This is a genomic window from Streptomyces sp. A0592 (genome assembly GCF_004795115.1).
Taxonomy (GTDB): Bacteria; Actinomycetota; Actinomycetes; order Streptomycetales; family Streptomycetaceae; genus Streptomyces; species Streptomyces erythrochromogenes.
In genome coordinates this window covers 1-56,918 of sequence record NZ_SSBM01000035.1, presented here as the reverse complement: position 1 = coordinate 56,918, position 56,918 = coordinate 1, and the positions used below count along the sequence as shown (strand labels likewise).

At 74.3% G+C, this 56,918-nt stretch carries 44 protein-coding genes and 3 pseudogenes (1 of these 47 running past the window's edge); 19 read left to right on the top strand and 28 right to left on the bottom strand.

All coding sequences use genetic code 11. From position 1 onward, the window contains the following. Nucleotides 1-615, top strand: the 3' portion of a protein-coding gene (locus tag E6U81_RS32420) for an SDR family NAD(P)-dependent oxidoreductase (RefSeq protein WP_136233592.1). 270 nt of this gene lie to the left of the window's left edge; only the last 615 of its 885 coding nucleotides appear in the window; the start codon falls outside the window, past its left edge; its stop codon occupies nt 613-615. Between the two features lie 566 nt (nt 616-1,181). Further along, complete coding sequence (locus E6U81_RS32415; RefSeq protein WP_136233610.1) at nt 1,182-1,949, top strand: NPP1 family protein; 768 nt, start codon at nt 1,182-1,184, stop codon at nt 1,947-1,949. A 46-nt stretch (nt 1,950-1,995) separates the two neighbouring features. Here the strand turns inward: E6U81_RS32415 and E6U81_RS32410 are convergent, their stop codons facing one another. Both E6U81_RS32410 and E6U81_RS32405 read right to left on the bottom strand, forming a co-directional pair. After that, entirely contained in the window at nt 1,996-4,062 is a 2,067-nt protein-coding gene (locus E6U81_RS32410) for a SpoIIE family protein phosphatase (protein WP_136233609.1), read from the bottom strand. Between the two features lie 143 nt (nt 4,063-4,205). Beyond that, nucleotides 4,206-4,754, bottom strand: a complete 549-nt coding sequence (locus E6U81_RS32405) for a type 1 glutamine amidotransferase domain-containing protein (RefSeq protein WP_136233608.1) — start codon at nt 4,752-4,754, stop codon at nt 4,206-4,208. A gap of 156 nt (nt 4,755-4,910) precedes the next feature. On the opposite strand from E6U81_RS32405, the gene galT reads away from it, so the two are divergent. Genes galT through E6U81_RS32390 form a run of 3 tightly spaced genes read left to right on the top strand, consistent with a single transcriptional unit; the run spans nt 4,911 to nt 7,909 of the window. Further along, nucleotides 4,911-5,939 (top strand): galactose-1-phosphate uridylyltransferase, encoded by a 1,029-nt coding sequence (galT, locus tag E6U81_RS32400; protein WP_136233591.1) that lies wholly within the window; start codon nt 4,911-4,913, stop codon nt 5,937-5,939. Nucleotides 5,940-5,983: 44 nt separating this feature from the next. Then, nucleotides 5,984-7,117, top strand: coding sequence for a galactokinase (gene galK, locus E6U81_RS32395; RefSeq protein WP_240804143.1), 1,134 nt, complete (start codon nt 5,984-5,986; stop codon nt 7,115-7,117). A 54-nt stretch (nt 7,118-7,171) separates the two neighbouring features. Beyond that, entirely contained in the window at nt 7,172-7,909 is a 738-nt protein-coding gene (locus E6U81_RS32390; RefSeq protein ID WP_136233589.1) for a VOC family protein, read from the top strand. On the opposite strand, the gene E6U81_RS32385 is transcribed toward E6U81_RS32390, so the two are convergent. From E6U81_RS32385 to E6U81_RS32375, 3 genes and pseudogenes are all read right to left on the bottom strand, one after another. Next, nucleotides 7,896-9,131, bottom strand: coding sequence for a molybdopterin molybdotransferase MoeA (locus tag E6U81_RS32385; RefSeq protein WP_136233588.1), 1,236 nt, complete (start codon nt 9,129-9,131; stop codon nt 7,896-7,898). The genes E6U81_RS32390 and E6U81_RS32385 overlap by 14 nt on opposite strands. Before the next feature lie 136 nt (nt 9,132-9,267). Beyond that, a pseudogene (locus tag E6U81_RS41355) lies at nt 9,268-9,504 on the bottom strand (MBL fold metallo-hydrolase); the annotation flags it as partial. Nucleotides 9,505-9,510: 6 nt separating this feature from the next. Further along, the gene (locus E6U81_RS32375; protein WP_136233587.1) at nt 9,511-10,728 is read right to left on the bottom strand and encodes an MFS transporter; all 1,218 of its coding nucleotides are present in this window, start codon (nt 10,726-10,728) and stop codon (nt 9,511-9,513) included. A gap of 99 nt (nt 10,729-10,827) precedes the next feature. On the opposite strand from E6U81_RS32375, the gene E6U81_RS32370 reads away from it, so the two are divergent. The 4 genes from E6U81_RS32370 to E6U81_RS40620 all read left to right on the top strand — a co-directional run bounded on the left by E6U81_RS32370 (nt 10,828) and on the right by E6U81_RS40620 (nt 14,091). Beyond that, nucleotides 10,828-11,913, top strand: coding sequence for a helix-turn-helix domain-containing protein (locus E6U81_RS32370; protein ID WP_136233586.1), 1,086 nt, complete (start codon nt 10,828-10,830; stop codon nt 11,911-11,913). A gap of 143 nt (nt 11,914-12,056) precedes the next feature. Beyond that, nucleotides 12,057-13,274, top strand: a complete 1,218-nt coding sequence (locus tag E6U81_RS32365; protein ID WP_136233585.1) for an FAD-dependent oxidoreductase — start codon at nt 12,057-12,059, stop codon at nt 13,272-13,274. Continuing rightward, nucleotides 13,271-13,882: a hypothetical protein gene (locus E6U81_RS32360; RefSeq protein ID WP_206310073.1), complete on the top strand. Its 612-nt coding sequence runs from the start codon at nt 13,271-13,273 to the stop codon at nt 13,880-13,882. The genes E6U81_RS32365 and E6U81_RS32360 overlap by 4 nt, the downstream gene beginning before the upstream one ends. Next, entirely contained in the window at nt 13,873-14,091 is a 219-nt protein-coding gene (locus tag E6U81_RS40620) for a hypothetical protein (RefSeq protein WP_206310072.1), read from the top strand. The genes E6U81_RS32360 and E6U81_RS40620 overlap by 10 nt, the downstream gene beginning before the upstream one ends. An 11-nt stretch (nt 14,092-14,102) precedes the next feature. On the opposite strand, the gene E6U81_RS32355 is transcribed toward E6U81_RS40620, so the two are convergent. Further along, the gene (locus E6U81_RS32355) at nt 14,103-14,348 is read right to left on the bottom strand and encodes a hypothetical protein (RefSeq protein WP_136233584.1); all 246 of its coding nucleotides are present in this window, start codon (nt 14,346-14,348) and stop codon (nt 14,103-14,105) included. Between the two features lie 374 nt (nt 14,349-14,722). Between E6U81_RS32355 and E6U81_RS32350 the strand changes: the two genes are divergently transcribed. Continuing rightward, a complete protein-coding gene (locus E6U81_RS32350) occupies nt 14,723-17,164 on the top strand; it encodes a SpoIIE family protein phosphatase (RefSeq protein ID WP_136233583.1) in 2,442 nt (813 codons plus the stop codon). Nucleotides 17,165-17,221: 57 nt separating this feature from the next. Here E6U81_RS32350 and E6U81_RS32345 read toward each other — a convergent pair whose 3' ends face one another. Continuing rightward, nucleotides 17,222-18,214, bottom strand: a complete 993-nt coding sequence (locus E6U81_RS32345; RefSeq protein WP_136233582.1) for a serine/threonine-protein kinase — start codon at nt 18,212-18,214, stop codon at nt 17,222-17,224. Nucleotides 18,215-18,692: 478 nt separating this feature from the next. Here E6U81_RS32345 and E6U81_RS32340 point away from each other — a divergent pair, with 478 nt between their 5' ends. Beyond that, complete coding sequence (locus E6U81_RS32340) at nt 18,693-21,221, top strand: protein kinase/lanthionine synthetase C family protein (protein WP_136233581.1); 2,529 nt, start codon at nt 18,693-18,695, stop codon at nt 21,219-21,221. Here the strand turns inward: E6U81_RS32340 and E6U81_RS32335 are convergent. The 3 genes from E6U81_RS32335 to E6U81_RS32325 all read right to left on the bottom strand — a co-directional run bounded on the left by E6U81_RS32335 (nt 21,125) and on the right by E6U81_RS32325 (nt 26,093). Beyond that, entirely contained in the window at nt 21,125-24,196 is a 3,072-nt protein-coding gene (locus E6U81_RS32335; protein WP_136233580.1) for an AAA family ATPase, read from the bottom strand. The two genes, E6U81_RS32340 and E6U81_RS32335, sit on opposite strands and share 97 nt — an antisense overlap. 104 nt (nt 24,197-24,300) lie before the next feature. Then, on the bottom strand, nt 24,301-24,978 hold the full coding sequence (locus tag E6U81_RS32330) for a response regulator transcription factor (protein ID WP_136233579.1): 678 nt from the start codon (nt 24,976-24,978) through the stop codon (nt 24,301-24,303). Further along, nucleotides 24,966-26,093, bottom strand: a complete 1,128-nt coding sequence (locus E6U81_RS32325; RefSeq protein ID WP_136233578.1) for an ATP-binding protein — start codon at nt 26,091-26,093, stop codon at nt 24,966-24,968. Before E6U81_RS32325 ends, E6U81_RS32330 begins: the two co-directional genes overlap by 13 nt. A gap of 502 nt (nt 26,094-26,595) precedes the next feature. On the opposite strand from E6U81_RS32325, the gene E6U81_RS32320 reads away from it, so the two are divergent. The 3 genes from E6U81_RS32320 (at nt 26,596) to E6U81_RS32310 (ending at nt 31,223) form a co-directional block, all read left to right on the top strand. Then, nucleotides 26,596-28,143 (top strand): alpha/beta hydrolase, encoded by a 1,548-nt coding sequence (locus E6U81_RS32320; protein ID WP_240804142.1) that lies wholly within the window; start codon nt 26,596-26,598, stop codon nt 28,141-28,143. 75 nt (nt 28,144-28,218) lie between these two features. Next, nucleotides 28,219-30,468, top strand: a complete 2,250-nt coding sequence (locus E6U81_RS32315; RefSeq protein ID WP_136233577.1) for an MMPL family transporter — start codon at nt 28,219-28,221, stop codon at nt 30,466-30,468. Nucleotides 30,469-30,476: 8 nt separating this feature from the next. Then, nucleotides 30,477-31,223 (top strand): DUF2993 domain-containing protein, encoded by a 747-nt coding sequence (locus E6U81_RS32310; RefSeq protein WP_136233576.1) that lies wholly within the window; start codon nt 30,477-30,479, stop codon nt 31,221-31,223. A 23-nt stretch (nt 31,224-31,246) separates the two neighbouring features. On the opposite strand, the gene E6U81_RS32305 is transcribed toward E6U81_RS32310, so the two are convergent. Further along, nucleotides 31,247-31,882, bottom strand: coding sequence for a TetR/AcrR family transcriptional regulator (locus E6U81_RS32305; protein ID WP_240804140.1), 636 nt, complete (start codon nt 31,880-31,882; stop codon nt 31,247-31,249). Nucleotides 31,883-31,935: 53 nt separating this feature from the next. After that, on the bottom strand, nt 31,936-32,556 hold the full coding sequence (locus tag E6U81_RS32300; protein ID WP_136233574.1) for a sigma-70 family RNA polymerase sigma factor: 621 nt from the start codon (nt 32,554-32,556) through the stop codon (nt 31,936-31,938). Nucleotides 32,557-32,705: 149 nt separating this feature from the next. Here E6U81_RS32300 and E6U81_RS32295 point away from each other — a divergent pair, with 149 nt between their 5' ends. Next, nucleotides 32,706-33,770, top strand: a complete 1,065-nt coding sequence (locus E6U81_RS32295) for a MerR family transcriptional regulator (RefSeq protein ID WP_136233573.1) — start codon at nt 32,706-32,708, stop codon at nt 33,768-33,770. Here the strand turns inward: E6U81_RS32295 and E6U81_RS32290 are convergent. The 3 genes from E6U81_RS32290 to E6U81_RS32280 form a co-directional block, all read right to left on the bottom strand. Beyond that, a complete protein-coding gene (locus E6U81_RS32290; RefSeq protein WP_136233572.1) occupies nt 33,761-35,137 on the bottom strand; it encodes a deoxyribodipyrimidine photo-lyase in 1,377 nt (458 codons plus the stop codon). The two genes, E6U81_RS32295 and E6U81_RS32290, sit on opposite strands and share 10 nt — an antisense overlap. Further along, the gene (locus E6U81_RS32285) at nt 35,134-36,717 is read right to left on the bottom strand and encodes an SDR family oxidoreductase (RefSeq protein ID WP_136233571.1); all 1,584 of its coding nucleotides are present in this window, start codon (nt 36,715-36,717) and stop codon (nt 35,134-35,136) included. Before E6U81_RS32285 ends, E6U81_RS32290 begins: the two co-directional genes overlap by 4 nt. 131 nt (nt 36,718-36,848) lie before the next feature. Next, nucleotides 36,849-37,838, bottom strand: coding sequence for a DJ-1/PfpI family protein (locus tag E6U81_RS32280; RefSeq protein ID WP_136233570.1), 990 nt, complete (start codon nt 37,836-37,838; stop codon nt 36,849-36,851). 171 nt (nt 37,839-38,009) lie between these two features. On the opposite strand from E6U81_RS32280, the gene E6U81_RS32275 reads away from it, so the two are divergent. Next, nucleotides 38,010-38,603: an isochorismatase family protein gene (locus E6U81_RS32275; protein WP_136233569.1), complete on the top strand. Its 594-nt coding sequence runs from the start codon at nt 38,010-38,012 to the stop codon at nt 38,601-38,603. Nucleotides 38,604-38,652: 49 nt separating this feature from the next. Here the strand turns inward: E6U81_RS32275 and E6U81_RS32270 are convergent, their stop codons facing one another. Continuing rightward, on the bottom strand, nt 38,653-44,529 hold the full coding sequence (locus E6U81_RS32270; protein WP_136233568.1) for a TIR domain-containing protein: 5,877 nt from the start codon (nt 44,527-44,529) through the stop codon (nt 38,653-38,655). A gap of 158 nt (nt 44,530-44,687) precedes the next feature. Here E6U81_RS32270 and E6U81_RS32265 point away from each other — a divergent pair, with 158 nt between their 5' ends. Then, nucleotides 44,688-45,878, top strand: coding sequence for an SLC13 family permease (locus tag E6U81_RS32265; RefSeq protein WP_240804139.1), 1,191 nt, complete (start codon nt 44,688-44,690; stop codon nt 45,876-45,878). 15 nt (nt 45,879-45,893) lie between these two features. Here the strand turns inward: E6U81_RS32265 and E6U81_RS32260 are convergent, their stop codons facing one another. From E6U81_RS32260 to E6U81_RS32240, 5 genes are all read right to left on the bottom strand, one after another. Beyond that, entirely contained in the window at nt 45,894-46,715 is an 822-nt protein-coding gene (locus E6U81_RS32260; protein WP_136233567.1) for an inositol monophosphatase family protein, read from the bottom strand. After that, a complete protein-coding gene (locus E6U81_RS32255) occupies nt 46,696-47,319 on the bottom strand; it encodes a hypothetical protein (protein WP_136233566.1) in 624 nt (207 codons plus the stop codon). The genes E6U81_RS32260 and E6U81_RS32255 overlap by 20 nt, the downstream gene beginning before the upstream one ends. 18 nt (nt 47,320-47,337) lie before the next feature. Beyond that, complete coding sequence (locus tag E6U81_RS32250; RefSeq protein ID WP_136233565.1) at nt 47,338-48,282, bottom strand: hypothetical protein; 945 nt, start codon at nt 48,280-48,282, stop codon at nt 47,338-47,340. A gap of 144 nt (nt 48,283-48,426) precedes the next feature. Then, on the bottom strand, nt 48,427-49,164 hold the full coding sequence (locus E6U81_RS32245) for a tyrosine-protein phosphatase (RefSeq protein ID WP_136233564.1): 738 nt from the start codon (nt 49,162-49,164) through the stop codon (nt 48,427-48,429). A 133-nt stretch (nt 49,165-49,297) separates the two neighbouring features. Beyond that, nucleotides 49,298-50,263: an MsnO8 family LLM class oxidoreductase gene (locus tag E6U81_RS32240; protein WP_136233563.1), complete on the bottom strand. Its 966-nt coding sequence runs from the start codon at nt 50,261-50,263 to the stop codon at nt 49,298-49,300. Nucleotides 50,264-50,554: 291 nt separating this feature from the next. Between E6U81_RS32240 and E6U81_RS40615 the strand changes: the two genes are divergently transcribed. Continuing rightward, entirely contained in the window at nt 50,555-50,761 is a 207-nt protein-coding gene (locus E6U81_RS40615; protein ID WP_136233562.1) for a hypothetical protein, read from the top strand. 79 nt (nt 50,762-50,840) lie between these two features. On the opposite strand, the gene E6U81_RS41795 is transcribed toward E6U81_RS40615, so the two are convergent. The 5 genes and pseudogenes from E6U81_RS41795 to E6U81_RS32215 all read right to left on the bottom strand — a co-directional run. Continuing rightward, on the bottom strand, nt 50,841-51,083 hold the full coding sequence (locus tag E6U81_RS41795) for an alpha/beta hydrolase fold domain-containing protein (protein WP_206310071.1): 243 nt from the start codon (nt 51,081-51,083) through the stop codon (nt 50,841-50,843). Then, nucleotides 51,065-51,733 carry an alpha/beta hydrolase gene (locus E6U81_RS32230; protein WP_206310070.1) on the bottom strand — a complete coding sequence of 223 codons (669 nt, stop codon included), beginning with the start codon at nt 51,731-51,733 and terminating at the stop codon, nt 51,065-51,067. Before E6U81_RS32230 ends, E6U81_RS41795 begins: the two co-directional genes overlap by 19 nt. A 72-nt stretch (nt 51,734-51,805) precedes the next feature. After that, nucleotides 51,806-53,226: pseudogene (locus tag E6U81_RS32225) on the bottom strand (MFS transporter). A gap of 16 nt (nt 53,227-53,242) precedes the next feature. Beyond that, entirely contained in the window at nt 53,243-53,470 is a 228-nt protein-coding gene (locus E6U81_RS40605; RefSeq protein WP_206310069.1) for a hypothetical protein, read from the bottom strand. An 871-nt stretch (nt 53,471-54,341) separates the two neighbouring features. Continuing rightward, nucleotides 54,342-54,518, bottom strand: a pseudogene (locus E6U81_RS32215) (UTP--glucose-1-phosphate uridylyltransferase); the annotation flags it as partial. A 434-nt stretch (nt 54,519-54,952) separates the two neighbouring features. Here E6U81_RS32215 and E6U81_RS32205 point away from each other — a divergent pair. Then, a complete protein-coding gene (locus E6U81_RS32205; protein WP_240804138.1) occupies nt 54,953-56,143 on the top strand; it encodes a transposase in 1,191 nt (396 codons plus the stop codon). 8 nt (nt 56,144-56,151) lie between these two features. Here E6U81_RS32205 and E6U81_RS32200 read toward each other — a convergent pair whose 3' ends face one another. Together E6U81_RS32200 and E6U81_RS32195 are read right to left on the bottom strand one after the other, a co-directional pair. Then, nucleotides 56,152-56,583, bottom strand: a complete 432-nt coding sequence (locus E6U81_RS32200) for a hypothetical protein (RefSeq protein ID WP_136233560.1) — start codon at nt 56,581-56,583, stop codon at nt 56,152-56,154. Nucleotides 56,584-56,800: 217 nt separating this feature from the next. Beyond that, nucleotides 56,801-56,918, bottom strand: a 118-nt coding sequence (locus E6U81_RS32195) for a hypothetical protein (protein ID WP_136233559.1), incomplete at its 5' end; no start/stop codon positions are given.

Genomic DNA, 56,918 nt, shown 5'->3' with positions numbered 1-56,918 from the left:
GACTACGGCCGACTGGACGCCGTCGTCAACAACGCCGGCGCCGGACACCTCGGCACCCTGGAGCTGGAATCCGTGGCCGACGTCCGCGAGGTCATGGAGGTCAACTTCTTCGGCGTACTCAACGTCTCCAAGGCGGCACTCCCCCACCTCCGGGCCACCGGCGGCCGCCTGATCACCGTCACCAGCGTCGGCGGCGTCATCGGCCAGCCCTTCAACGAGGCCTACTGCGCCGCGAAGTTCGCGGTGGAGGGGTACATGGAGAGCCTGGCGCCCGTCGCGAGCACCCTGGGCGTGAGCGTGTCCGTCATCGAGCCGGGCGCGGTGGCGACCGAGTTCGTCAACAACATCGGACTGGACCTCGGCGCCCGGATCGCCGCCGCCGGACCGTACGCCGACGCGCTGCGCACCTACATCGACCGCACGGTCAGCCAGTTCACCGAGGATGCAGCCCAGACCCCGGCCGGGGCGGCCGAGGCCGTCATGGAGGCGCTGACCGCCGACCGTCCCGCCTTCCGCATCCAGACCTCGCAGTGGGCCCGCGACTTCACCGCGACCAAGCTGACGGACCAGGACGGCTCGGCCGTGCTCGGCATGACGGGCACCTGGGTGGGCTGACCGCACCCTGCCGGGCCCGCCAGGACCGGGGCGGGGCCAGGCGCGGGGGCGGCCGACCTGCGCTCCGCGCGCGGCGGGGTCAGCATGGGAGGAGGCCGGCCGGGCGCCGCCCGGCCGCCGGACCGCCTGACCGCCGCGCCGCGGCGCGTCCCCGCAGGGAGGTGACCCGCGCCCATGGACGAATCACGCAAGGCCTGGATCGCGATCGGCATCGTCGTCACCGTCATCCTCCTGAACCTCGCGGCCATCATCCTCATGAACACGGTCGGCCTGTGACCGTCTGACGGCACCCGGCTGAGGCTCCGGTCCGCCCCCGGCTCCCGGGGGCGGACCTTTCGTGCGTACGGGAGCCGCTCGCCGGCGCCCGCGCCGCCATTTCTGACATTTCCCCAACTCTCCTGACCTGACGGGCAGTTCGAGCTCTCCGCGAATGAAGCAGAGGCTGCGCGCACCCTTGCCGCGACAACCCGGTTCGCGAATGATGCTCCCGGCGTGTCGGTCGGCGGTGGCCGTCATCGGCCCGCCACCCTCGAACCCGTCCGGCCAGGAGGCCAGTTGTGCCAGTTGTGCGGTCCAACCGTCACATCCGCAGATCCCTCGTCGTCCTCGGCGCCGCCCTCGCGCTCGTCGTAGGCGTCCCCCAGGTGGCCTTCGCGGCTCCGCCCCCGGCGCTGCCCGGCCAGGCCGAGGCGATCGAGCTGACCTTCCAGCCCGCCTACGACTACGACACCGACGGCTGCTACCCGACACCCGCCATAGGACCGACCGGGGTCCTGAACGGCGGGCTCAAGCCCACCGGCGCCCTCGACGGCAACTGCCGGGATGCCTCGGACCTCGCCAACACCAACGGGTACTCGCGCTGGAAGTGCAACAACGGCTGGTGCGCCGTGGTCTACGCGCTCTACTTCGAGAAGGACCAGGCCATCCCCGGCATCAGCCTCGGCGGCCACCGCCACGACTGGGAACACGTGGTGGTGTGGATCCAGAACAACGAGGCGAAGTACGTCGCCACCTCCGCGCACGGCGACTTCGTGGTCCACGCGCGCGACCGGATCCGCTGGGACGGCACCCATCCCAAGGTCGTCTACCACAAGGACGGAATCGGCACCCACTGCTTCCGTGCGGCGAACACCAACGACGAGCCGCCGGAGAACCACCGCGGCACCTGGCAGTACCCCACGCTCGTCGGCTGGTCGGGATACCCGGCGACGCTGCGGGACAAGCTCAGCCAGGCCGACTTCGGCAGCGCGCACTTCGGCCTGAAGGACGGCTCCTTCACGTCCCACCTGGCGGAGGCCAAGCCGGCGGGCATCCCCTTCGACCCGTACCTGTAGCCGCCCGCCACCGGGGCGCCGGGCACCCCGCGCTGCTCCTCCCCCGTCACAGGCGCAGGAGGAGCAGCGCGATGTCGTCCGTGTGGTGCGAGGCCGCACCGGTACCGCGCAGCAGGGCCTCGATGAGGTCGTCCAGGTCCGCCCCGTCGTGGTCGGCGAGGACCGCGGCGAGGTCGTCGGTGCCGCGCTCAGCGTCGATGCCGGCCGCGGTGGGCTTCTCCACCAGCCCGTCGGTGTAGAGGGTCAGGAGGGTCCCCGGCTCCAGCTCCAGGCGGGTCACGGGGCACGGGGTGTCGAGGCCGACCCCGAGGAGCGGCCAGGGGTCGAGCTCTACGCGGTGGGGCGGGGAGCCGGGGGCGTGCACCAGCGGTGGCGGATGCCCGGCGCTGGCCAGCGTCGCGCACCGGCTCGTCAGGTCGATGTGGACGTAGAGGCAGGACACGAGCAGATCGGTGTCCAGGCCAGCCAGGAGGCGGCCGGTGCGGGCGAGGACCGCACCCGGCGGGGCGCCCGCGGCGGCGCGGATGGCAGTACGGACCTGGCCCATGAGGGCGGCCGCGGCGACGTTGTGCCCCTGGACGTCGCCGATGACGGCCGCGACGGTGGTGTCGTCCAGCACGATGACGTCGTAGAAGTCCCCGCCGATGTCCATGCCGTGGCCCGCGGGCAGATAGCGGGCGGCGGCGGCCAGGCCCGGCACCGTGGGCAGGGTGTGCGGGAGGAGTGCCTGCTGGAGTCCGTGGGCGAGGTCGTGCGCCGCGTCGTGCAGGCGGGCCCGGTCGAGGGCCTGGGCGACGAGACCGGCCAGGGAGGTGAGGACGGCGCGCTCGTCGGCGGTGAAGGCGTGCGGCCGCTCGTAGGAGAGGATGCAGCAGCCCACCGGCCGGCCGGAGACGGTCAAGGGGAGGAACGCCCAGGCGCGTTTGCCGCTGATCTGCGGTGCGCCGGGATGCAGGCGGGCCATCGCCGCGGCGTCGTCGAAGAAGGCGGGAAGGCCGGTGGCCATGACCTGTCCCGCCGGAGTCAGCCCGGTGTCCAGGGGCAGTCCGTCGAGCCGCTCGATGACCGCCGGGTCGTACCCGTGGTGGCCGGTGATCTTCAGGCGGCCCGCGTCGGCGGCGGACAGGACGAGGGCGTCGGCCCCGAAGGCGGGCAGGACCTGGTGGGCGACCAGTTCCACGACGTCGCGGACGGTGACGGTCTCCGTCATGGCGGCCGCGAGGTGCAGGAGCTGGTGGACCCGGCCGGTCTGCGGTCCGGCGGTCCCTGCGGACAGGCCGGACCGGACCTCCTCGGTGTGCCGGGCGGGGCGGGTGATGCGGACGCTGATGCCGCTGGAGTCCGGATAGAGCTGGAAGCCCAGCGGGACGTCCGGCGGGCGCAGGGCGGTGAACCCCACCGGCTCGCGGCTGAGGACGGCCGCGCGGTACCGGTCCTCGACCAGCGGTGCGTCCAGCCAGGGCAGGGACTGCCAGGGCCAGGTGCCCAGCAACTGGCCGGACGCGCGGCCCAGCAGGGCCTCGGCGGTGCCGTCCACGAACGTGATCCGGCCCTCCAGGTCCAGGGCCAGGGCTCCCTCGGGCAGGCGTTCCGCCCAGTCGGCAGCGGCCTGCGGGGGCCGGCCGCCGAACCTACGGGGCGGTGTGGCCGGGATGACGCGGGGCAGGTCGGGCAGCGCCGGTACCCCGTCGGCCTGGTCCAGCATCCGCGCGACGCGGCGGGCGGCCGAGGTGATGTGGTGCTGTTCACGCAGGCTCGGCGTACGGGCGTGGCCGGCGGGCCACAGCAGGAACAGGGCACCGTGGGAGCCCCGGCGGCCCGTCAGCGGGGCCGATGCCAGGCAGAACTCATAAGGCAGGCTCACGGCGGCCTGCGGGTAGTCGTGGGCGAGCTCCTCCTGCGAGCCGATCCAGACCAGCCGTTCCTCGCGTACGGCGTCGCTCACGGGGGTGGAAGCGGCCGGGGAGATCCGGTACCACGGCCTCGCCACCTCGGCCGGGACGCCGCACAGCACGACGAGTCCCAGCAGGCCGTGCGCCGGCCCGTCCCAGAGGTGGAACCCGCCGGCGGACGCCCCCGTCCGCCGGATCGTCTCGGTCAGCGCCTCGTCCAGCAGCCAGGATCCGGCCCGGCCCGCAGCCGTAGACGCATCCGCAGCATCCGTATGCGCAAGGTCCTCACCGCCGCCGCTCACAACCCACCTCCCGTCACAGCCCGTACGCCGGCCGCCGTCCCGTTCCGCGCGCCGGCCGTCCGTCAGCGTCCGGCCGAGGCGGCGCCGAACTCGTCGACCAGGGCGGTGCAGAAGGCGTCGAGGTCGTCGGGCCTGCGGCTGGTGATGAGCGTGCCGGGCGCCGCGCGGCAGACCCGTACGTCCTCGTCGACCCAGGTGGCGCCGGCGTTGCGCAGGTCGGTCGCGAGGCTGGGCCAGGACGTCACGGTCCTGCCCCCGACCGTGCCGGCCTCGACGAGCGTCCAGGGCGCGTGGCAGATCGCCGCCACCGGCCGCCCGGCGCGGAAGAAGCCCTGGACGAAGGCGACCGCGCGCGCGTCCATGCGCAGGGCGTCGGGGTTGGCGACGCCGCCCGGCAGCACCAGGGCGTCGTAGGCGTCCGGTCCGGCGGTACCGACCACGTCGTCGACGGGGAAGGTGTCCGCCTTGTCGAGGTGGTGGAACGCCTGGACCCGGCCGTCCTCGGTCGACACGAGGCGCGGCTGCCAGCCCTGGTCCTGCACGGCGTGCCACGGCTTCTCCAGCTCGACCTGCTCGACGCCTTCCGGCGCCACGAGAAACGCCACCCTCATCGTCGTCACGTCCCTTCCGCGGGGGTGACGCCCGTCAGACGCCCGCTCCGCCCGCGTACGGCGCCTGCCCCTTCGGGAGCAGGGCAAACAGCCGTATGATCGAGGACGCGTCGGCCCCGGCCGTCACCCCCTGACGAGACAGGCGAGGACGTGCACGTGCACAGGACCGTCACCGAACTCGCGGACGGCCGCGAGCTCATCTACTACGACAGCGAGCCCGGCCGGGACCGCGGGGCCGAGGACCGGCGCCCGCTGGACCGGGTCGAGAGCACCCCGGAGCTCCGCCGGGACCCGGCCACCGGCGACTGGGTCACCATCGCCGCCCACCGGCAGTCCCGCACCTACCACCCGCCGGCGGACGCCTGCCCCCTGTGCCCCTCCCGGGACGGCCGGCAGAGCGAGATCCCGGCCGCCGACTACGAGGTGGCCGTCTTCGAGAACCGCTTCCCGTCCCTCTCCGGCGAGGCGGGCCGCTGCGAGGTGGTCTGCTTCACGCCCGAGCACGACGCCGGCTTCGCCGATCTCACGCCCGAGCGGGTCGGCCTGGTCCTGGACGCCTGGACCGACCGCACCGCCGAGCTGTCCGCCCGCCCCGGCGTGCGGCAGGTGTACTGCTTCGAGAACCGCGGCGCGGAGATCGGCGTGACGCTGGCCCACCCGCACGGCCAGATCTACGCCTTCTCCACCACCACCCCGCGGACCGCCAAGCACCTCGCCGCCGCGTCCGCGCACCGCGCCCGCACCGGGCGCAACCTCTTCGAGGACATCCTCGCGGAGGCCCGCGCGGCCACCGAACGCGTGGTCCTCGCCGGGGAGCACTGGACTGCCTTCGTCCCGTACGCCGCGCGCTGGCCGTACGAGGTCCACCTCCACCCGCACCGCAGGGTCCCCGATCTGACCCGGCTCGGCGAGGCGGAGCGCGCCGAGTTCCCCGGCCTGTACCTGGACCTGCTGCGCCGCTTCGACCGGCTCTTCGGGCTGGCCGCGCCCACCCCCTACATCGCGGCCTGGCACCAGGCACCGCTCGCCGGGGGCGAGGAACTCGCCCTGCACCTAGAGCTGTTCACCGTCCGGCGGACCGCGGACAAGCTCAAGTACACGGCGGGGACCGAAGCCGGCATGGACGCCTTCATGAACGACGTGACGCCCGAGGCGGCGGCTCGGCGGCTGCGGGAGGTCCTGTGACCGGGAGCGGGACCGAAGCGGCGGCCGCGGCACAAGCAGCCTCCGTGCGCCGGGAGTTCGAGCGGATCCACGGCCGCGCCCCCGACGGGGTGTGGGCCGCCCCGGGCCGGGTCAACCTCATCGGCGAGCACACCGACTACAACGACGGCTTCGCGCTCCCGATGGCGCTGCCGCAGACCACCGTCCTGGCGGCCCGCCGCCGCGGGGACGGGCTGCTGCGGCTGCACAGCGCCCAGGGCGACGGCCGGATCACCGAGCTCGCGGTGGCGGACCTCGTCCCCGGCGCGGTCGGCGGCTGGGCCCGCTACCCCGCCGGGGTGGTCTGGGCGCTGCGCGAGAGGGGCCTGCCCGTGGGCGGCGCCGACGTGCACCTGGACAGCACCGTGCCCACGGGCGCCGGCCTGTCGTCCTCCGCGGCCCTCGAGTGCGCGGTGGCCGTGGCCTACGACGAGCTGTACGCGCTGCGGCTCTCGCGGCCCGAGCTGGCGCGCCTGGCCCAGTACGCCGAGAACGCCTTCGCCGGCGTGCCGTGCGGAGTCATGGACCAGATGGCCTCGGTCTGCTGCGCGGAGGGCGGCGCCCTGCACCTCGACAGCCGCAGCCTGGAGGTCCGGCAGGTCCCGTTCGACCTCACCGGGCACGGACTGCGCCTGCTGGTGCTCGACACCCGGGTCGCGCACGACCTCGCCGACGGGGCGTACGCGGCGCGGCGCGCGGGGTGCGAGAGGGCGGCGGGCCTGCTGGGCCTGCCCGCCCTGCGGGACCTCTCCGAGTCGGAGCTGCCGGGCGCCCTGGCGGGGCTGCCCGACGCGCTCGCGCCGCTGGTCCGGCACGTGGTCACCGAGAACGCCCGGGTCGGGCGGGCCGTCGCACGGCTGGCGGCGGGCGAACCGGAGGCTCTGGGGCCGCTGCTGACGGCCGGGCACGCCTCCCTGCGGGACGACTACCGGGTCTCCTGCCCGGAGACCGACCTCGCGGTGGAGGCCGCCGTCGGGGCGGGGGCCCTGGGCGCCCGGATGACCGGCGGCGGCTTCGGCGGCTCCGTGATCGCGCTGGTCACGGCCGCGGACGCCGAGACCGTGGCCGCGGCCGTGACGGCCGCCTTCGCCGCGGCGGGTTTCGGGGCCCCGGCCGTACTGGAGGCCGTGCCGTCGGCGGGGGCCCGCCGCATCGGCTGACCGGCGCGCCCGGCGCCGGGAAGGGCCCGGGGGCGCTCTTCTAGGATCTGCACCATGGCGACACGACTTGTGCAGATCAACATGAAGGCCCTGGACGACTCCGCGCTCGGGCGGTTCTGGGCGGAGGCACTCGGGTGGGGTGTCGACAGCGAGGGACCCGGCGTGACGAACCTCGAGCCGGTCGGCTTCTCCTACCCCGATCCCTCGGCCGTCTGCATCGACCTCATCGCCCGCCCGGAGCCCAAGACGGCGAAGAACCGGGTACACCTCGACCTGGCCACCACCTCGGCCGCCCATCAGGCGCAACTGGTCTCGCGTCTGCGGGACTTGGGCGCGACGCTCGCCGACATCGGTCAGGGCGACGTCCCCTGGACGGTCATGGCCGATCCGGAGGGCAACGAGTTCTGCGTCCTGGAGCCCCGTCCGCTCTACCGGGACACCGGGCCGATCGCCGCGGTGGTGGTGGACTGCGCCGACCCCCGGGCGATGGCCCGGTTCTGGGACGAGGCGATGGACTGGAAGCTCCACGAGGTCGGCGACGACCAGGCGAGCCTGCGATCCGCCCAGGGGGTGGGCCCCTACCTGGAGTTCGTCCGCACGCCCGACACCAAGACGGTGTGGAACCGCGTCCACCTCGACATCAGCCCCTACCGCGGTGACGACCCGGCGGCGGAGGGGGCGCGACTGCGCGCCCTGGGCGCCACCGATCCCGGCATCGACCAGTCCGGGATCTCCTGGACGATCCTGGCCGACCCGGAGGGCAACGAGTTCTGCCTCCTCAGCCCGCGCTGAGCAGGGGGGCCGGGCCGCCCTCCGTCCAGTCCGGGGGGAGGGCGGCGAGGGCGTCGCCGACGGCGGCGCCCCGCAGGAAGGCGGAGCCGTGGCCCGCGGTGATGCGGACGCCGGCGCCGTCCCAGGTGACGGGTACCAGCCGGGTCAGTCCGGGGGCGGGCCGCACGGAACCCGTCACGGGTACGCGCGGCAGCGGGTCGAGGTCCCGGCCGCAGAGGCCCGCGACGAGCGGGCCGAGGAGCGTGTGGGCGGCGACCAGGGCCGCGTACGGATTCCCGGGCAGTCCCACCACCCAGCGGCCGGAGGGGAGTTCGGCGAGCAGCATCGGGTGGCCGGGGCGGCAGGCGACCGTGTCGACGACCATCCGGGCCCCGGCCTCGGCGAGCAGCCGGCGCAGCTGGTCGGTGGCGCCGGCGGAGGTGGAGCCGGTGACCGCCACGACCTCGGTGTCCCGTGTGCCGTGCACGGCCGCGGCCAGTGACCCCGCCGGCCGGTCGCGGACGTGCCGTACCCCGCGGCACTCGCCGCCCAGTACGGCGACCAGGGCGGGCAGGGCCGGTCCGAGGGCGTCACGCACCCGTCCCGGACCGGGCGGGCCCGCGTGGTCCAGTTCGTCGCCGGTGACCAGGACCCGGATCCGGGGCGCGGGCCGTACCGGCAGGGTGTCGTGGCCGCACGACGCGGCGAGCCCGAGCAGGGCCGGGCCGATCCGGGTGCCCGCCGGGACGAGAGTGCTGCCGGCCGGGGCGTCCTCGCCCGCCCGCCGGATGTGTCGGCCCGGCGGCATCACGGGTCCGGCGACCAGGCCGTCGGCGCCGGACAGGGCCGCTTCCACCGGGAGTACGGCGTGCGTTCCCGCCGGAACCTGCGCTCCGGTGGAGATCTCCGCGCACTCCCCCGCGCCGAGCGCACCCTCCCACACCGATCCCGCCCGGACGGCTCCGCGGATCCGCCAGGGGCCGGTACCCGCCACCGCGTAGCCGTCCATGGCGGCCGTGTCGAAGGCCGGCAGCGGCCGCGGGGTGCGCAGGGCCTCGGCCAGCGTGAGCCCGGCGGCGTCCGCGAGCGGCACCGTACGGGCTGCCGACGGCCGCGGCGCCCCGTGGGCGAGCGTCCGGGCCCGCTCCCAGGGCAGTTCCCGGTGCCGCGGTGGCGCGGCCGGTACGGGCACGGGCACGGGCAGGGTGGGCGTGGCGGCGGCGGTCGCGGTCGCGGGAGGCATGGGACGACTGTCGTCGCCCGGCGTTTCGGGGCGCCGCCGGGAGGGTTGCCGCGGCGCACCGAACCCCTCACGGCACAGGTGGCGACCGTGTGAGTCACCCGCCCGACCGCCCGCCTCGTCAGGGCTCCGGGCCGGGTCAGGCGTCGAGGGGCTGCCAGGCAGGACCGCGTCCGTCCCTGCGGACGCGTCCGAACACCACGTCCGCGACGTGGACGCCGAAGCCGATCGTCCCGGGCTCGGCCAGCTCGGCGACGAGGCGACGGCGGTGCTCGGCGGTCCGGGCGGGGTCATGGTCGAAACCCGAGGACCACTCGGGGTGGTCGACTGGGATCGGCGAGTGCAGGGCGTCGCCGAAGGCGATCAGCCGCCGCCCGGGCCGTCACCTCCGGCTGAGGTGTTCGGTGCGGTCCTTCTCGGTGGCGACGGCGGAGGCGGAGACGAGGGTCGCACCGGCGAGGCTGCCCCAGAGAGCCGCCGGGCCGTGGGGTGCGAGAGCGGTGATGACCGCCGGGGAGACGGCGAGGCCGAAGCCGGTGGAGAGCTCGAAGCGGGCGAGGACCCGGCCGAGGGCGTGGGCCGGGGCGAGGGCGGTGACCAGCGCCGTGGCACTGCCGGCATAGACGATCTCGCCAAGGGTGCAGACCACGGACACCGCAGCGACGGCCGGGGCGCCCCAGCCGGCCCCCAGCGAGGTGGCCGCGAGGAACCCGAGGTAGGACACGGCGAGTACCACGCCGCCGAGGGCCAGTACGGTCCGCCGGGGGAAGCGGGACATCCACACGGTGACCGGTACCTGAAGGGTGACCACGAGCACCGTGTTGGCCACGAAGACGGCCGCCGACCACACCGGGGAGGCGTGCAGTTGCGTCACCAGCACCAGGGGGAGCGCGATCTCGGGGACGTTGAGACAGAAGACGTAGACCACGTTGGCGGCCAGCAGCGCGCGCATACGGGGCGCGGGCCCCTCGGCAGCGCCCTCGGCCGGGGCGGCGGCGGGACGCGCGTGCAGGTGGACCGACCATGCCAGGGCCGCCGCGGCGAGGTAGGCGATCCCGGTGGCGGCCGCCATCGCCTGGAGGGCCGTGGCGCCGCCGGCCAGGCAGGCGGTGGCGAGGAGCCCGCCCGCGCCCAGGCCCGCGTTGCGCAGGGCGCGGCCCGCCGCGAGGGCGGTGTCGCGTTCGCGGCCGTGGGCGACCGTGGCGACCAGCGCCGCGTGGGCTGCCGGCCAGGCCTGGTTGCCGATGCCGAGGAACAGCGCCGCCCCCGCGAACGGCCAGACGTGCCCGGCCGGGGTGGCCAGCAGCAGCGCCACTCCCAGGGCCCGCACCAGCATCGACGCCGCCACGACCGTGCTGCGTGCGCCCCGGTCGAGCCACCGGCCCACCGAGGGCATGCACACCAGGCCGACGACGATGCCGGCCGTCATGGCGATGCCGGTCGCCGGAGCCGAAAGCCGCAGCACCATCACCCCGTAGAGGAGCAGGAAGGGCCGCAGCAGGCCGGTGCCGAGCGCGTCCACGACAAGGGCGACGGCATAGCGGGGGCCTCCGGAGGCCCGGACCAGGGCGCGGGGCCGGATCCTGGTGGTGGTTTCCATGGCGTCACCCTGCGGTCGGCCGCCGGGCCGGGCACGCGGGTTGACGGACATCGTCAACCCGCTGACGAGAAGGGCCGTCCCGTCGGAGATCCTGGGCGGGTGACGTTGAGGATCGACATCGGCGGCCTGCCGGCCGGACGGCTGCGGTTCGCCGCTTCCCCGCTGGCCGAACTGACCGCGATGCTGCACGTGCTGGCCGAGCCGGAGCACCATCCGCAGCTCGCGGACTGGGCCGGTGAGGTGTGGGCCGGGATACCACCGGAGCTGGCCGAGCGCCTGCGGGAGGCGGACTTCCTCTGGCGTTCCTCACAGGCCGACTTCCTGCTCCCCGCCCGGCCCCGGCCGACCCTCGCCGAGGAGTTGGACGATGTGGACCGGATCGACGACGAGAGGTACGTGACGGCGGCGCTCGTCACCACCTGCGGCAGCAACCGGGTCCGGTTCGGGGCGCCTTCGCCGCTGACCGACCGGGCCGCGCGGGAGCGCGCCCTGGATCTGGCCCAGGCCCGCGGGGTACGGCAGGAGGCCTTCGCGGCACGGCTGCTCGCGGATCCGTCCGCCGTACGGGCCCGCGTGCGCGACACCCTCGAACAGTGCGCCGAGGCCTTCTTCGACGCCGCCTGGGCGGATGTCGCCGTACGGCTCGCCACCGACCTGCGCGTGAAGAACGACCTGCTCAGGCGGCACGGGACGGGTGCGGCTCTCGACGCGGTCTCCGGCGCGGTCTCCTTGGCACCGGACGGCGAGCACATCGTCGTGGACAAGCTCCCGGACAAGGCGACCACCGCCCACGGCACCGGAGTCACCTTCATCCCCAGCGCCTTCGGCGGCCCGCACCTGGCAGTGGTGCACGCCCCCGGCTGGCAGCCGGTGGTGCAGTACCCGGTCGCGGAGCCGGACCCGTCGGAGCCGGTGTCGCTGGAGACGGTCACGCTCCGGCTGGAGGCCCTCGCACATCCGGTACGGCTGCGGCTGCTGCGCACCCTGGCCCGCGGCCCGCACACCACCCGGGAACTGGCCCACGCCTGGGAGCTCTCCCCGCCGGAGGTGTCCCGTCACCTCGCCGTACTGCGCCGCGCCGGCCTGCTCACGGCCCGGCGGCGCGGCCGCTACGTCCGCTACACCCTCAACCTTCCCGACCTGACGGCGCTGGGCGCCGACCTGCTGGCGGCCGTACTGCGCTGAGCGGCCGCGGGCGGGGCCGCCGACGGGGCGCAGGCACGGACCTGGACAGTGTGGCGCAGGTCACGCCACCCTCCCTGTCACACCGGCGGTGGCACCGGTGTCTTGTGCCCGGAAGCCGACAACGAGAGAACGGGGAACCCACCATGACCGAGAACACCGAAGTCATCGTGATCGGCGGCGGATACGCCGGCGTCATGGCCGCCAACCGCCTGACGCAGCGCGCCGACGTGACCGTGACGCTGGTCAACCCGCGCCCGTCCTTCGTCGAGCGGATCCGGCTGCACCAGCTGGTAGGCGGATCCAGCGAGGCGGTCATCGACTACGCGGACGTCCTGGGCCGGGGCGTCCGCCTGCTGGTCGACTCCGTGACGGGGATCGACGCGGCCGCGCGCCGCGTGACGCTGGCGTCGGGCGGCACGGCTGCCTACGACTACCTGGTCTACGCCGTGGGCAGCGGCAGCGCCGACCCGGGTGTGCCGGGGGCCGCGGAGTTCTCCTACCCGATCAACAGCCTGGAGGAGGCGCAGCGGCTGCGGCCGGTGCTCGTGGCCGCGCCCGCGACGGCGGCGGTGACGGTGGTCGGGGCGGGTCCGACCGGTATCGAGACCGCCGCCGAACTGGCGGAGCAGGGCCGGGCGGTGACCCTGGTCTGCGGCGGGGTGCTCGGCCCGTACCTGCACGCCCGGGGCCGGCGCTCGGTCGCCCGGCGGCTGGCCGCGCTCGATGTGACCGTGGTGGAAGGGCCGGGCGCGAAGGTCACGGCCGTGACCCGTGACGCCGTGCGTCTGAGTGACGGCCGCGAACTGCCCAGCGACGTGACCGTCTGGACGGCCGGCTTCGGCGTGCCGGACCTGGCCGCACGCAGCGGGCTGAGCACCGACGCCGTGGGGCGCCTGCTCACCGACGAGACGCTGACCAGCGTGGACGACGACCGCATCATCGCGGCCGGCGACTCGGCGGCCCCCTCGGACCTGCCACTGCGGATGAGCTGCCAGGCGGCGATCCCGCTGGGCGCGCGGGCCGCCGACACGGTGCTCAGCCGGATCGCGGGCGAGCGGCCCGCCCCCCTCAACGCGGTGTTCGCGGGCCAGTGCATCAGCCTCGGCCGCCGCGCGGGCATCTTCCAGTTCGCCCGCCGCCACGACGTCGCGGTCCGCTTCCACATCGCCGGCCGCCCCGGTGCGAAGCTCAAGGAGTTCATCTGCCAGGGCATCGCCAAGCACCTGGCCGGCGAGGCCCGGGAGCCCGGCTCGTACGGTCTCCACCGCGTCTCGGGCGGCAGCAAGCGGCGTGAACTCCTCGCTGCGGCCCCGGAAACCACTGGCACGGACGGCCTGCGGACGGCAAAACTGCTCCGGTGAACAGCATGCCCCCGGCGCCCGGCCCGCTCCCCCTGCCCGCACCGGACCTGCAGGTGCCGGACCTGCCGACACCGGACCCCCGTAGCTGGGGCACCGCTCCGGACTTCGCGGCGATGCGGGCGCTAACCGCCGGGCTGGTCGTTCCGGGCAACGCGTCGATGTACGTGATGAGCGCGCTGGAGACCTCCCGCGAGCTCATCCGGTACTCGTACTACCGGTACGAGTTCGCCACCGTCGCCGTCGCACAGTCCCTGTTCGCCCTGGAGCACGTGCTCGCCGAGCGGCTTGGGTCGGACGGGCCCCTGGGGGAGTTGATCGGGCGGGCCGCCGAGGACGGGCTCTTCTCGGCCGGACTCGCCGCGGACCTCGACGACTGCCGCCTGCTGCGCGACGGGCTCACGCGGGGTGCGAGGTCGAGCGCCGCCGTGACCCCGATCAGGGCCGTCGCCCGGTGCGCGCCGTCTTCGACGCCGTCTCCCTGCTCCTCGGCCCGCCCGTCCCCGAGGAAGCGGAGCGCGGAGACCGGCTGGCCCGGCTGTACGAAGAACACAGGCGCGCTCTGTTCCCCGACGGCTTCCGCGGGGTGTCCGTCGCGGGAGTGGAGCTGATCCTCCTGGACGCCGACGTCGCCGGCCTCCTGCACACGGAGCTGACGAAAGGACTCGACGGCCACCGCACAGCCGTGCTCTGGGCGTGCATCGCCGCCCTCGACAAGGCCGTGCCCCTGATCGACGAGGAGTACTGCGCCGCGTATTTCGCGCGGCTTCGGACGCTGGCCGGACTCGCGGCGGCCCGCCACATCCCCGCGGCGATCTGAATGCCGCCTCCTCATTTTCCGGGCTTCGCCTCAGGGCTCCCCTTCAGCCGCTCGTCGAAATCCGGCTTCTGCACCGTCACGGTGGAATAGCCCGTGTGAAGGGCGCCCGCGCCTTCCTGGGGAAGGATCAGAACGGCCGGCCGCGGGGCGGTGGTGGGGGCAGCCATCGAGGTCGCCAGCAGGCCGATACCGCTGCCCACCAGCACCACGGAGGCGCCGGCCAGAGCGACACCGGCGATCCAGGAATGCTCGAACACGACGATTCTCCGATTCTCCGTCCGACAGGGCAGCCTCCCGGATTTTCCCGGGGAAGGCGTACGTCAAATACACCCCGCTCGCGCGCGGGCGTCACGCCGCGTGAAGGCGTGACTTGACGCCCTTGACCGGTCTTGTTACATGCTCCCGCGCCGGACACGAGCCCTCCTTTCCGTCTTCTGTCAAGTGACGAATGGCCGGGACTACGGCCCCTCCCCCGCCCCGACAGGGCCCTCGTCCTGGCGCACCCGGCCCTGCTGGCAGCACTGCGTTGGTGCTCCTTGCCCCGCCGGACGATGCTTGTCAGTGGGGCCCCTGGCCGTGCAGGTCCCGTGGGACAGCAGCGACGGATCTAGCGAGGGCGAGATGAGCGGCGATGGAGCAACTTCCCACCTCTCCCGGTGAGTGGCCGGAGCAGACCGATGCCGGCCAGGAGCCCGCGTACACGGCGACGGCCGCCGTCGACGAGCAGGGCGTCGTCATCGAGTGGGGTGAAGGTGCCGCCCGGCTGCTCGGCTACGCGTCCACCGAGGTGGTGGGGCGGTCCGCCGAGTTCCTGCTGGCCGATGCGGTCGGCGACGCTGCGCGCCGGATCCCGCCCGAGCAGGAGCGGTGGAGCGGGACCGTGGCGCTGCGGCACCGGGACGGCAGCCGTCTCGAGCAGGGGCTGCTCGCGCACCGCCGGACCTCCACCGGCGGCGCCACCAAGTGGTACGTGGTGTCCGCGGTGGCGGCCGGGCGGGGCGGTGACGGCTCCTCGTGGGGTGATCCGCTGCACGAGTGGTCGTTCTCCCAGTCCCCCTGCTTTCTGGCGGTCTTCGACGCGGACCTGCGGCTGGTACGGGCGAACGCGGGCATGGAGCGCACGCTGTCCCTCACGGAGTCCGAGATGGCCGGGCTGCGCCTGCCGGAGATCGCCCCGGACCCGGTGAGCGAGGAGACCGAGCAGAGGATGCGCCTGGCGCTGGAGACCGGCGAGCCCCAGCACATGGAGGCCTTCGTCCGTGCCACGGGCGTCAGCGCGGAGCACGGCTGGGCGACCTCGGTGGCCCCGCTGCGGGATCCGGACGGCCGGGTGCGCGCCGTGTGCCTCGCCGCGCACGACCGGACCGGGGCCGAGGTCGAGAAGCAGCAGATGTTCGTGCCGGACGCCGCCGGTGCGCGGATCGGGACCACCGAGGACAGCACGCGCACCGCGCAGGAACTGGCCGACGTGGCCGTCCCCCGGATCGCCGACTTCGCGGTCGTCGACCTGATCGAACCGCTTCCGCGGGGCAACGACCACGCCTCCGGCCCGCCGTCGGGGCCGGTCACCGTGTGCCGTACGGCCGTGCGCTCTGCCGTCGAGGGGAGTTCCGAGGGGCGGGTCGCGGTCGGCGAGACGGCCGTCTATCCACCGCTGTCGCCGCCCGCGCAATGCCTGGCCTCGGGTCGTGGCGCGGTGTACGCGACGACTGCCCCGGCGGTCGCCCAGTGGATGGCGCAGGACCCGGCGGCCGCCTGGCTGGGTGCGCACGGGACCCATTCGATGCTGGTGGTGCCGATGCACTCCGACGGCGTCAGCCTCGGTGTGGCCGTCTTCGGCCGCCGCCAGAGCCGGGAGCCGTTCCTTCCGCAGGACCTGAGCCTGGCCGAGGAGCTCACGGGCCGGGCGGCGGCGAGCATCCACGGCGCGCACCGGTCCGCCCGGGAACACACCAGCACCATGACGCTGCAGCGCAGCCTGCTCCCGCAGACACTGCCCGACCACCCGGCGCTGGAGACGGCCTCCCGCTACCTGCCGGCCGGTACGGAGGCGGGCGTCGGCGGCGACTGGTTCGACGTGATCCCGCTGTCGGGCGCCCGGGTGGCCCTGGTCGTGGGCGATGTCGTCGGCCACGGCATCCGTGCCTCCGCGACCATGGGGCGGCTGCGCACCGCGGTGCGCACGCTGGCCGATGTCGACCTGCCGCCCGACGAACTGCTCACCCACCTCGACGACCTGATCATCCACCTGTCCGCGGACGAGGGCGGCCGGGAGGCGGTCGACGAGAGCGCCGGGGGCATCGGTACGACCTGCCTGTACGTGGTCTACGACCCCGTCACCCGGCACTGCACGCTCGCCCGGGCCGGGCACCCGCCGCCGGCGGTGGTCTCCCCGGAGGGCTCCGTGTACCTCCTCGACGTCCCGGCGGGCCCGCCTCTGGGCCTGGGCGGCCTGCCCTTCGAGACGCTCGACGTGGACCTTCCCGAGGGCAGCGTGCTGACCCTCTACACCGACGGGCTGCTGCAGCCCCGCGAGCGGGACATCGACGAGGCGCTGGACACGATGTTCGCCGCGCTCGCCCAGCCCGCCTCCACCCTCGACACGGTCTGCGACCGGGTCCTGACGGCCCTGCTGACGCACCGCCCCGATGACGACGTGGCCCTGCTGGTCGCGCGGACACGGGCCCTGCACGCCGACAAGGTCGTCGTGTGGGACCTGACCTCCGATCCGTCCGACGTCTCCCAGGCCCGTCGGCAGACCACGGACCAGTTGGCGCAGTGGGGGCTGGAGGAGGCCTCGTTCGTCACCGAACTGCTGGTCAGCGAGCTGGTCACCAATGCGATCCGGTACGGCGAGCCGCCCATCCAGCTGCGGCTGATCCACGAGAAGGACACGCTGATCTGCGAGGTCTCCGACGCGAGCAGCACGGCACCGCACATGCGGCGGGCCCGGACCTTCGACGAGGGCGGGCGGGGCCTGCTGCTGGTGGCGCAGCTCGCCCAGCGCTGGGGCACCCGGCACGCTCCGGTCGGCAAGACGATCTGGGCGGAGCAGTCGCTCCTCGGCTTCTGAGGGCGTCCGGGCCCGGCCCCCTGGGGGGCGTACGGGGGCGGGACCGCGGGACCGGATCTAGTGCTGTGGCCGGTCCGCCGGGGTGCGGAACACCGGCAGGGCCCACTGCGGGGGCTCCGGAGGCGGTGCGGTCTCCTCCCGGCTGCGCCGGGGCCGCTGCTCCGTCCGGGGGCCGTCCCGGGTGGCGACCCGCAGGGCCGCGACGAACTCCAGGCAGGAGCCGTACCGGTCCTCGGGAACCTTCGCCAGGGCCTTCGCGAAGACCTCGTCGGCGGCGGGGGCGATGTCCGGCCTCCGTTCGGTCAGCGGAGTCGGCGGGTCGTACTGGTGCGCCCACAGCAGCGCCGCGTCCTCCTCGCGCACGAAGGGCGGCCCGCCGGCGAGGGTCTCGTAGACGACGCAGGCCAGGCTGTACAGGTCGCACCTGCCGTCCACCGGCCGGCCGGAGATCTGCTCGGGAGCCATGTAGTCGAGCGTGCCGACGAACTCCCCCGCCGTGGTGAACCCGCTCAGCGACAGGGACTTCTTCGTCAGGCCGAAGTCCGTGAGGTAGATGTGCTCCGGGTGGTCCCGGTCGGGCCCCGCCGCGACCAGGATGTTTCCGGGTTTGACGTCCCGGTGCACCAGCTCGTGGTCGTGGGCGGCGTCCAGGGCGGAGGCCACCTGGGCGGCGATCCGCAGGGCCGTGGTGACGGGCAGCGGCCCCTCCCGGTCCAGCAGTCCGCGCAGGTCCAGCCCGGGGACGTACCGCATGGCGATGTAGAGGACGCCGTCGGTCTCGCCCGCCTCGAAGATCGGCACGATGTGGGGGTGCTCGATCGAGGCGGCCACCCTCGACTCGTGGGTGAAGCGGCGCCGGAAGGTGTCGTCGCGGGCCCGCTCGGGGGCGATCAGCTTGATCGCGACCGTGCGGTCCAGGCGCAGGTCCTTGGCGCAGTAGACGACGGCCATGCCACCCCGGCCGATCATGCGCTCGATCTTGTATCCGGCGATCTGCTGCCCGACCAGCCCGGAGGGCCGGCCCGTGTACTGGCTCAGGTCCGCGCCCATCAGGCGCCCCCTTCCTCAGCAGGAATTCTATCCAGTGGTCCCACCGGACGCCCGGCGGCAAACCCGCGCACGCCTCCGCTACCACAGCGCGGTCCGCGGCGGCAGGGCGAGCACCACCACCATTCGGACGGTGGCGGTGCGGTGGGGCGATGGGTGGTGCCGGTCGGGAATGGGGGCGGCCGGCGCCCATGCGCGGGGGGCGCGGATGGCGTTGAGTCGGAGGTGCCGATCGGCCGGCGCCAGTCCGAGTCCAGCCGCGCATCCCGCGCATTCGACCCTTCTAGGAGGTGAACCGGGTGAGCGTACTCAAGCCCCAGAACACGGAGGCCCGCAGGACGCAGCGCGGCCCGGGATACCCGAACTGACCCGACGGATCCGTGCGGGGGCGCTCCCCCGTGCCCCCGCCCGGATCCCGTCGTTTCCCGCCGGCCGCTGCCGGCGGCGGCCCCGCGGACGATCACAGAGGCTGACAGCTCAGATGCGCAACGGACGATGGGTCCACCGCTCCCTCTTCACGTGGAACGACACTCTGTTCTTCGACCCTCTCGACGCCTTCCACGAGCCGGACGCCGACCACTTCCTCGCCGGGTTCGACGCGGCGACGCGCGCGCGGTTCGTCCGCCGCGGCCTCCGGTGGAGCCACCGGCACGACCCGGCCCCGCCCGAGCAGGGCTGGAAGATCCACATCTCGGCGGGGCACCGGCAGGTGCGCGAGGTCGCCGCGTCGGTGGTCGGGCACCTGACGGCCCGCGGCACCGACTTCGAGATCGCCCTGGATCCCACAGTCTTCACGATGCGGGGCGGCGGCCGGCTCGCCACCGTCTACCCGCACGACGTCGAGGATTTCCGGAGCTGCCTGGCCGGCCTGGCCCCCCTCCTGGACGGGGTGGAGGGCCCGTACGTCCCGTCGGACGTGCGCTACCGGGACAGCAAGGCGCTGTACCTGCGCTACGGCCCGTTCCGCGACGCCCGTGCCGTCGACGTCCTCGGGCGCCGGCTGCCGCCCGCACCCGACTGGGCGCCCTGGCCGTTCGACGACTGGAAGCCCGCCGACGAGGACGCGGGGGACGGTCTGCTCGGCGGGCGGTTCCGGGTGACCGACACGATCCGGTCCTCCCACGACGGCAGCGTCCACACCGCCGAGGACACCGCGCACGACGACCGGAAGGTGCTGCTGAAGGAGGCCCGCCAGGACGCCGTGGACCGCCTCGGCCGCGAGTGGATGTTCCTGAACCTGCTGGCCGCCGCGGGCTCCTACCCGGCTCCCGTCGCGAAGTTCCAGCACGGCGAACACCACTACATCGCCATGGAGTTCGTCGAAGGCACCGGCCTCGGCCCGCTGCTGCTCGCACGCAGCCCGCTCGCGCGGCCGGACTTCGACGCCGAGCGGTCGCGGGAGTACCTGCGGACCTTCCTGGCCGTCTTCCGCGGGCTCGCCCGTGCGGTCCGGGCGGCGCACGACCGGGGTGTGGTCCTCGGCGGCTTCACCGCCCCGGACGTCCTCGTCGCCCCGGACACCCACGAGGTGACCATCGTCGGCCTGGAGTCGTGCCGGCTGACCGGAGGCGGGTCCGGGAGCGCTTCCGCGAGCGGCTCCGTGGGCAGCGGCGCGACCGAGGCCGGGGACCGGTACGCCCTGGCCTGCGTGATGGCGGACCTCGTCCTCCCGGTCACGGCGATGTCGTACCTGCGCGAGGACTTCCTGGACCTGTACCGGATCTTCGTCGTGGAGGGTCTGGGCTGGCCCGAGCGGGTGCACCGGCTGCTCGTGGACCTGGCCCGGGGACGGATCGGCCTCGTCGGCCTGCTCGACGTGCTGGAGGACGAGGCGGAGCCGCTCGGCCCGGTCGGGGCGACGCCCTCGCGTCCGGCCGTCGAGGAGCGGCCGGAGCCGGGCGGAGCGGTGGCGGCGGCCTCCGCGGTGGCCGCGTTCGTCGAGGCCTCCGCCGACACCGGCCGGAGCACCCTCTTCCCCGTGGACCCGTTCGCGCACGTCACGAACCCGCTCGGGCTCGGATCCGGGGCGAGCGGCGTCCTGTGGGCGCTGCACTCCTCCGGTGTGCCCGTCCGGCCCGCCTGGCGCGACTGGCTGCGCGCCGAGCTGGCGGGGATCGACCCGGCGCAGTACCCGGACGGCCTCATGAACGGCCTGGCCGGCATCGCCTGGGCGGCCGACTCGCTCGGGCTCGGGTCAGCGGCCAGGGAACTGCTCGACCGGGCCAACCGGCGCGTGGTGGAGAGGGGCGACCACACCTTCCACCACGGCCTGGCCGGGGTGGGCATGACGAACCTGCACTTCTTCCTGCGCAGCCACGACCCTCGCGACCTCGCTGCGGCGCAGCACTGCGCCCGTGCGCTGTCCGACACCGCGCAGCGCGACGAGGGCCAGGCGTACTGGCTGACCGGGTCCGGCGCGCGGGGGCCGCTGACCGGCCTGGGCTCCGGGCAGGCGGGCGTCGCGATGTTCCTGCTGCGGATGCACCAGATCTCGGGCGAGGAGCACCACCTGGCCCTCGGACGGGAGGCGCTCGCCTGGGAGACGGCCCGCGCCGCGGCGGGCGGCGAGGAGGGGGGCACGGGTCCGTCCGTCGAGTCGGGCTCGGCGGGCGTGGCGAAGGTGCTGCTGCGCTACGGGGACCTCGCCGCGGCCCGCCACGTCCTGCGGGGCCTGGCCCTCCGGTACTCGGCGCGGCCGGGATACGCGACCGGAATGTGCGGGATCGCCGACGCGCTGCTGGACGCGGCGCAGTTCACCGGAGACCCCGCCTACCGCGACACGGCGCTGCGGCAGCTCGACTTCGTCCGGCGGGTCTTCCTCTTCGCACCCGCCGAACGCTTCGGTCTGGCGGGTGCGGACGGGCGGCCCCTGCTGGCGGTGCCCGGTGAGGGCCTGCTGCGCTGTTCCACCGATTACCTGACCGGTTCGGCGGGTGTGCTGCGGGTGCTCCACCGCGCCGGCTCCGGCGGCCCGGCCGACTTCCTGCTGGACGAGGTGGGGCCGCCCTGACCGGCTGGACGGCCGCCGCGTGTCCGGACGAGGTCGAGGGAGGCGGTGGCGAAGGCGCGGCGGTTCGGGTGGCCGGTCTTGTGGAGGACGTTCGCCACGTGCTTCTCGACGGTCCGCAGGGAGATGTGCAGCCGGCCGGCGATGTCCTTGTTGCTGATCCGTTCCGCGACCAGCCGGGCCACCTCGAACTCCCGGACGGTGATGCCGGACCTGCGCAGGTCCGGCGGCACCTGCTCGGTGCCCGTGCGCCGTTGCCGGACGGACGCGCCCATACCGCGCAGCAGGGCCCGGCCGGCGGCGGCGACCGGGTGGAGGCCGGCGCCGTGGAAGTACTCCTCGGCCTCCCGCAGCCACTCGACCGGCGCGCCCCAGCCGTCCTCGTACGCCCGGCGGGCCACCAGCCGCATGCCCAGGCGGCGGGCCAGGGGGTACGGGCCGCCCGCTGCCAGCGCCTCGGCGGCGACGGCCGTCGCCTGCTCGCGGTGCCCCTCGCCGCCGAGGAGCACGGCGTGGGCGAGGCCCGCGAACTGGCGGTTCCAGCGGGTGCCGGCGGCGCCGGCCTCCGCGATGCCGGGGCAGTGCCCGCGGCCCATGCGTCCGGCCAGTACGCCGAGCAGGACGGCGATGCCGTGCCGGCCGAAGTCCGCGGTGGACGGGTTCTCGGTGTCGTGGGCCAGTGCCTGCGCGAACTCCGCCTCGGCGGCGTCGTGCCGCTCCTCCAGCAGCGAGCAGAAGGCCCGGGCCGACCCGTACGCCATGGCGCGCAGGCCGGGTGCGGCGTCCAGGAGCGGCTCCAGCCTTTCCAGCGCCCCGCTCATCTCGGCGCGGCGTCCCTGGTGGGCGTACCGTACGGCGTCGGCGAGCCGGAGCAGGGCGAGGGACCGGCCCAGTCCGAGCGTGGACGCCTCGGCAGCGCCCTCGATGATCCCGTCGCGGGCCTCGTCGAAGGCGCACCGGCGGATCCGCTCGATGGCGAGGGCGAAGCCCGCCTCGTGCGCCGACGGCAGCAGGCCCCTGCGGTGGGCGTCCTGCCGGGCCTGCTCCAGGCGGGTCGGGTGCTCGTCGTGGCCCGCCGCGGTGACGGCCAGCTGCACCTCTGCGGCCGCGCGCGGAACGGGGAGCCGGTGGGCGAGGGCGATCGCGCGGGCCCGCTCGAAGTGGGCCGTCGCCGCGGGCTCGTCCTCGGACCGGGCGAGTTGGCCGAGCAGCAGGAGGGCTCCGCACGCCACTTCCGGCCGGTCGTCGGCGAGGGCGGCGTCCAGCGCCCGGCGGGCGAGCCGGGCGGCGGTGTGCAGCCGGTCGGGGGCGAGCCTGCCCAGCTCGGCGTGGGCGGCGGCGAGGTCCACGAGGGCGGTGGGGCCGTCCGCGGGGTGGCCGGGGAGCAGCGTGCGGGCGGTGTCGAGGTGGCGCAGGGCTTCGGCGGGACGCCCGGTGAGGGTGGCGACGGCGCCGAGCCGGGCGTGGATCCCGGCCCGTCGCGCGGCGGGGAGGCCGTGGTCGAGGGCGGGCGGGTCGGGCAACCGGTCGAGGCGGGCCGACCGGGCGGCGGTGTCCAGCAGCAGTTCGAGCACCGTGGCGTGCAGTTCGGGCGCGGTGCCGGGTTCGAGGAGGGCGTGGGCCCGGGTGAGCAGTTCCGGGGCGCGGTCCAGGGGCCGGTCCGGGGCGGCCTCGTCCATCGCCCGCTGCGCCGCTTCGCAGTACAGGCGGACGGCTTCGTGTGCTTGGCCCGCGTGCTCGTGCAGCCGGGCGGCGTGCGCGCGCCAGTTTCCGGGCAGTCCCGGGTGGAGGTGGGCGAGTGCGCGCGCGGCGCGCCGCGCGTGCCGTGCGCGCTCGCCCGGCCCGAGGTCGTCGAGGAGCGCCTCGCCCACCAGCGGGTGGCGGAAGGCGTACCACTGGGTTCCGGGCCCGTCCGGCGTGATGAGGCAGGAGGCGAGGGCGGCGCGCAGGACCTCGGACAGGGCCGTGTGGTCGACGCCGATCGCGCGCTCCAGCACCGGCAGGGGGAAACGCCGGCCGAACAGGGCTGCCGTGCCCAGGAACCGCGCGCCCAGGGGCCCGAGCGCTTCGGTGCGGCGCCTGACGTCGTCGGCGACGGTGGAGGGGACGGAGGGGGTCCGACCGCCGCGGTGGGCGGGGCGGGCGGCGTGGTCGTGGACGAGTTCCTTGACGACGAAGGGGATTCCGGCGCTGCCGGTCACCGCGCGGTGGAGGAGGTCGGGGCAGACCTCCGCCGGTGCGACGTCCAGCTCGGCCGCGACGAGGAGGCGCACGTCGGGGTGGGTCAGGGGGTTCAGGTCGAGGATCTCCGCCGCTTCCCGCTGGTGGGCGCGCAGGGCCAGCTCGGTGGCGGCGCGGGGGGTGCGGCCCGCGACGAGCAGGAGGACGGCGGGCTGTTGCCCGATGTTGTCGAGGAGGTACTCGGCGACGGCCAGGGTGCCGGCGTCGGCGTCGTGCAGGTCGTCGAGGACGAGCAGGCAGCCCCGTTGCCGGCCCACGGCGCCGAGCAGGCGGAGCACGGTCTCGGCGACCGCGATGTGCGGGGCGGCCCGCCCGCCGGGTTCCGGGGTGTCGCTCAGGAGGCGTGCCATGACGGGTCCGTAGACGCCCAGTTCGCCGGGGTCGGGCAGCCGGCCGGCGCGGGCGAGCAGGAGCAGCGCCTCGACGAGCGGCCGGTAGGGGACGGGCGGGCCGACGGTGCTGGCCCGCCCGCGTACGGCGACCATGTCCGCCGAGGCGGCCGCGTCGAGGGCCGCGGTGGCGAGCCGGGTCTTGCCGATGCCGGGCTCGCCGGTGACGAAGAGGGCTCCGCCCCGCCCGGACCGGGCGGCGGCGAGCGCGGCCGTGATCCGCTCCGTCTCGGCCGTGCGTCCGATCATGCGGGCGCGCCCGCGGTACGGGCCGCGCACGTGGCCCGTGGCGGTGGCGGTGCGTTCTTCGGTCGGCCGTGCGGGCCGTGTCGGCCGGAGTGCGGTCACCGGCTCCTCCCCTTCCCGGCGGGCCGTCCGGGACACCGCCGGGTCGACGGTACGGGGGTTCGGGTGCCCCCTGTAGCCGTCCGTTTGGGGGGCTTGCGCCGGGCTCAGCCCCCGTCGAGGCTGTCCTCCCGTACCCGCAGGGCGAGGTCGAGTTTGGTGTAGGTGGGGCGGCCGGCCTGCTGGTACTTGGCCTTGACGCGGTCCAGGTAGTCCTTGGCCGTGTGGACGGTGATGCCCGCGCGCCGGGCGGCGGACTTGAGGGTCATGCCGGACGCGTAGTCGAGCAGGATCTGCCGTTCCCGGGGGGAGAGCCGGGGGCGGGCGGGGCTGTCGTCGTAGGCGCAGGCGAAGGCGAGTTCCGTGGAGAGGGCGCCCCGGCCCTCCGCGAGGTCCTTGACGGCGGCGACCAGTGTCGGCAGGTCGTGGTCCTTGGTCAGGTATCCGTCGGCGCCGGCCCGGATCGCCTCGATGATCCGGGAGCGGTCGGGCACGGTGCTGATCATGAGGACGCGGCTCCCGGTGCGCAGCACCCGGCGGATGTTGTCGGCGGGGTCCGAGCCGTCCCGCAGGACGAGGTCGAGGAGGACGACGTCGGCCGGGGGCGGGGCCGTGCCTTCGGGGCCGTCGGCGGCGCGGGAACGGCAGGGGTCCGCGAGGAGTTCGCCGACGGTGGCGGCGGTCGCGACGAGGCGCAGGTCCGGTACGTCGCCGAGCCAGGCCCGCAGTCCGTCGCGGAGCATCCGGTCGTCGTCGACCACCGCCACCGTGATCACCCGGGCCATCTGAGCTCCACGCGCACTCCCTCGCCGGGGGCGGTGTCCACGGTGGCGCGGCCGCCCGCCTCGGTCATCCGGCCGTGGACCGAGCCGCGCAGGCCGAGGCCGGGCTCGCACCGGGCCGGGTCGAATCCGGGGCCCCGGTCGACCACGGTGACGACGGCTGCGCCGCTTCCGTCCGGGTCGGCGGTGGCGGTGAGGTAGGCGTGGCCCGTGCCGGCGTGCCTGCGGACGTTGTTGAGGGCTTCCCGGGCGGCGTGGCCCAGGGCGGCGGCGACCTCGGGCGGTACCTGCGGCAGGGCGTGGTACTGGGCGGTGACCCGCAGTCCGAGGCTCTCCACGGATCCGACGGCCTCCTCCAGGGCCTCGCCGATCTCCCGGTGGGGGACCTCGTCGGCGGTCTGCTGGATCAGGCGGCGCAGATAGGCGGCCTCGCGGGCGCACCGCCCGCGTACCTCGGGGGCGTTGGCGTCGACGGTGCCGGCCGCCAGGGTGGTCAGGGTGGCGAGGACGGTGTCGTGGAGGGCGCGGTGGTGTTCGAGGCGTTCGGCGTAGCGCGCCTTGTGCGCTTCGGCGGCCAGCGCGCGGGCGTTGGCCTCGTCGAGGAGGCGGCCCTGGCGGAGCAGGTACCAGCGGAAGGCGTAGGTCATCAGGGCGGACGACACGATCGAGTTGAGGTGGCCGACGACGACGGCGGGGGTCGCGCCGACGGCCTGGTAGCCGATGAAGTGGGTCACGACGAGGAGCGCCACGACGGTGAGGGCGTGGAGGCGGTCGAGGGCGATGGCAGCGGCGGCGCTCGCCGATCCTCCGAGCAGCATCGCCCAGGCGATGGTGGGGGGTTCGCGCACGCCTCCCCAGGCGCACAGGGCCAGGGGCAGGACGCATCCGGTCACGATGACGTCGGCCCAGATGTGCCGCCGGTCGAACCGGCCGCGGCGCAGGGCCGTGCCGTAGGTCAGCACGCTGAGGCCCAGGGCCGCGGCGAGGCCCAGGTGCTGCAGGGGCAGGTGCCACGGGCGGTGGGCGACGGCCATGACGGCGACCGTGAGGTGGCTGCCCCGGTACAGCAGGGTGGCCACGATCAGGAAGGACTGGGCCCGGTGCGTCCCCGACCCCACGGCGGTCGTTCCGCGCAGTGCCCGTATGCGGTGTAACGGTAAGGACTGCAACGCCGGGACCACTCCTCCCCAAGTCGTGGGCAGCGCGGGGTCCCAGGGGGTGTGCCGGAGGGGACGGATGTGCCGCGAAGCCCGCAATTGCCAGTGACACCAGGCATTTTGCCCCAGCAGGTGCACGCCAGAAAGGTGCGTCCCGGACGGTCGGCAGCCGCCGAGGCCGATTTCAGGTGGCCTGCAACGCGTACCGTCCGGGCGCACGCGCGCCCCGCCGTACGTGTCTGTGCAGCTCCCGCACGGGACGGGCGGGCGGTGGGGAGAGCCGTACTCCGGTTCGGGGGACAGCCGTAGTGAGCGAGCACCTCCGCCGCGCCTAGCGTCCACGTGTATGACCCACACGCACATGACACCTGGACAACACGGCGGTAGGGGCGCGCCCTTGGGACCGGGGCGGCGGCCCGGGCGCGGCCGGTGGTACGCGGTCGCGCCGGCCCTGGCCGCGACCGTGGTGGCCGCCTGCGCCCCGGCGGCGTACGCGGCGGCGCCGCCCGGTCCGGCCGCGTACGCCGCCGCGCAGGGGGCCGGCGACGGACTCGACCGCTACCACCGCCAGCGCCTCGACTGGGGCAGCTGCGTGAAGGGCCCGGACGACACGGCGGGCCGCGACCTGGACCGGGCGGGCGTGAGCTGCGCCGACGTGAGCGTCCCACTGGACTACGCGGACCCCCGCGGCCGCACGATCACCGTCGCGGTCTCCCGGCTCAAGGCCACCGACACCCGCCGGCGCATCGGCGCCGTCCTCCTCAACAACGGCGGCCCCGGCGGCACCGCCGTCGAGTCCCCGCCGCACGTCCGCAAGGCGATGAAGGAGGTCGGCGCGCGCTACGACATCGTCGGCTTCGACCCGCGCTTCGTCGGCCGCAGCACCCCGCTGGACTGCGGCTGGCCGGTCGGCACGGCGTGGTTCTCGGCAGGCTCCGGCCGGGCCGGCTTCGACCGCCAGGTCGCCCTCCAGAAGGACCTGGCCGACAAGTGCCGGGCCGCCGGCGCCTCGGTGCTGCCGCACATCAGCACCCGCAACACAGCCCGCGACATGGACGTCATCCGCGGCGCCCTCGGCGAACGGAAGATCTCCTACCTGGGCTACTCCTACGGCACCTACCTGGGCACGGTCTACACGCAGATGTTCCCCGGCCGCTACGACCGGGTCGTCCTCGACGGGGCCGTGGCCCCCGGCGACTACAAGGCCCGGCTGATGCAGGGCGCCGAGCCCGAGAACGAACGGGCGCTCTCGGACTGGGCCGCCTGGGCCGCCGGCCGCCACGAGGCCCACGGGCTGGGCCGCACCCGCGCCGAGGTCCTCGCCACCGTCGAGGGGATCGTCGCGGCGTCGGCGCGGGGACCGCTGGCCGTCGGCGCCGCCCCCGACGTCTTCCGGCTCGACGACACCCAGGTACCCCTGATCCTCTTCATGGGGATCGCGGACGACACCGACACGGCGCGGACCGCCCTCGCCGAGCAGGTGTCGGCGCTGGCGAAGGCGGCGCAGGGCAGGCCCGCGCCGCTGTCGCCGGACTTCGCCCGACTGCTGCGGTACGCCCTGACCGGTGAGCAGGCGGCGACGGGCGGCGTGCAGGCGGCGATCATCTGCGGGGACGTCGGCGCCCCGCGCGATCCCGAGGTCTATTGGCGCGACGTCGAGCGCAGCCGGGCCGCGCACCCGCTGTTCGGGCCGCTCACCAACAACATCAACCCGTGCGCCTTCTGGGACCGGCCGCGCGAGGAGCTCACCCGGGTCCGCCGGGACGCCGCCGTGCTGATCGTCGCGGCCACCGGGGATCCCCGCACCACGTACCGCAGCAGCGTCGGGCTCCACGAGCTGCTGCCGAGCTCGAAGCTGATCACCCTGCGGAACGCCAACCGGCACGGGCTCTACGGCGAGTACGGCAATGACTGCGTGGACGAGGGGGTCAACGCCTACCTGGCCACCGGAAGGCTGCCGGAGGCGGACCGGACCTGCGGCGCCGCTCCTTCTTCCGCCAGCTCCGATTGACATTCTTGCACTCCAAGTGCAAGCGTAAAGCTGCACGGTGAGTGCAACATGTTTATCGGATCATGGAGGGCCCGGATGTTCCTGACGATGGGGCGCTGGTGCGCCCGTCGGCCGAAACGGGTGATCGGAGCCTGGCTGCTGCTGCTCCTCGTGCTCGGCGGCGCCGTCATGGCGTACGGACGCGTGACCAGCGAGGCGGTGACCATCCCGGGCAGTGACAGCCAGGCCGCCCTCGACACGGCGGCGACGGCCTTCCCCGGCCCCGCGTCCGGCAACCAGCCGCTCGTGCTGCACACCGGACCCGACGGCCCGGCCCTGACCGGCGGGAGCGCCCGGGACGCAGTCGAGCGCAGCGCCCGGGCGATCGCCGAGGTGCCCCACGTCGTGAGCGTCACCTCGCCGTACGAACCGGCCGGCGCCGCCGCGATGAGCAGGGACGGACACACGGCCTACCTCTCCGTCGGCCTCGACGTCACCGGCCGCGACATCACCCCCGAACTGTCGGAGCAGATCACCGACGCGGCCGGACCGGCCGAAGCGGCCGGTGTCGAGGTCACCCCGGGCGGCGACCTGGCGGCCGCCGTGGACCGGCCGGACACCGGACACAGCGAGCTGATCGGACTCGCGGCCGCCGCCGTGATCCTCTTCATCGGCTTCCGGAAGGCGGCCGCGGCCGGGCTCCCCCTGGTCATCGGCGTCACCGGACTGATCGCGTCGCTGGCCGCCATCGGCCTGGCCGGACACCTCATGGACATGCCGTCCTCCGGCACCACCATCGCCGCGATGATCGGCCTCGGCGTGGGCATCGACTACACGCTGTTCTGCCTCACCCGGTTCCGGGAGTTCCGCGGCCGGGGTGTGGCGGCCGCCGAGGCCGCCGCCCTGGCCACGGCCACCGCCGGGAAGGCCTCCGCCTTCGCCGGATGCGCCGTGATCGCCGCGCTGGCCGGGCTCGCGCTGGGCGGGCTGCCGCTGCTGCGCGCCCTGGCGCTGGCGCCCGCGGTCGCGGTGCTCGTCGCCGTGGCCGCGACCCTGACCCTGCTGCCCGCCCTGCTGAGCCTGCTGGCCCGGTTCCTCGGCGCCGCCCGGGAGGAGGGCGCCCCCGCGCAGGACGGGCCGGACGCGCCCGCCCCCGCGGGCCGCGGCTGGCAGCGGATCGCCGAGCGCGTCACGGCCCGCCCCTGGCGCCACCTGCTCGCCGGCCTCGCCCTGCTCCTGCTGCTCGCCACACCCGCCACCCAGCTGTCGTTCGGCCAGCTCGACGCCGGCGACAAGCCCGCCGGCTCCGCCAGCCGCACCGCCTACGAGCAGCTCTCGGACGCGTTCGGGCCCGGCGTCAACGGCCCGCTCCAGGTGACCGACACCCTGGCGACGCCCGCCGCCGGCCCGCAGGACGCCCGCGTCGCCAAGGTCTCCACCGCGCTGGCCGGCACACCCGGCGTGGCCTCGGTGAGCCCGGCCCAGCTCACCCCGGACGGCCGCACCGTCCGCTGGCAGGTCACGCCCGCCACGGCCCCCGGTGACCCCGCGACCGCCCGACTGGTCGACACCCTGCGCGCGGACACGCTGCCGGCGGCCACCGCCGGTTCCGCGGGAAGCGCCCACGTCGGCGGAGCCGCGGCCGCGGTCACCGATCTCAACGACCGCCTCGCGGACCGGCTGCCCGCCGTGATCGGGACCGTGGTGCTCGTGGCCGCACTGCTGCTCCTGGCCGCCTTCCGCTCCCCGCTCCTCGCGCTGAAGGCCGCCGTGCTGAACCTGCTGTCGGTGGCCGCCGCGTACGGGGTGCTCACCGCGGTGTTCCAGTGGGGCTGGGGCGCGCAGCTCATCGGGCTGGAAGGGCCGGTGCCCGTGCCCGGCTACGTACCGCTGCTGATGTTCGCCGTCCTGTTCGGGCTCTCCATGGACTACGAGGTATTCCTCCTGACCTCGGTGCGCGAGAAGTGGCTGGCGAGCGGGAACAGCCGGCAGGCGGTCGTCGCGGGCCTCGCCTCCACCGGCAGGATCATCACCTCCGCCGCACTGATCATGGTGAGCGTCTTCCTCGCGTACCTGCTCTCGGACGACCCCGTGGTGAAGATGTTCGGCACGGGGCTCGCCGCGGCCGTCGCCCTCGACGTCACCGTCGTGCGCGGCCTGCTGGTGCCCACCACCATGGCGCTGCTCGGGGACCGCGGCTGGTGGCTCCCCCGGCGCCTCGACCGGATCCTGCCCGAACTCGACATCGAGGGCAGCTCCCACACCCTGCCGGCCGACGGACCCGAGGGCCTCACCGCGCCCGAAGCCGGCCAGGCCGACACCACCAGCCCCCTTCCCACCCGGTGAGGTTCCCCATGCAGCCCCGCACCACCCCCCGCCCCGGCGACACCGCGGGCCGCCGTCCGGCCGGGCCCGCCGCCCGCCCGGCCCGCCCACGGCGCCGCCGCGCCCTGATCGCGGCCGGCACGGCTGCCGTACTGCTGCTCGCGGTGCCCGTCACCGACTCGGTCGCCCGCGGCCTGGCCGAGGAGCGGCTCGCGGACCGGATCAGCCAGCGGCAGACGAACCTCGCGGGGCGCCCGGACGTCTCCATCGAGGGTCTGCCGTTCCTCCTCCAGGCCGCCCGCGAGACCTACCCCGAGGTACGGGTGCGGGCCGACGCGAAGACCGACCGCGGCAGCCCGGTCAAGGCCGACGTCACCTTCGACAACGTCTCCCGCGAGGGCGACGGCTACCGGGCGGACTCGGCGTCGGCCCGCTTCACCGCCCCCTACTCCTCACTGGGAGCGGGACCGGACGGCGACACTCTGGTCTCCGACGCCGGCAACGGCCAACTGCTCATCCGGCGCAGCGTGCTGGGCGCGCCCGTGGTGCTGACGGCGGGGGTCGAACTCCACGACGGGGTCGTGTCACTGCGCCCGACGGCCGCCTCCGTGGCCGGCCGGGCCATGGATCCCAACAGTCCGCTCATCGCGCAGGCGCTCGCCCGGCAGACCCGGAACCTGCCCGAACTGCCGCTCGGACTGCGGCCGTCGGGGGTGTCGGTGGGCGCGGACGGCGTGACGGTGACCGCGCGGGCCGAGGACGTCACCCCGGCCTGAGCCGGAGCCCTCCGGCCCGGCGGTCAGCCGCCCGGGTGGTCGCCCGCCGCCAGCAGGTTCAGCACGGTGGCCTCCATCGCCGCGCGCGCCTGCTGCGGGCTCTTGCCACCGGAGCGCCAGTGGTTCCATGCGCCCCACGTGGTGACGGCGTCCAGACCGTCGAGGAGTTCGGCCGCCCGGCTCTCGTCCAGGCGGCCGAGCTCCTCCGCGAAGATCTCGGAGACACGGCGCCGGGCGTCCGCGAACGCCTCGTCCGTGACCTGCTGGATGCGCGGCGAGGGATGGTCGATCCGCATCAGCGTCAGCCGCGCCGGGGTGATCCACTCCAGGATCCGCGCCCGCTGTTCGGCGAGCGCCGCCACCCGGACCCGGCGGGGCCCGGTATCGGGCAACGGCCTGATCTGCTCGGCCAGTTGCTCCAGACGCCGGGTGATGGCGAGGTCCACCAGTTCGGACATGTCGGCGAAGTGGTGGAAGACCAACCGGCGGGAGACTCCCGCGCGTTCGGCGACCCGGTCGGCCGGGAACTCCACCACGCCCTCGTCGAGCAGGTCGAGCAGGGCGTCCACGATCTTGTCCCGGGTGCGGCGTCCGCGCTCGGTCCGTCCGTCCACCCGTACCGGCGCCGGGCCGGGCACCCGGTCGTCCGCCTCCGCCACCGCTGCTCCCTCCGCCGTACGCCTCACCGCCATTTTCGCACCCCCGGCACGGCTCACGCGTACCCCGCCCCGGCCGGGTCGGTGGCGGGGGCCGCGGCGGCGAAGCGGTGGCGCATCCGGTGCAGGCCGCGCCGGGTGTGGCTCTTGACCGTGCCGAGCGGCATGCCGGTGCGCTCGGCGATCTGGGTCTGGGTGAGATCCCCGTAGAAGGCCATGGCCAGCACCTCCCGCTGCGGGCGGGGAAGTCGCGCCAGCTCGCCGGTGACGATCAGCCGGTCCAGGACGGCTTCGGGGCCCTGCACGGGCTCGTCCGGCGGGGGCAGTGCGGCGCCGGCCGCGGTGACCAGGTCGAGGCGCCGGGTGCGCTCCGTGAGTGCGTCGGCGATCTTCCGCCGGGTGATGCCGACGAGCCAGCCCGGGAAGGCGCCGCGCTCCGGCCGGTAGCCGGCCCGGCCGCGCCACGCGGCCAGGAAGACCTGCTGGCTGACGTCCTCGGCCTCCCGGGGATCCCCGAGGGTGCGGGCCGCCAGGGCGTGGACGAGGCCGCCCCAGCGTCGGTACGCGGCGGTCAGGCACTGCTCGTCGCCGCGCACGAAGCCCTCGGCGACCTCGTGGTCGAGGAGGCGGTCCCCGGTCTCGGGGGACGGCTGGGCGGTGGCGCTCAGGGCGGTCATGGCGGCTGCTCCTCGGGCCGGGACCCGAACCGGCCGGTCGGCGGACGGGTGCCCCGCCCCGTGGTGTGCCGGGGCGGGAGCCCCTCCAGATTCCGGCCCGTGCGCGCCTCGGCACCACTCGCATCGTTTGTGCGTCGCATCATGGATGCATGACGCAGACCGCACACGGCCTGACCACGGGGGCGGTGGCCCGCCGGCTGGGGGTCGCCCCCACGACCCTGCGCACCTGGGACCGGCGCTACGGCATCGGCCCGGCCGCCCGCGAGGACGGCCGGCACCGGCGGTGGACCGCCGGGGACATCGCCGTCCTGCACGAGATGTGCCGGCTGACCTCGTCGGGGATCCCGCCCGCGGAGGCCGCGCGGGCCGCCCTCGCCGGCCCGGCATCCGCTGCGGCCGCTCCCGCGGCTCCCCCTGCGCCGGCCGCTCCCGCCGCGCCGTTCGCTGCGCCCGCCGCCCCGGAGCCCCTCCCCCGGCCGGCCCGCCGGCCCGGTTCGGGCAACGGCCTGCCGCTGGGCGCCGTACGGCAGGAGTGCCGCGGGCTGGGGCGGGCCGCGGTACGCCTCGACGCCTGGGCCGTGGACGAGCTGCTGGGCTCGGTGATCGCCCAGTACGGCCTGGTCACCGCCTGGGAGGAGGTGATGGCGCCGACCCTGCACGCCGTGGGCCGCAAGTGGGAGACCTCGGGCGACCGGTACGTCGAGGTCGAACACCTGCTGTCCTGGCACGTGTCGAGCGCCCTGCGCCGCGCCGCCGGGCCCCCGGCCTCCGGGGCGAGGACGGGCGTGCCCCCGGTCCTGCTCGCCTGTGTTCCGGGCGAGCAGCACACCCTCGCGCTGGAGGCGCTGGCCGCGGGGCTGGCCGGGCTCGGACTGCCCGCGCTCATGTTCGGGGCGGCCGTGCCGCCGGAGGCCCTCGACCAGGCCGTACGCCGGACCGGACCGGCCGCGGTCGTGCTGTGGTCCCAGGCCCGGTCCACCGCGAACCCCCCACTGGCCCGGCACATCGCCGAGGTCGCATGGGGCGTCAAGGGCGCCCGCGCCCGGCCGGCCGTGCTGCCGGCGGGCCCGGGCTGGGCGGGTCAGCCCCTCGCCCCGGGCACGCTGCGGCCCCGCGGGCTGCGGGAGGCCCTGACCCTGCTGCGGGGGCTCTGCGACACGGCGGCGGGTTCGGGTGCGGATACGGGACGGCCCGCCGCCGTGGATCATTCCTGACCGCGGGCCCTGCGGAAGCGGGCCAGTCCCTCGGGGAGTGCGATCAGCGGATCGGGATAGCCGTCGAACCGGGTGCGTTCGGAGCCGGCCAGCTTCCACGGCTCGTGGATCTCCGGGCCCCGCAGTGCGGCGAGTTCGGGCACCCACCGGCGTACGTAGGCGCCCTCCGGGTCGTACCGCTTGGCCTGGATCACCGGGTTGAGGACCCGGTTGGGGCGGCTGTCGGTGCCGGTACCTGCCATCCACTGCCAGTTGAGCTGGTTGTTGGCGACGTCCCCGTCGACCAGCAGGTCGAGGAAGTGGGCTGCTCCGGCGCGCCAGTCGATGTACAGCGTCTTGGTCAGGAACGAGGCGGTGAGCAGTCGGCCGCGCCCGGGCATCCATCCCTCGTGGGCGAGTTGGCGCATGGCCGCGTCGACGACGGGATAGCCGGTGCGGCCCTCCCGCCATGCCGTCAGGTCCGCCTCGGCCTCCCGGCCGCGGCGCCAGTGGTCGGACCGGGTGCGGTAGTCGGCGTCGGCGACCGCGGGGCGGGCGGCGAGGAGCTGGTGGTGGAAGTCCCGCCAGCAGAGCTGCCGTACGAAGGCCTCGGCGCCTGCTCCGCCCCGGGCGCGGGCGCGGTGCACGGCCTCGGCCGCCGAGAGCGCGCCGAAGTGGAAGTAGGGGGAGAGCCGTGAGGTGGTGTCGGCGGCGAGGTCGTCGTGTCCTTCCTCGTAGGCGTCGGCGTGCCGGTCGAGCCAGTACGCGAGCCGCTTGCGCCCTTCCTCCTCGCCGCCGGTGGCCAGGCCCGCCGAGACGGTTCCGGCGGCCGGCCGTGCGGGGAGGCCCTCGGACCGGATGCCGGGCGGGACCCGGACCACGCGCGGGGCCCCGAGGGGCTGGCGCAGCCGCTCGCCGGACCAGCGTCTGAAGTACGGGGTGAACACGGCGAAGTGGTCGGAGCCGCTCGGTGTCACGGCGCCGGCCGGCAGGGCGGTGACGACCCCGTCGTGGACGTACAGGCGCCGGCCGTCGGCCTCCAGGGCCCGGCGCAGCCGCTGCTCGCGCCGCAGGGCGAAGCCGCTGCACCCGGCGGCCATGTGCACCTCGTCGGCGTCGGCCTCCCGTACGACGGCGCACACTTCGGCGACGGGGTCGCCCGAGCGGACGACGAGCCGGCCGCCCCGCCGGCGCAGCCCCTGGTCGAGGTCGGCGAGGCAGTCCGCGAGGAAGGCGAGTCGGTTCGGCGCCGCGAAACCGGCGTGGTCCACCGCCGGGTCGCGCACGAAGAGCGGAACGGTCTCGTTGCGCGGCCCCAGCGCGGCGCGCAGCGGCGGGTGGTCGTGGACCCGCAGGTCCGAGGTGAACAGGACGACCGACACGTTCATGCTTGCGCTCCTGGGGCGGGGCCGCCGGCCGCGGTGGCGGACCCGGTCGGCTGCGGCGGCGGGGGCGACCCCTCCGCCGCCGCCTCTGCCGTGCGTGCGATGTTGCGGGCCATGCCGCCGAAGACGAGGGCGTGGAAGGGCGAGACGCTCCACCAGTAGGCGTGGCCGGCCAGGCCGCGCGGGTGGAAGAGCGCCCGCTGCCGGTAGAGGGTGCGCCCCTCGTCGTCGTGTTCGGCGTACATCTCCAGCCAGGCGAGGCCGGGGAGCCGCATCTCGGCGCGGAGTCTGAGCAGCCGCCCCCGTTCGATCTCCTCGACCCGCCAGAAGTCGAGGGAGTCGCCGATCCGCAGGCGCGTGGCGTCGCGCCGGCCGCGGCGCAGTCCGACGCCGCCGACGAGGCGGTCGAGCCAGCCGCGGACGGCCCAGGCGAGCGGGAAGGAGTACCAGCCGTTCTCCCCGCCGATGCCCTCCACGACGCGCCACAGCGCCTGGGGCGGGGCGTCGACGGTGCGCTCGCGGACGTCGGAGTAGAGGCTGCCGCCGGCCCAGTCGGGGTCGGTGGGCAGCGGGTCGCTGGGCGCGCCGGGCAGCGAGGCGGAGGACCAGCGGGTGACGACCTGGGCGTCGCGGACCTTCTGGAGGGCGAGCGAGAGCGCCGTGTCGAAGGAGATGGGGGTGCCGGGCGGATCGGGCACCCAGTCGGCGATGTCGTGCTCGTCGCAGACGACCTCGTACTTGAGGGATTCCGCGAGCGGCCGGGCGATGGACCGGGGCACGGGGGTGACCAGGCCGACCCAGTGGCTGGACAGGCGCGGGGTGAGGACCGGGACGGGGAAGATCAGGCGTTTGGGCAGTCCGTCGACGACGGCGTAGCGGCGCATCATGTCGAGGTACGTGAGGACTTCGGGGCCGCCGATGTCGAAGGCCCGGCTGACGTGGTCGGGCATCCCCGCACTGCCGACCAGGTAGCGCAGCACGTCGCGGACGGCGATGGGCTGGATGCGGGTGCGCACCCAGCTCGGGGTGACCATCACGGGCAGCCGCTCGGTGAGGTAGCGGAGCATCTCGAAGGACGCCGAGCCGGATCCGATGATGACGGCGGCGCGGAGCACGGTGGTGGGGACGCCGGAGTCGAGGAGGATGCGCCCGACCTCGGCGCGGGAGCGCAGGTGGGGCGAGAGGGCGTGGCCGGGGACCCCGCTCGGGGTGAGTCCGCCCAGGTAGACGATGCGGCGCACGCCGGCGGCGCGGGCCTGCTCGGCGAAGGTGCGCGCGGCCCGGCGGTCGGTCTCCTCGAAGTCGCGCCCGGTGCCCAGGGCGTGCACGAGGTAGTAGGCGACGTCGACGCCCTCCATGGCGGGGGCGAGCGACGCGGCATCGGTGACGTCGCCGCGGACGATCTCCGCCTGGCCGGCCCAGGGGTGGTCGCGCAGTTTCGCGGGGGTGCGGGCGAGGCACCGGACGCGGTGTCCGGCCTTGATCAGCTCGGGGACGAGCCGGCCGCCGATGTAGCCGGTGGCGCCGGTGACCAGGCACAGCGAGCCGGGGGGGTGGGCCGGGGGCCCTTGTGTGTCGGTCATGGAGGTGCTCCGTTCGGCCGTCGACCGGGGTGGTTCCCTGATCTCTTCCTCGGTCGCGGGCGGGACGGATGCAGGACGTCCGCCGGATGGCCCCCTCGCCGTCCGGGCGACGCGGCCGGGACACCCCCGGCCTATACGGGGGAACGGAACCGGTTGCGGTACTCGGTCGGGGTCGTGTCCAGGGTGCGGCGGAAGGCCCGGATGAGGGTGTCCGTCGTGTTGAAGCCGCAGGCGGAGGCGATCCGGTCGAGGGTGGCGTCGGTGGATTCGAGCTGGTTGCGGGCCACCTCGACGCGCGCCGATTCGATGTAGGCGGCCGGGGTCGTGCCCAGTTCCGTCTTGAAGATCCGGGTGAGCTGTCGTTCGCTGACGTGGGCGTACGCGGCGAGGTCGGCGACGGAGAGCCGGCCCGCGAGGTTGCGGGTGACGTGGTGGCGGAGGTCCTCGGTGCGCCGGGTCGTGGACAGGGGTGCGAGGGGGACGCTGAACTGGCTCTGCCCGCTCGGCCTCTTCAGGTACATCACGAGCTGGCGGGCGACGCGCAGGGCGACGGCCTCGCCGAAGTCGTCGGCGACGAGGGCGAGGGACAGGTCGAGGCAGGCGCTGATGCCCGCGCCGGTCCATACGTCGCGGTCGCGGATGAAGATCGGGTCGGCGTCGACCTCGACGGCCGGGTGGTCGGCGGCGAGCTGCTGCGCGGTGGACCAGTGGGTGGTGGCGCGCCGGCCGTCGAGCAGCCCGGCCTCGGCGAGGATGTGGGCGCCGACGCAGACGGACGCGACGCGCCGGGTCCGGTCGGCGAGGTCCTTGACCCGGCCGACGACGGCGGGGTCGGCGACGGCGCGGGCGCGGCCCGCGTCGTCGATCTCGACCGAGCCGGGGACCAGTAGGGTGTCGACGCTCCGGCCGGCCAGCTCGGCGAAGGTGGTGTCGGGCAGGATGCGGACCCCGGCGGAGGTGGTGACCGGGTCCGCGGTCTCGGCGGCCAGGAGGACCTCGTAGCCGGCGGCGTCGCCGACCTCGCGGCGCAGGAGGGCGAAGACCTCCGGCGGGCCGGTGACGTCCAGCAGGTCCACGCCCTCGAAGAGGACGACCACGACGAGCCGGCCGGCGCTGTTCACGGGGGTCTCCGTTCGGTGGGCCGGGGCTCCGGTACCGCCCGCGGTATGTCTGTTTCTGCAAGTTGGATGACATTGCAGACATTACCCGGGGGCTCATAGCGTTCTGGGTACGGCCACCTCCTCGGAGTGGCCGCCCCACCTTTCGACTGGACGCCCCAGGAGGCTTCTCCCATGCCCACGACCACCCTGCGTGAGCTCAACGGCCTCGACCGGACGCCGGCCCCACTGGCCGAGGCGACGCTGATCCTGGTCGACTACCAGAACACCTACACGCGCGGCGTGCTGGAGCTGACGGGCTGGGAGCCGGCCCTCGATGCCGCCGCCGACCTGTTGGCACGGGCCCGCGCCGCCGGTACGAAAGTGGTCCACGTGATCCACGACGACGGCGAGGGAACCCTGTACGACGTGCGGCAGGACATCGGGCGGATCCACCCCCGGGTCGCCCCCGCCGAGGGTGAGGCCGTCGTCGTCAAGACGGCCGCGCCGGACGCCTTCGTCGGCACGGACCTGGGTGAGCACCTCGACGCCGCCGGCCACGAGAACGTGATCGTCGCCGGGTTCATGACCCACATGTGCGTGACGTTCACGGCGCAGGGCGCGTTCCTGCGCGGCAACCGGCCGACCGTGGTCGCCGACGCCTGCGCCACCAGGCCGCTGGGCTCGGTGGGCGGCGAGCTGCCCGCCGAGCAGATCCACCGTGCCGCGCTCGCGACCGTCGCCGACCTCTACGGGGTTGTCGTGCCCACCGCCGCGGACCTGGGCTGAGGGCAGCTGCCGGGGTCCGGCCGCGGGCGACCGCGGCCGGACCGGCGCGTCAGAGTTCCTCGCCGAGCGGTAGCCGGTGGATGCCCGGCAGGTACTCGTCGAGCTCCCCCGGTGTGAACCGGGACATGCCCACCACGTGCCAGAACTCCCCGGCCACGTCGCCCTCGTACTTGTAGCCGCCGGCCGGTGTCAGCGCCGCCCAGCCGCCCGCCACGCCCATCAGCGTCGCGCGCAGGGACGGCGGTTCCCCGTCCGCCGGGATGCTCCAGAGCCGTACGGTGCCGTCCTCGGCGCCGCTCGCCAGGAGGCCGCCGTCCGGGGAGAAGGCCAGGGAGAGCACCCGTCCGGTGTGGCCCACGAGGTCGGTGATCCGCTCGCCCGTGTCGGCGTCCCAGAGGGCGACCGCGCGGTCGTCGCCGGCCGCGGCCAGCAGCGGCCGGCGCGGGTGGGCGGCCACCGCCCACAGCCGTCCGCCTCGACCGCGCAGGCGCAGGGGCTCCTGCCCGTCCCGCCGGACGATGGCGCTGCCGTCCCAGCTCACGCTCGCCAGCCACGCGCTTCCCTGGCCGTACGCGACGCCGTACACCCGGTCCGCGTGGCCGGCGCCGCCGCCGAACTCCTCCAGCAGGCGGCCGCTGCGTGCCTCCCACACCCGTACGACGCTGTCGTCGCAGCCGGTGGCCAGTACGTCGCCGTCCGAGCGGAAGGCGATGGAGCGGACCCGGCCCCGGTGCCCGGCCAGGTTCGACACGGGTGAACCGGTCGCGCGGAACCAGACGCGGACCGAGTCGTCGTCGTTGGCGGTGGCGAGCAGGGTGCCGTCGGCGTTGAAGGCCTCCGCCCACACGTGCTCGGTCTCGGCGTCGAGCTCGCGCAGGTACTGGCCGCCCACCGGGTCCCACAGGTACATGTCGCCGTCGTTGCTGGCGGTGGCCAGGACGGGTCCGACGGGGCTGAACGCCGCGGAGACCAGCCGGTCGCCGCGGCCGAGGAGCTCTTGCGTACGCTGCCCGGTGCGCGTGTCCCAGAGGCGTACGACGCCGTCGTTGCCGGCGGTCGCCAGCTGGGAGCCGTCCGCGCCGAAGGCGACGCCGCTGATCCTGCGGCCGTGCCCGCGCAGGATGCGCTTGCCCTGGCCGGTGGCGGAGTCCCAGATCTGCGCGCCGCCGTCGTTGCCAACGGTGAGCAGCTCGCTGTCGCCGGGGCGGAAGGCGCACGCCCAGGCGGTGCCGCGGTGGTCGGCGGGCTGCTGGGGGTGGAGGGCGATCGTGTAGCCGTGGGGGCGCCCCGCGACCGTCCAGAGCCGGACCGCCCCGTTGCTGTCGCAGGCTGCGAGGAGGTCGCCGCCGTCGCCGAACAGCACCTGGTAGACGGCGCCCGTGCCCCGTTCGAGGACGCCGGCGGGGGTGCCGACGACCGGGTCCCAGAGCCGGACCTGACCGTCGGTGCAGCCGCTGGCGAGGAGGTTGCCGTCGGGGTGGAAGTCGAGGACGTACACGCGGCCGGTGTGTCCGGTGAACTCGTGCAGCAGCCGGGCGTCGGACGCCCGCCAGATCCGCACGGTGCCGCCCCCTCCTCCCGTGCCCCGGTCCGCGGTGGCGAAGAGGGTGCCGTCGGGGCTGAACCGGGCCCGGTAGACGGCTCCTTGGTGCCCGTCGATCTCCCGTACACACGTGCCGGTGTTCAGGTCCCACAGACGTGCCTTCGCGGCCGCGTCGCCGGTGAGCAGATGACCGTCGCGGCTGTGGACGGCGGTGTAGACGGGCGCGGTGTGGCCGGGCAGCCGGTGCACGGGCCGCCCGGTGGCCACGTCCCAGACCGTGACCATGCCTTCGCTGTCGCCGGTGGCGAGCAGCGTGCCGGCCTCGTCGAAGGAGACCGGCCACACCCCGTCGGGGTGGATCTCCAGGGTGTGGCGGCAGGCGCCGGTCACCGGGTCCCAGAGGCGTACGGTGCCGTCGGACCCGCCGGTGGCGATCACGTCCGGCCGGAACTTCACCGCGTAGACGCGCCCTTCGTGTCCCTGGAGGGTGCGCACCGCCCGTCCGTCGTCGGCGCCGCACACGAGGATGGACCCGTCCTCGCTGCCGACCGCGAGGAGTTCGCCGTCGCTGCTGTAGGCGATGGGTTCGGGCAGGCGGCCGGTGCGCATGCCGAAGCCGTATGGGACCCCGACCGCCGAGGGCCGGAATCCGGCGTCCACCGGCATCCCGGGGGCGATCGCGGCGGTTCCCAGTTCGGGGGCGGCCCGTACGGCGTCGTCCATGCGGACGTCGATGAGTGCGGCACGGTGCCAGCGGCTGCCGGTCAGCACGGCACCCCGCAGGTCGGCCCGGGTCAGGCGGGCCCGGCTGAGGTTCGCGCCGGTCAGGTCGGCCCCGCTCAGGTCGGCCCGGTCGAGGCGGGCCCCGGTCAGCCGGGTGCCCCGCAGCAGGGCTCCGGCGAGGTTGGCGCCGATCAGCCGGGTGTCGGTGAGGTCGGCGTCGGAGAGGTCGACGCCGCAGAAGTCCCGGTGCGAGAGGTCCTCGCCGGCCAGCCGGGCGCCCCGCAGGTCGGCGTTGGCCGGCACCCGCAGCCGGTCGCTGATGCGGACGGCGTTGGCACGGGCGGCGTCACTGGTCCCGCGGCCGGGTGCGTCGAGGACCTCGCGCACCCACCGGGCGCACAGCTCGTGGTCGGCGAGGTCGCAGAAGAACTCGACGGCGAGCTGGCTGAGCGGGCGGGCGACGAGCAGGGTGTGGCGGCCGCGGCCCAGCTGGTGGGCGGCTTCGCGCGCCACGAGCCATTCGACGACGGAGCCGTGGATGAACTGGAAGACGCCGTCGGAGCTGCGGACCAGCAGGCTGCCCGCGCCGACCGCCTGGGCCCGTTCGGACGGGGTGAGCGGGGACTGGGTGAGCTCGCTGAGGGTGGCGGCGACGGTCTCGGTGAGCTCGTCCAGGCGCAGGGCGCTGCGGCCGCTCTCCCACAGCCGCCGGGCCAGCGCGGTCACGGCCGCCCACAGTTCGTCGACGGTGAGTCCGGGCGGGGCGCCGGGCCCGCCCTGGCCGCGCGCCTCCTCGTAGGCGAGCCAGGAGGTGAAGACGTCCTCGTACAGCCGGGCCGGGCTGAGGGCGCGGCCGGCGCCGGCGACCGCGCGCAGCTGGTCCTGGCTCAGGTCCGCGACGAAGGAGAGCAGGCGCGGGTTGCGGCAGAGCATCAGGAGGTCGGGGATGTTGTGCAGGAGCCGGTAGCGCTGGTCGGCGGCGCGTTCGTCGCCGTAGCTGCGTACGAGGTAGGAGCGGATCTGCGCCGGGGTGAAGCCCTCGACGGACAGGACGCGCCGCTGCGGCAGCAGTCCGACGCGCTCCCCGAGCGCGGTGAGGACCTGGGCGTGCGACTTGAAGTGCTGGGTGCGGCTGCTGACGACGATCTTGGCGTTGTCGACGGCGGCGTCGAGGAGGACCTGGAGGTGGTCGGCGGCCCGGTCGTAGCTGACCCGGTGGACCAGTTCGTCGAAGCCGTCGAAGAGCAGGACGACGCGGCCCTGGGCGAGCATGTAGCGCAGGGCCCGCAGGTCGATGGTGTCGACCTCGTGGCTGGCGAGGTGGGCGGCGACGAGGCCTTCGAGGCTGTGCGCCCGGTCGAGGGTGTTGAGCGGGATCAGCAGCGGCGTCAGGTGCGGGAGCTGTTCGGGGATGCGGCGGGCCAGCTCGCGCAGGGCGAAGGTCTTGCCGTGTCCGAAGTCGCCGAGGAGCAGGACGAAGCGGCCGTGGTCGGATTCGAGGAGTTCCAGGAGCTCCTCGACGAGGCCGTCGTGCTCCTGTCCGTCGGGGCGGTCCGCGTCGCGGTAGCGCTGGGGCAGGTACAGGCCGGGGGCGTACTGCTCGCTGCTGCCGAGCCGGGCCGTCTGCGCGGCGACGTAGCCGCGCAGGTCGAGCAGGCCCTGGAACTCGATGAAGCTGCGCACCCTGACCCGCACGCCGTGGCCGGCCGCCCGGCGGCGCAGCCCGCCGGCCGGTGCGTCGCCGCCGTGGACGAGGACGGCCTCGGAGCCGGAGTCGGTCGCGTGCACCTGGCCGACGAACCGGTCGATCTCCTCCTCGGTGGGCGTCCCGGGGTGGACGGCGATGCGCTGCTGCTGGACGACGTCGTCCTCCGGCTCCTGCCAGGTGGCCATGATCTGGACCATGTCACCCGGTTCGCGGCGCGGGACGTCGCGCAGCCGGACGCCCGCCCTGCGTACCCGGCAGATCTCCTTGACCCGCTCGGCGAGCGCGGCGGCGGGGTCGTCGAGGGGTGCCCGGCCCTGGGCGTGCTCGACGTTGATCACGGGGGGCAGTTCGGGGACCGGGAAGACCCGGCGGGTGTGCCGCCACTCGCCGGGGAACCGCTCGGCCTCGGAGGTGATCCGGTCGTCCCACCGGGTGACGGCGTCCGCGGTGACCTGGAGCAGTTGGAAGCGGGCGGGGGCCGCAGAGCCGAAGAGCGGCAGCCCGCCGGCGGGTCCGGTGAGCCGGCTGTGTCCGGGGGTGGCGGACAGGGTGCGCGGGCCGCCGGTCGGGCCGTGCAGCAGCAGGTGGAGCCGCGGGGCGGCGAGCCGGGCGAGGGTGTCGACGTCGCGCAGGCCGCCGGGGCCGCCGACCGCGTCGCCGGGGCGGCGGCCGTCGGTGAGCGGGTGGCGCAGCGCGCCGATGCGCAGCCAGCCCTCGTCCTCGTAGCGGCGCATGGCCTCGGCGAACCAGGCGGCCTGGTCGCGGCCGATGAAGCCGTACTGCTCCTCCTGGCGGTGGCTGTAGGCGATGGAGGAGTTGAATCCGGCGACGACCGTGCTCAGTTCGGGGACCGGGAAGAGGGTCCAGGGCTGGTCGCTGTCGAAGACGGTGTCCAGTCCCTGGTAGAGGCCGCGGAACAGGCGTGTGTAGTGGCGCCACTTGGGCCAGTACGGCGGCTGCGGTGCGACCTCGTCGGCCTCGCAGGTGTGGAAGTAGGCCTGGGAGGCGGCCTGGTTCACGTCCTGTGCTCCGGGGACGACCATCACGCGCTGGGGCGACAGGTCGAGCTGGGCGCGCAGGGTGGTGAGGAAGCTGAGGGCCTGGTCGCACTCGCGGGGGCTGCCGGAGGCGGTGAGGTCGCCGGTGACCACCATCAGGTCGGGGGACGGGGCGCCCGCGTCCCTGAGCATGATCAGGTCGCCGCGGATCTGGCGGCTGAGCGAGTCGGGTTCGCGACCCCGCCCGAAGTCGGGCCCGGCCAGGTGCAGGACGGTCACGGCGTCGTGGCCGCTGCCGGCGGCACCGGCCGGGGAGGCCTGCGGGTAGAGGGGCGCCCGGGCCGGACGGCGGCGGCCCGCCCAGCCGGGTCCGGCGAGCGCGCTCGGCCGGAGCCGGCCCGGGTGGGCCTGCTCGGGGAGGCGGACACCGCCCGGGCCGCCGCCCGATGCGGTGCCCGCCGCGGTGCCCGAGCCGCTGCCGGGGTAGCCGGGCCGCCGGCCGGGGCGGGCGTGCCCGTCGACGGCCTGTTCGACCCGGGTGAGCAGCAGGGAGCGGGCGGTGTCGGTGTCGGCGACGCCCACCAGGTCGACGTAGGTGATCGTGGCGAGGAGTCCCTCGATCGGCATCTCGTCCACCCGGACGGTCAGGAGGCGTCGTTCGGGTGACTCGGGGGAGGCACGGAGCGCGGCCTGCCATTCCATGCGCCCGTAGGTGGAGCGTTCATAGTGGCGCGACAGGACGGCGATCACGGCGACGGACTCGCTGACCCCGCGGTCCATGAAGTCTATGAAGTTGGTCCCCGGTACGAAGTCCCAGGCCTGCACCACCGTGCGGTAGCCGGCTTCCTCCAGGGTCCAGGCGATCCACGCGGCCCATTTCTCGTCCGCCGGCGAGTAGCTGATGAAGAAGTCGAACTCCCGTGCCGACGCCCCGAATTGCCCGTCCGTCATCATGGATCCCATGGTAGGGCGGGGGCTCCGGCCGCGACCCCCTCCCACCGAGGACGGGTCGCGGAGCGTGAGGGTCCGCTCACTGGGCCCGGCGCGGGGGTGTCCGGTTCCGGCCGGGACCGTCTGCCGCCCCGGCGCGTGTGTGTGCGACTCTGTTCGCCGTGTCTTCCCTCAGGCGTCTGCATCCACTGGACTGGCTGGCCGGCGGGCTGCTCGCACTCGGTGTGCTCTGCGTCGCCACCGGTCTGCTCCCGCACGAGCCCGCCGGGGACGTCCTGCGACGCATCGGGCCGCTGGTGGTCTTCCTGGCGACGGTCATCGTCCTCGCCGAGCTGACCGGCAGGGCGGAGGTCTTCGACGTGGTCGCCACCTGGGTGGCGCGGGTGGGCCGCGGCAACTACGCCCTGCTCTTCCTCCTCTGCGTCGCGTTCGCCTCCGTCACGACGATCACCCTGAACCTGGACACGACGGCGGTCCTGCTGACCCCGGTGATGCTGGCGCTGGCGACCCGGGTGGGCATCGCGGCCGTACCGCTGGCGATGACCACGGTGTGGCTGGCCAACACGGCGAGCCTGCTGCTGCCCGTGTCGAACCTGACGAACCTGCTCGCCGCGGACCGGGTGGCGCTGGCCCCGTCGGAGATGGCCGCCACCATGTGGGCGCCGCAGCTGGCCGCCATCGCCGTGACGATGGCCTGTCTGTGGGGCTTCTACTGGCGCCCGGGGCGGCGCGGCGCGGTCAGCTACGCGCCCCCGGCTCCGCCGCGCCCCAAGGACCGGGTCCTGTTCCGGGTGTGCGCGGTGGCGTGCGGCGGGTTCCTCGTGGCGCTGCTCCTCGCGGACGTGCCGCTGTGGTCGGCGTCGATGGCGGCCGCGCTGGTCGTGGTGGCGGCCTTCGCGGTCCGCGACCGGGGGGCGCTGCGGCCGTCCCTGATCCCGTGGCGGCTGCTCGTCCTGGTGCCGGGCATGTTCCTCGTCGTGGAGACCGTCAACGCGCACGGGCTGCACGACGTCCTGGCCGCGGCGATGGGTGCGGACAACGACCTCGTCGGAATGCTGAGGTCGGCCGCGGTCGGTGCGGGCTTCTCCAACGTGCTCAACAACCTGCCGGCCTACCTGGCGGGCGAGGCGGCCATCCCCGAGGCCAACCACCACCAGCTGCTGGCGCAGCTCATCGGCGTCAACGTCGGCCCGGTCATCACGCCGTGGGCCTCGCTGGCCACCCTGCTGTGGTTCGAACGGTGCCGCTGGCACGGCACCCGCATCGAGATGCGCCGCTTCCTCGGTACCGGGCTGGTCCTCTCGGTGGCCGGCACCCTGGCGGCGACGCTGGCCCTGGCCGCCACCACCTGAGGCGGCGGCAACCCCTCAGGCTACGGCGCCCACCTCCCTCAGCAGGTGTGCCAGGGTCTCGCCGCGCGCCGCGACGAAGCTGCGCCGGGAGTCGTCCCCGGCGAAGCCGGGGGTGAAGGGCGCCCCGGACAGGGTGCGCAGTTCCACCCCCGCCTCGGCGGCGAGCAGCGCCCCGGTCGGCAGGTCCACTCCCTCGGCGCGGTAGCCGACGAAGGCGTCGATGGTGCCGCGTGCCAGCAGGCTCCAGCCGAGCAGCGGCGCCCACAGCTGGAGGACCCGCCGGCAGTGGAGCTCCAGCGCACCGCGCAGGGCAACCGCCGTCGCGTCACCGCGCCGCACGGCGTACCCCTGGGTCCAGGCGACGACGGGACCGGGGCGGGGCAGGCCGGGCACGGGGCCCGTCAGCACTCCGGAGCTGCCGTGGGCCCCGTGCCCTCTGACCGCGTGCCAGGTCTGTCCGGTGACCGGCTCGTGCACCACGCCCAGCACCGGTGCGCCGGCCAGGCACAGTCCGATGCCGACGGCGTAGGCGGGCAGGCCGATCGCGACGTTGTTGCTGCCGTCCAGCGGGTCGACCAGCCAGGTGCGCTCGCCCGCCGCGTCCAGCAGTCCGGCCTCCTCGGACAGGATCCGGTCGTCCGGGAAGTGCCGCTGGATCCGTCCCAGTACGAGCTTTTCGGCGGCGAGGTCGAGGTCGACCTGGACGTCCCCCGACTCGTCCTTCGTCCGCAGGCAGTGCGCGTCCCCGAAGCGCCTGCGCAGCAGGCCGCCCGCCTCCTCCGCCGCGGCGACGGCGATCCGCCGCTCGCGGTCGAATTCAGGCCCGTTGCTGCGCATCGATCCTCCTGAGGACGGTGTGGACGCTGCGTACGGTCTGCGCCTTGTCGCACAGCCGGCGGGTCGTGCGGCGCGGCCGGCCGTCGAGCGGTCCGAGCGAGAGGTCGCGCCGGCCGGGGACCGACAGCCCGTGCACCAGGGTGGCCGCCGGTTCCGGGCCTTCCAGGGCAGTGGCGTGGAACTCCCCCGCGGGCAGTGTGTACGTCTCCCCGCCGGAGCTGATGTGGGCGGGACCGGGCTCGCTGTGTACCAGCAGGGGCGTGGGGCGGATCTCGTCCACGCCGTCGCTGTGGCTGTGCACCTCGAACACCCGGTGGGTCGCGCCCTCCTCGCCGTCCCGTACCGCCGTGGTGCGTACGGGAAGGTTGGCGACCCGCCCGTACAGCACACGGCTGTGCAGTTCCCAGCTGTGGGCGTGCAGGGGAGAGGCGTCGGGCTCGGCTCGGTTGTCGGCCTCGAAGAGGTGCACGCAGATTCCGCGCAGGCCTTCTCTCAGCAGCGGCAGGCACAGGAACCCGAGCGGATGGCGCACCGCACGCAGCTCACGGTCCCCGGAGGCGATCTCCTCCAGGGAGACAAGGGTCCTTTCGAGCTCGTGGTCCATGGCACGCGCCGGAGCGCCTCACCTCCTGTAGGGGTCCTCCGCGTGCAGGGCCTTCTCGATGATCTTGCCGATGTCGCTGTCGGTGAACACGCGCGGCAGCGAGAGCCCGAGGTCGTCGAAGAGCGTCCGCACTTCGTCGACGGTGGGTTCCTGGCCGAGGGGCGACGCGACCCGCAGATCGAGCACGGTGGCCTGCTCGCGGCTCTGGTGCAACTCGGTGACGTAGTAGTCGTAGAGCGGTTGCCCGCGCTCCACCAGCAGGTTGACCCGGGACTGGTCGTCCTGGGTGATGACGAGGCAGGTTTCGGAGAGGTCGAAGCGCAGGGTGGGCACGGCGGACGAGAGGTGCACGCTGATCTCGAGGGTGGTCAGCTGCCGCTGGTACCAGCAGGCGGCGAGGACGGTGGCGTACGACTCCCGGCGGACCCGGTCGGTGGTCCACACGTCGTCGCCCCGGCGCTGCCCGCCGAACATCTGCCGGAACCGGGCGTAGGCGGCGCAGGCGCGCTCGTCGGCCGGGTTGACGATGTCGATCTTCACATTGAGCTGGGAGCGCTGCTCCTTGGCCGCGGCCACGCACAGCGGCAGGGTGACCGCCCTGAGGTAGGTGCCCGTACCTCCCTTGAAATACCAGAGGTTGGTGTGCTGCCTGGCCTTGCGCAGGGCCTCGCCGACCTCGTTGCCGGAGAGGGAGCGGACCATGGCGAGGTCCTCCAGGGCCTGGCGGGTCCCGCTCAGCGCCTCGTGGATGCTGGCGGGCCGGCGCACCCGCTCCACGATCGAGCCGGTCGCGAGGAGGCCGAGGACGACGAGGGTGGCACCGGAGGAGACGTCGTCGCTGACGACGTCTCCGAAGATGTCGAGGAAGCCGACCGCCATGGCGACGCAGAGGGCGACCACCACGTCGGCGTTGCGCAGCATCCAGGCCACGAAGCGTTCCAGCCGCCCGACCTGTGCTGCCATGAACGCATCCCCTCCCCCGCCCCTGCTGTCGATGGTAGGGATCCTCCGGCGGCGCCACCAGAGCGACTTCGCGTCGCGGAACGGCGCCCGCGCGCACGCCGGTTCACACCCCGCGGCCGGAGGGTGTCGGGCGTCGGCGGGGTGTCAGGCGTCGGCGGGTGTCAGCAGCCGGGTGCGCAGCTGCTCCGCGGTCCGGTCCGAGAGGCCCACCCGGTCCTTGAGGTAGCCGTGCACCGAGCCGTGGCGGGCCCGGAGGTCCGCCAGCACCAGCTCCATGATCACCGCGGGGGCACGGCCGTAGCTCGGCCACTTCATGACCCGGTCCGGGTTGGCGGCCCGCCAGTCCGCGGCGAGGCGCTCGGTGGCCAGCTCGGTGAGCGCGAAGTCGGCGAGGACCTGCTCCTCGGGGACACCGAGCAGGGTGAGGACGAACGCGGCGATCAGCCCGGTCCGGTCCTTGCCCGAAGTGCAGTGGAAGACCACCGGCCCGGGCGCTTCCGCGATCGTCTCCAGGACCTGCCGGATCTCCTCGGCGCCGTCCTCGGTGACCTCCGCGAACCGGTCGGCGAGATAGCGCCAGGGGTCGATCGCGGGGTCGATCTCGGCCTGGTCGTAGGGCCGGTGCTCGATGCTCAGGTTGACGTACCGGAACCGCTCCGCCTCGGGCACCCGGCCCTTGGCCGCCATCTCCCACGGGTAGCGCAGGTCGATCACGGTGGCGATGCCCAGCTCCAGGAAGCGGTCCCAGTCGGCGCCGCGCAGTTTGCCCAGTGAGTCGGCGCGGTACAGGGTCCGCCACCGGACGGTTGCGCCGTCGGCGCCGCTGTAGCCGCCCAGATCACGGAAGTTGTGCAGGTTCTCGAATGCGACGTGCCGGTCCATCGACGCTCCCCCTCGTCCGTGGCGATGCCGCTCCCGACGGCGCCCCGGGCCCACCGTAGATCATCCGGCCCGGCCCGCGGCGCCCCGGGAGGGGCGTCGCGGGCTCGGCAGGATCCGCGGGGCACGGAGGGCTCTAGCGGGCCGCCGGCACTGCTGCCTCCCGGCGGTCCGCCGGGAGGTCGAAGGCCTCGGCCAGCAGCTCGTAGGAGCGCCGCCGGTCGGACGGGTCGGCCGTCAGGGTGTTGATGATCAACTCGTCCACCCCGTGGGTGGCGGCGAGCCCCGCCAGTACGGCGTGCACCTGCTCGGGCGCCCCGGAGACCAGGGCCGTGCGGTGCACCCTGGCCCGCTCCAGCTCCGCGCCCGTCCAGCGGTGGCGGCGCGTGGTCTCGTACGACGGCAGCGGCGCGTCCCGGCCGAGGTCCTTGCGGGCGCGCCACAGCAGCAGGCTCTGGGCCAGCTCCTCGGCGCGGCCGGCGCTGTCGGCCGTGACCACGCGTACCGCGAGGGCGCCGCCGGCGGGCCGGCCGGTGGCCCGGCGGAACTGGGAGCGGTAGTCGTCGAACGCCTCGGCGCCGCCCACCGGGGAGAAGAAGTGCCCGAAGGCGAACTCGGTGCCCAGCAGGCCGGCCAGCCGCGCCGACTCGCGCCCCGCGCCCAGGAGCCACATCTGCGGTGGGACGGGCGGGTGCGGTACGACGCCGCCCGCGCCCAGCAGCGTCCGCAGGTCCGCGAGCCGCTGCGGGAAGTCCCGTGCGGGGCCGCCGGCCCGGCCGATGCCGAGGTCGACGCGGCCCGGGTGGAGTGAGGCGAGGACCCCGAAGACCTCGGCGACCTTCGCCGGTTCGTAGCGGGGCAGCAGTACCCCGCCGGTGCCGATCCGCATACGCGAGGTGTGGGCGAGCAGGGCTCCCGCGAGGATCTCGGGGGCGCTGCTCGCGAAACCCGGGGAACCGTGGTGCTCGGCGGCCCAGTAGCGGGTGTACCCGAGGTCCTCGGCGGCCCGGGCGAGGTCCACGGAGGCGCGCAGCGCCTGGTCCGCGGTGTGGTCCTCGCCGACGGGCGTCTGGTCCAGTACGGACAGTCGCGGCTTCGTCATGGCGGACGGCCTTACAGTGCTGGTGGGCGGGGAGGCCGGTGGCGCCCGCCACGGTCGCCGGGACGATCCTGAAGTCCCGTTCGAAGACGAGGTTGTGCAGGTCGGCGGCGGCGATGGCGCGCATCGTGGGGAGTTCGGCGGCGGCCTGCTCCTCGTCGAAGACGTTGAGCGCCATTCGGAGACCGTGGCGCCGCGCAGGTGGGGGTGGTGGAAGCCCGCGCCGTAGTGGGCGTAGAGCGTCACCGGCGGGATGTCGGCGGTCGACTGCTCGTCCCACCAGAGGGTCCAGGCGTGGAAGAGGCTGCCGTCGTCGGCGCGTTGCACGCCGCTGGCGTCGACCACGCCCCGGCCGAGGAGGAGTTTGTCGTTGAGTTCGGCGAGTGCCCGGCGGGCGTAGGGGTCGAGGAGCCGGGCGGCGGTGCGGAAGTGCTCCTCCTTGTCGGGACGGGTGACGGCGCCGCCGTGGTGGCCGTCGCGGAGGTCGGCGAAGTGCCGTAGAAGGGCGTCGAGATTGTTGGTCGGGGCTCATGTCGGCTCCACGTGGGATGAGTTGAAGGAGGAGGGTGGAAGGGGTGCTTCAGGCGCCGGGGGCGGCCGGTGAGGTGAGCAGGCGCAGGGCCACGCCCAGCCAGCCGCGCAGGGTCGCCGTCTCGGGTCCGCCGCTCGTGGCGCGGCTCGGCTGGAGGAACGCCCCGTGGCCGGTCTGCCCGAACTCCCGCAGGGTGACTTCCACCCCGGCCGCGTGCAGCAGGCGCGCGTAGCGGTGTACGTCGTCAGCGACGGGGTCGAGGTCGCCGGTGGTCAGGACGGCCCGTGCCACGCCGCGCAGGTCGGCCGCCTCGAAGGGGGTGCTGTGGAGCAGGGTGCCGTCGGCGGCGGCGGGCCGGCCCGGGTCCCGGTAGTCCTGCCGGCCGCCGTCAGACAGGAGGCGGTGGGGAACATGTCGGGGAAGCGGTGGTACGAGGCTGCCGCGCAGCCGGGATCCAGCGGCGGGTAGACGAGGACCTGCGCGGCCAGCGGGAGGGCCCTGTCGCGGCAGGCGAGGGCGGCACAGGCGGCGAGGGTGGCTCCCGCGCTGTCTCCGCCGACCGCGACGGGCAAGGATTCCCCGGCGCGTTCCCCGGCGCGTTCCCCGGCCTGTACCCGAGCCTGCTCCCGGGCCCAGGCGAGCGCCGCCAGTACGTCCTCGACCATGGCCGGGTGGCGCACCTCGGGGACGAGCCGGTAGTCGACGCTGGCGACGGCGAAGCCGGAGGTCCGGGCGAGTTCGGCGGTGGGGCCGTGCCAGTCCCGGGCGGACCCGGCGCGCCGGCTGCCGCCGTGGGCCCAGACCAGCCAGCCCTGCGGTGCGGACGCCGCCGGCCGGTACACCCGGGCGGGGACGGGGCCGGACGGGGAGGGGATGCGCGCGTGCTCCCAGCGGACCTGGGCACGGCTCTGTGCGGCGGCCGAGTGGGTGGGTGTTGCCATCGGGGTTCCTTCCCTCCGTGCCTGGGGCCAACGTTCGCCGCCTCGGCAGGTGTGTCACAAGGCGGAGTTGCCTTAGTTGCCGGGCTGCTTGGTGCGGAGGAAGAGGACGGTGGTGAGGATCCCGACCACCACGATGGCGGTGTTGACGATGACCGCGGTGGTGACGCCCGCATGGATGTCGGTGCTCGCGGCGGCGACCGCCGACATGATCGGCGTGCCCATCGTGATACCGATCTGCTGCGTCATCGTCGCCAGACCCGTCGCCATACCCTGCTCGTGATCCGGCAGACCCGTCGTCGCGGTCACCATGAACCCCACGATCACCAGCATGTTGCCGACACCACCCGCGAACGTCGCGACCAGCAACAGCCACATCGACGCCGACGCCGGCGACTCACCCAAAGCCACCAGACTCAGCGTCGCCACCGCCTGCAGCACACCACCGATGATCAGCGTCGACCGCGTCCCCACCGCACCGATCACCCGCGGAGCGACCGAACCACCGATCACCGTCCCGATCCCCAGCACACCGAACGACAGACCAGCCGTCAGCGGCGAGAAGTCCAACACCTCCTGCAGGTACAACGTCATCAGGAACACCAGACTGGTCTCCGTCAGAAACGCGATCAGACCCGCAATGTTCCCCCACGCGACCGTCTTCTTCTTCAACACGCTCACCGGAACCAGCGGAGCCGAACTCCTCGCCTCGATCGCATAGAAAGCGACCAGCAGCGCCACACCCGCAGCCAGCCAGCCCAACGCCGACGGCGCACCCCAACCATGCTCACCCGCCTGCGTCAACCCGTAGATCAGAGCCAGCAGACCCAGGGTGACGGCCGTCGCACCCGGCACATCCAGCCTCGGACGCACCGCCGGACGCGACTCCTTGATCACCGTCGGAGCGATGAACAACACCGCCAGAGCCACCGGCACGTTGATGAAGAACGCCCACCGCCACGACAACAGATCCGTGAGCACCCCACCCAGGATCGCCCCGTCGTGAACCCCGCCGACATCAGAGCACCGTTCAGACCCAACGCCCTCTGACGCAGCGGCCCTTCAGGGAACGACGTAGTGAGCAGGGACAGACCCGCCGGCGTCACCGCCGCCGTCGCAAGACCCTGGAACACACGCGCCACGATCAGCATCTCCGGCGACGTCGCCAGACCACCCGCCAGCGACGACAGACCCAGCACCGCCAGACCCACCAGGAACAGCCGCCGACGACCGAACAGGTCCGCGACCCGCCCGAACAACAACGTGAAACCCGCAGCACACAACGCGAACGACGTCGCAATCCACTGCAGATTCGACAACGAGAAACCGAGCCCGTCACCGATCACCGGCAACGCCACATTCAAAATCGAGAAATCCACCGCCAGCATGAACTGCGCCACCAGCAGCACCACAAGCACCAACCTCAGGCGCCCATCCAAACGGGCCGGCACCTCCCCCGCACCCGCATCAACCCGCGCACCCTCGACAACCGACATCGCCAGACTTCCTTTCCTACACACACATGAACGGGGCCTTCCAGCAGGGAAGGCCGGTATGGGGGGTGGAGGACCGCTCAGGACGGGCCTCCGCCGAGGCGCGGCGGCCCAGTTCCTCCGACAGTTCCTGCCAGTCGCGGGCGCACTGCGCGGCAGCGGCGGCAGCGGTCTCGGCGCGGTACGGGGGTACCGCGGCGACGATCCGCTCCCGCTGGCGCAGACCGCTCACCTGGAGGTCGAGCATGCGCAGCAGCAGCCTGCCCGCCTCGCTGAGCCTGAGCAGGGGGTCCTTGCACAGGCCGGTGACCAGCGTGGGCAGCGGTTGCCCGCGGGCCCGTCCCCGGTCCGCCGTCCGGGCCGGCGGGGACGGTGCGCTGCCGGAGCGGCGCTGCCCCGCCGGTACGGGGTCCTCGCCCTCGCCGATCCGGCGGCGTACGTCCCGTACGGTCGAGGGCGCGATGCCCGCCTCCCGTGCGATCTGCCGCAGGGAGGCGGTGGGGCGGCCGGCGACAGACCGGTCCGCTGCGCGATCCCTCGGTCCGACCAGTCCGGGTGGGACCGCAGGATGCGCAACGCCGCGCCCGTCCGTTCCGCCTGGGTCAGCGGGAGTCCGTGGCTGATGTTGGCCTCGACCGAGAGGACGAACGCGTCCTCGGCACTGCCGTCGAAGTACGTCACGCCGACGGTGTCGCGGCCTTTCAGCACGGCCGCCCGCAAGCGGTGCGTCCCGTCGATGATCCGCATCGTGGGGCGGTGCACGAGCAGCGGCGGCAAGGTCCGGCCCGAGTTCGCGAGGGCCTGCGCGTGGCTCTCGTCCACGGGGACGGCACGGGGGGAATCCGCCGCGAGCAGTGCGCCCACCGGTACCTCGGCGGCGGCGTGGGGGGTCCGCTTCGCCGGGTGTCCTGCGTTCGAGTCGTCCATGGTTCACCTCCCTTCGTACTCGCCGCCTGGGGCGCCGCACGGTTCGCCGGGCCCCGAGAAGAAATTACGTAATTACCGTTCGGTAACCTATGGATCAGCCGAACCCTCTTGAGATTTCGGCAAGTTGGCGGAGTCGGGGCAGGTCAGGTGGGTGACCGCGGAAGTTCCCCGGTCGCCCACCGGGCGGCGGATCAGACCGGCGCGAGCTCTTCGGCGCGCACGAACTCCCGCAGCCAGGAGAGGAACTCTGGGCCAAGGTCCTCGCGCTCGCAGGCGAGCCGGACCGTCGCGCGCAGGCACTCGGCACGGTCCCCCGTGTCGTAGCGGCGGCCGGAGAAGACCACGCCGTGCACGGGGCGTCCGGCGCGCAGCAGTAGAAATCCCGGCCGATCTGATCAGCCGGGAAAGCGATGTCCCCTCGTACCCATTGCGGTCGAATTCGGCGGCGGCCACCGAGATCAGATGATTACGGGTGCGCACGCCGCGCTCTTGCTTCACCACTGCACTACCACTGCCATCCGGTTCGTTCCTCACTCACCCCCGCGCCCGGCACGGGGACGACCTCCAGCGTCACCCCGGCGCCGACCGCGCACAACGGCTACTCGACGAAGAAGCGACCATGCCCCGCCGTCCCGCGCCGCCCGCGAAGGGGCAGGCGGCGCCGTACCCCCCCAACGTGCCCAAGTCGCTCCGGAGAAGCCATACTTCAGCTGGAGAACAAAACGAACGTTCTGTATTCTCTTGGCTGTCGTGGCGCACACCGATGTCCGCACCGGAGGGGAGACGACAGATGACGGCGCACATGAGGACCAGATCCCTGGCTGCCGGCGGCACCGCCCTGGACGAGTTCACCGAACGCCTCTTCGGCCACTTACCGAGGGCCGACCAGCGCAGATGGGCCCGGGTCTATTTACAGGGCCTGCTCAGCACGCAGGGCAAGAAGTCCGTCCGCAGGCTCGCCGCGTCCGTGACCGCGTCACCCACCGCGTCCCAGTCCTTGCAGCAGTTCATCAACGCGAGCCCCTGGGACTGGGATCCGGCCCGCGCCGAGCTGCTCCGCTGGGTGGAGGAACGCCACCGGGTGCACGCCTGGACGATCGGGCAGGTCTGCTTCCCCAAGCGCGGTGAGCACTCGGTCGGCGTGCACCGCCGCTTCGACCCCGTCGCCGGACGCATCGTCAACTGCCAGTTCGGCTTCGGACTCTTTCTCTCCCTCGACGGAATGAGCGTGCCCGTCGACTGGCGGCTGGTGCTTCCGGAGAGCTGGTCGGTGGACCCGGCCCTGCGCCGTCGGGCGCGCATCTCCCCCGACGCCGCGCACCGGACGCCGGAGTCACTGGTCCTCGAACTCATCGACTCGATCGCCGGCCGCACCTCGTCGGTACGCGCCCCCGTGGTCGCCGACATCAGCCGTCTGGGAACCGCCGCCGCGCTGATCGGCACGCTCGGCCGCCGCGGCCACGACTTCCTGGTCTCCGTCCCGCCGACCCTCACCGTCCGCGCGACCGGCCCGGCCCACGGCGGAGAGCCGGCCCGGGTGCCGGTGCACGCGGCCACCGCCGGCGACCTCGCCCGGCGGGGGAACACGAGCCGTCCCGCCGCTCAGTACGCCGGCCCCGCCACGCGCCCTCAGCGGCCGCCGCGGCAGCACATCCGCTCGGCCCTGGTCCGGGTACCGGGCGGGGACCCGGCGACCCCGGGCACGCACCAGACGTACCGGCTGTTCGGCGAACCGTCCGCGTGGCCGGGGACGGGGGCGAGGCCCGGGGCCCGGCCGGGCGGGGCGGTATGGCTCACCAACATGAGCCACCACCGGATGGACGACCTGCTGCACCTGGTACGACGGTCGGGCCGGGCGGCCGCCACGCTCGGCGTCCTGGCCGACGACTTCGGCCTGCTGGACTTCGAGGGGCGTTCCTTCCCCGGCTGGCACCACCACATGACGGTGATGTCCGCGGCGTACGCCTACCAGGGCCTGTTCTCGCGGGCTTAGGGCGTTTCCTACCCCGCCGGCGGTGACGGAGTAGTGAGTGGCAGGTCCGGAGAGGGGGTGACCTTGAAGGAGTGGATGGGCACGTTGATGATCACCTTGCCCGGCTCCATCGGCGTGCGGTCCCGCGGAGCGCCGGCGCACGCGTCGGCCTCGTAGACGAACACCGACGCGTTGGTGTGGTTGGAGACCGACCGGAAGTAGCTGCCGTCCGGGGCGTCGGGAAAGACTTCCTTGACCGTGTAGCAATGCCCGTCCGCGGGGCTCCGGACGAGCTTGATCGGGGAGCCCATGAGCGGCCCGTCCTTGCCCGGCTCGCCCAGGACCACCTGTATGTCGCCGACGGCCGCCGAGGCCGGCGTCAGAGGAGCCGCTGTGAGCAGGAGGGCGGCTCCGGCCGCGACGAGGAGGGCAGGTCGGCGTGCGATCGTTCGACGGGGCATGGGAACCTCCGGGGCGCCACGTCGTCGGGGGTGCGTTCAGGAGGGCGCCCAACTCGATCCAGTATCCCCTTGAAGCATCATCGGCGCAGTGCGTCGGCCGGGGCACTGCGCCGCCGGGCCTGGCACGGGGATCCCGGCTGCGCCGGGCATCGGGCTCCGCCCCGCCCCGCGCCTCGGGAAGTGCGGGCCCGCGCCGACAAGCGCGGGCCCGGGACGGTCAGGCGCGGATGAGGGCGAGGGCCTCGTCACGGACCCGGGCCAGGGTGTCCGCGTCACGGGCCTCGACGTTCAGGCGCAGCAGCGGCTCGGTGTTCGACGCACGCACGTTGAACCAC

What these genes read in the sequence shown, in the direction of transcription:
- E6U81_RS32295 (WP_136233573.1), top strand. Translation starts at nt 32,706, where the DNA reads ATGACGCAGACCGCACACGGCCTGACCACGGGGGCGGTGGCCCGCCGG.
- E6U81_RS32375 (WP_136233587.1), bottom strand. Translation starts at nt 10,728, where the DNA reads ATGGAAACCACCACCAGGATCCGGCCCCGCGCCCTGGTCCGGGCCTCC.
- E6U81_RS32250 (WP_136233565.1), bottom strand. Translation starts at nt 48,282, where the DNA reads ATGGCAGCACAGGTCGGGCGGCTGGAACGCTTCGTGGCCTGGATGCTG.
- E6U81_RS32300 (WP_136233574.1), bottom strand. Translation starts at nt 32,556, where the DNA reads ATGACCGCCCTGAGCGCCACCGCCCAGCCGTCCCCCGAGACCGGGGAC.
- E6U81_RS32365 (WP_136233585.1), top strand. Translation starts at nt 12,057, where the DNA reads ATGACCGAGAACACCGAAGTCATCGTGATCGGCGGCGGATACGCCGGC.
- E6U81_RS32385 (WP_136233588.1), bottom strand. Translation starts at nt 9,131, where the DNA reads ATGCCTCCCGCGACCGCGACCGCCGCCGCCACGCCCACCCTGCCCGTG.
- E6U81_RS32315 (WP_136233577.1), top strand. Translation starts at nt 28,219, where the DNA reads ATGTTCCTGACGATGGGGCGCTGGTGCGCCCGTCGGCCGAAACGGGTG.
- E6U81_RS32290 (WP_136233572.1), bottom strand. Translation starts at nt 35,137, where the DNA reads ATGAACGTGTCGGTCGTCCTGTTCACCTCGGACCTGCGGGTCCACGAC.
- E6U81_RS32405 (WP_136233608.1), bottom strand. Translation starts at nt 4,754, where the DNA reads ATGAGGGTGGCGTTTCTCGTGGCGCCGGAAGGCGTCGAGCAGGTCGAG.
- E6U81_RS32340 (WP_136233581.1), top strand. Translation starts at nt 18,693, where the DNA reads ATGCGCAACGGACGATGGGTCCACCGCTCCCTCTTCACGTGGAACGAC.
- E6U81_RS32345 (WP_136233582.1), bottom strand. Translation starts at nt 18,214, where the DNA reads ATGGGCGCGGACCTGAGCCAGTACACGGGCCGGCCCTCCGGGCTGGTC.
- E6U81_RS32240 (WP_136233563.1), bottom strand. Translation starts at nt 50,263, where the DNA reads ATGACGAAGCCGCGACTGTCCGTACTGGACCAGACGCCCGTCGGCGAG.
- E6U81_RS32350 (WP_136233583.1), top strand. Translation starts at nt 14,723, where the DNA reads ATGGAGCAACTTCCCACCTCTCCCGGTGAGTGGCCGGAGCAGACCGAT.
- E6U81_RS32200 (WP_136233560.1), bottom strand. Translation starts at nt 56,583, where the DNA reads ATGCCCCGTCGAACGATCGCACGCCGACCTGCCCTCCTCGTCGCGGCC.
- E6U81_RS32270 (WP_136233568.1), bottom strand. Translation starts at nt 44,529, where the DNA reads ATGATGACGGACGGGCAATTCGGGGCGTCGGCACGGGAGTTCGACTTC.
- E6U81_RS32285 (WP_136233571.1), bottom strand. Translation starts at nt 36,717, where the DNA reads ATGACCGACACACAAGGGCCCCCGGCCCACCCCCCCGGCTCGCTGTGC.
- E6U81_RS32255 (WP_136233566.1), bottom strand. Translation starts at nt 47,319, where the DNA reads ATGGACCACGAGCTCGAAAGGACCCTTGTCTCCCTGGAGGAGATCGCC.
- E6U81_RS32260 (WP_136233567.1), bottom strand. Translation starts at nt 46,715, where the DNA reads ATGCGCAGCAACGGGCCTGAATTCGACCGCGAGCGGCGGATCGCCGTC.
- E6U81_RS32275 (WP_136233569.1), top strand. Translation starts at nt 38,010, where the DNA reads ATGCCCACGACCACCCTGCGTGAGCTCAACGGCCTCGACCGGACGCCG.
- E6U81_RS32310 (WP_136233576.1), top strand. Translation starts at nt 30,477, where the DNA reads ATGCAGCCCCGCACCACCCCCCGCCCCGGCGACACCGCGGGCCGCCGT.
- E6U81_RS32230 (WP_206310070.1), bottom strand. Translation starts at nt 51,733, where the DNA reads ATGGCAACACCCACCCACTCGGCCGCCGCACAGAGCCGTGCCCAGGTC.
- E6U81_RS32205 (WP_240804138.1), top strand. Translation starts at nt 54,953, where the DNA reads ATGAGGACCAGATCCCTGGCTGCCGGCGGCACCGCCCTGGACGAGTTC.
- E6U81_RS40605 (WP_206310069.1), bottom strand. Translation starts at nt 53,470, where the DNA reads ATGCTCGACCTCCAGGTGAGCGGTCTGCGCCAGCGGGAGCGGATCGTC.
- E6U81_RS32390 (WP_136233589.1), top strand. Translation starts at nt 7,172, where the DNA reads ATGGCGACACGACTTGTGCAGATCAACATGAAGGCCCTGGACGACTCC.
- E6U81_RS32245 (WP_136233564.1), bottom strand. Translation starts at nt 49,164, where the DNA reads ATGGACCGGCACGTCGCATTCGAGAACCTGCACAACTTCCGTGATCTG.
- E6U81_RS32330 (WP_136233579.1), bottom strand. Translation starts at nt 24,978, where the DNA reads ATGGCCCGGGTGATCACGGTGGCGGTGGTCGACGACGACCGGATGCTC.